The sequence below is a fragment of the Pseudomonas sp. GW458-11-26-14-LB4 genome (assembly GCF_059423925.1).
The window spans coordinates 1-57,541 of record NZ_JBWKYU010000024.1 but is presented as its reverse complement, the minus strand read 5'-3'; the positions used below and the strand labels follow the sequence as shown (position 1 = coordinate 57,541).

Annotated in this window: 48 protein-coding genes (1 of these 48 cut by a window edge); 15 read left to right on the top strand and 33 right to left on the bottom strand. The window is 60.9% G+C overall.

The annotated features are described in order from the left end of the window. The 3 genes in view from mfd to AC07XZ_RS25425 are tightly spaced (at most 11 nt apart) and all read left to right on the top strand, a layout consistent with a single transcriptional unit that may run on beyond the window. Window positions 1-342, top strand: the 3' portion of a protein-coding gene (gene mfd / locus AC07XZ_RS25435; protein ID WP_102688106.1) for a transcription-repair coupling factor. 3,108 nt of this gene lie to the left of the window's left edge; only the last 342 of its 3,450 coding nucleotides appear in the window; its start codon lies beyond the left edge, outside the window; the stop codon is at window positions 340-342. A 10-nt stretch (window positions 343-352) separates the two neighbouring features. Beyond that, entirely contained in the window at window positions 353-919 is a 567-nt protein-coding gene (locus AC07XZ_RS25430; RefSeq protein WP_007953029.1) for a CsiV family protein, read from the top strand. An 11-nt stretch (window positions 920-930) separates the two neighbouring features. Continuing rightward, complete coding sequence (locus tag AC07XZ_RS25425; protein ID WP_007953031.1) at window positions 931-3,621, top strand: DEAD/DEAH box helicase; 2,691 nt, start codon at window positions 931-933, stop codon at window positions 3,619-3,621. 115 nt (window positions 3,622-3,736) lie between these two features. On the opposite strand, the gene AC07XZ_RS25420 is transcribed toward AC07XZ_RS25425, so the two are convergent. The 3 genes from AC07XZ_RS25420 to AC07XZ_RS25410 all read right to left on the bottom strand — a co-directional run bounded on the left by AC07XZ_RS25420 (window position 3,737) and on the right by AC07XZ_RS25410 (window position 6,363). Continuing rightward, a complete protein-coding gene (locus AC07XZ_RS25420; protein ID WP_102688105.1) occupies window positions 3,737-4,474 on the bottom strand; it encodes an S-methyl-5'-thioinosine phosphorylase in 738 nt (245 codons plus the stop codon). A gap of 12 nt (window positions 4,475-4,486) precedes the next feature. After that, window positions 4,487-5,485, bottom strand: a complete 999-nt coding sequence (gene nagZ, locus AC07XZ_RS25415; RefSeq protein ID WP_173892813.1) for a beta-N-acetylhexosaminidase — start codon at window positions 5,483-5,485, stop codon at window positions 4,487-4,489. Between the two features lie 170 nt (window positions 5,486-5,655). Continuing rightward, window positions 5,656-6,363, bottom strand: a complete 708-nt coding sequence (locus AC07XZ_RS25410; protein ID WP_007953037.1) for a TetR/AcrR family transcriptional regulator — start codon at window positions 6,361-6,363, stop codon at window positions 5,656-5,658. Between the two features lie 230 nt (window positions 6,364-6,593). Here AC07XZ_RS25410 and lexA point away from each other — a divergent pair, with 230 nt between their 5' ends. Continuing rightward, a complete protein-coding gene (lexA, locus tag AC07XZ_RS25405; RefSeq protein WP_007953044.1) occupies window positions 6,594-7,202 on the top strand; it encodes a transcriptional repressor LexA in 609 nt (202 codons plus the stop codon). Window positions 7,203-7,212: 10 nt separating this feature from the next. Beyond that, the gene (gene sulA / locus AC07XZ_RS25400; protein ID WP_085748343.1) at window positions 7,213-7,686 is read left to right on the top strand and encodes an SOS-induced cell division inhibitor SulA; all 474 of its coding nucleotides are present in this window, start codon (window positions 7,213-7,215) and stop codon (window positions 7,684-7,686) included. Window positions 7,687-7,772: 86 nt separating this feature from the next. Here the strand turns inward: sulA and AC07XZ_RS25395 are convergent, their stop codons facing one another. From AC07XZ_RS25395 to AC07XZ_RS25365, 7 genes are all read right to left on the bottom strand, one after another. Next, a complete protein-coding gene (locus AC07XZ_RS25395; RefSeq protein ID WP_007953047.1) occupies window positions 7,773-8,006 on the bottom strand; it encodes a hypothetical protein in 234 nt (77 codons plus the stop codon). 106 nt (window positions 8,007-8,112) lie between these two features. Further along, on the bottom strand, window positions 8,113-8,637 hold the full coding sequence (locus AC07XZ_RS25390) for a DUF6586 family protein (RefSeq protein ID WP_085748342.1): 525 nt from the start codon (window positions 8,635-8,637) through the stop codon (window positions 8,113-8,115). Window positions 8,638-8,808: 171 nt separating this feature from the next. Then, window positions 8,809-11,439: a type I DNA topoisomerase gene (topA, locus tag AC07XZ_RS25385; RefSeq protein WP_007953057.1), complete on the bottom strand. Its 2,631-nt coding sequence runs from the start codon at window positions 11,437-11,439 to the stop codon at window positions 8,809-8,811. A 114-nt stretch (window positions 11,440-11,553) separates the two neighbouring features. Continuing rightward, window positions 11,554-11,790: a DUF1653 domain-containing protein gene (locus AC07XZ_RS25380; RefSeq protein ID WP_007953059.1), complete on the bottom strand. Its 237-nt coding sequence runs from the start codon at window positions 11,788-11,790 to the stop codon at window positions 11,554-11,556. Between the two features lie 99 nt (window positions 11,791-11,889). Then, window positions 11,890-13,065, bottom strand: coding sequence for an acetyl-CoA C-acyltransferase FadA (gene fadA, locus AC07XZ_RS25375; RefSeq protein ID WP_007953060.1), 1,176 nt, complete (start codon window positions 13,063-13,065; stop codon window positions 11,890-11,892). A gap of 29 nt (window positions 13,066-13,094) precedes the next feature. Next, the gene (gene fadB / locus AC07XZ_RS25370; protein ID WP_085748341.1) at window positions 13,095-15,242 is read right to left on the bottom strand and encodes a fatty acid oxidation complex subunit alpha FadB; all 2,148 of its coding nucleotides are present in this window, start codon (window positions 15,240-15,242) and stop codon (window positions 13,095-13,097) included. Between the two features lie 540 nt (window positions 15,243-15,782). Next, on the bottom strand, window positions 15,783-16,220 hold the full coding sequence (locus tag AC07XZ_RS25365; protein ID WP_102688103.1) for a hypothetical protein: 438 nt from the start codon (window positions 16,218-16,220) through the stop codon (window positions 15,783-15,785). A 103-nt stretch (window positions 16,221-16,323) separates the two neighbouring features. Here AC07XZ_RS25365 and AC07XZ_RS25360 point away from each other — a divergent pair, with 103 nt between their 5' ends. After that, window positions 16,324-16,761, top strand: a complete 438-nt coding sequence (locus tag AC07XZ_RS25360) for a universal stress protein (RefSeq protein WP_011335197.1) — start codon at window positions 16,324-16,326, stop codon at window positions 16,759-16,761. A 76-nt stretch (window positions 16,762-16,837) separates the two neighbouring features. Here the strand turns inward: AC07XZ_RS25360 and AC07XZ_RS25355 are convergent, their stop codons facing one another. Beyond that, on the bottom strand, window positions 16,838-18,760 hold the full coding sequence (locus tag AC07XZ_RS25355) for an ATP-binding cassette domain-containing protein (protein ID WP_011335198.1): 1,923 nt from the start codon (window positions 18,758-18,760) through the stop codon (window positions 16,838-16,840). A gap of 215 nt (window positions 18,761-18,975) precedes the next feature. On the opposite strand from AC07XZ_RS25355, the gene AC07XZ_RS25350 reads away from it, so the two are divergent. Continuing rightward, window positions 18,976-20,904, top strand: a complete 1,929-nt coding sequence (locus AC07XZ_RS25350) for a transglycosylase SLT domain-containing protein (RefSeq protein ID WP_102688101.1) — start codon at window positions 18,976-18,978, stop codon at window positions 20,902-20,904. 93 nt (window positions 20,905-20,997) lie between these two features. On the opposite strand, the gene AC07XZ_RS25345 is transcribed toward AC07XZ_RS25350, so the two are convergent. After that, window positions 20,998-22,791 (bottom strand): ABC transporter transmembrane domain-containing protein, encoded by a 1,794-nt coding sequence (locus AC07XZ_RS25345; RefSeq protein WP_173892809.1) that lies wholly within the window; start codon window positions 22,789-22,791, stop codon window positions 20,998-21,000. 259 nt (window positions 22,792-23,050) lie between these two features. Here AC07XZ_RS25345 and AC07XZ_RS25340 point away from each other — a divergent pair, with 259 nt between their 5' ends. Then, window positions 23,051-23,230, top strand: coding sequence for a PA1571 family protein (locus AC07XZ_RS25340; protein ID WP_102688099.1), 180 nt, complete (start codon window positions 23,051-23,053; stop codon window positions 23,228-23,230). Between the two features lie 57 nt (window positions 23,231-23,287). On the opposite strand, the gene pdxB is transcribed toward AC07XZ_RS25340, so the two are convergent. After that, window positions 23,288-24,430 carry a 4-phosphoerythronate dehydrogenase PdxB gene (gene pdxB / locus AC07XZ_RS25335; RefSeq protein ID WP_102688098.1) on the bottom strand — a complete coding sequence of 381 codons (1,143 nt, stop codon included), beginning with the start codon at window positions 24,428-24,430 and terminating at the stop codon, window positions 23,288-23,290. Window positions 24,431-24,610: 180 nt separating this feature from the next. On the opposite strand from pdxB, the gene AC07XZ_RS25330 reads away from it, so the two are divergent. Continuing rightward, window positions 24,611-26,020 carry an MATE family efflux transporter gene (locus AC07XZ_RS25330; protein ID WP_102688097.1) on the top strand — a complete coding sequence of 470 codons (1,410 nt, stop codon included), beginning with the start codon at window positions 24,611-24,613 and terminating at the stop codon, window positions 26,018-26,020. 50 nt (window positions 26,021-26,070) lie between these two features. Here AC07XZ_RS25330 and tusA read toward each other — a convergent pair whose 3' ends face one another. Then, entirely contained in the window at window positions 26,071-26,322 is a 252-nt protein-coding gene (gene tusA / locus AC07XZ_RS25325; protein ID WP_011335204.1) for a sulfurtransferase TusA, read from the bottom strand. Between the two features lie 65 nt (window positions 26,323-26,387). Beyond that, window positions 26,388-27,461, bottom strand: coding sequence for a 23S rRNA (cytidine(2498)-2'-O)-methyltransferase RlmM (gene rlmM, locus AC07XZ_RS25320; RefSeq protein WP_102688096.1), 1,074 nt, complete (start codon window positions 27,459-27,461; stop codon window positions 26,388-26,390). 222 nt (window positions 27,462-27,683) lie between these two features. Between rlmM and acnA the strand changes: the two genes are divergently transcribed. Next, entirely contained in the window at window positions 27,684-30,425 is a 2,742-nt protein-coding gene (gene acnA, locus AC07XZ_RS25315) for an aconitate hydratase AcnA (protein ID WP_102688095.1), read from the top strand. 289 nt (window positions 30,426-30,714) lie between these two features. On the opposite strand, the gene AC07XZ_RS25310 is transcribed toward acnA, so the two are convergent. Continuing rightward, window positions 30,715-31,530 (bottom strand): aminoglycoside phosphotransferase family protein, encoded by an 816-nt coding sequence (locus AC07XZ_RS25310; RefSeq protein WP_085748365.1) that lies wholly within the window; start codon window positions 31,528-31,530, stop codon window positions 30,715-30,717. Then, window positions 31,523-32,011, bottom strand: coding sequence for an SRPBCC family protein (locus AC07XZ_RS25305; protein ID WP_102688094.1), 489 nt, complete (start codon window positions 32,009-32,011; stop codon window positions 31,523-31,525). Before AC07XZ_RS25305 ends, AC07XZ_RS25310 begins: the two co-directional genes overlap by 8 nt. A gap of 196 nt (window positions 32,012-32,207) precedes the next feature. Between AC07XZ_RS25305 and AC07XZ_RS25300 the strand changes: the two genes are divergently transcribed. Together AC07XZ_RS25300 and AC07XZ_RS25295 are read left to right on the top strand one after the other, a co-directional pair. After that, window positions 32,208-33,125 (top strand): ADP-ribosylglycohydrolase family protein, encoded by a 918-nt coding sequence (locus AC07XZ_RS25300; protein WP_102688093.1) that lies wholly within the window; start codon window positions 32,208-32,210, stop codon window positions 33,123-33,125. Between the two features lie 58 nt (window positions 33,126-33,183). Further along, window positions 33,184-33,588, top strand: coding sequence for a lysozyme inhibitor LprI family protein (locus AC07XZ_RS25295; protein WP_007953090.1), 405 nt, complete (start codon window positions 33,184-33,186; stop codon window positions 33,586-33,588). Window positions 33,589-33,702: 114 nt separating this feature from the next. On the opposite strand, the gene peaD is transcribed toward AC07XZ_RS25295, so the two are convergent. The 5 genes from peaD to AC07XZ_RS25270 all read right to left on the bottom strand — a co-directional run bounded on the left by peaD (window position 33,703) and on the right by AC07XZ_RS25270 (window position 39,079). Beyond that, window positions 33,703-34,824: a quinohemoprotein amine dehydrogenase subunit beta gene (gene peaD, locus AC07XZ_RS25290; RefSeq protein ID WP_102688092.1), complete on the bottom strand. Its 1,122-nt coding sequence runs from the start codon at window positions 34,822-34,824 to the stop codon at window positions 33,703-33,705. A gap of 23 nt (window positions 34,825-34,847) precedes the next feature. Beyond that, complete coding sequence (gene qhpC / locus AC07XZ_RS25285) at window positions 34,848-35,171, bottom strand: quinohemoprotein amine dehydrogenase subunit gamma (protein ID WP_008016081.1); 324 nt, start codon at window positions 35,169-35,171, stop codon at window positions 34,848-34,850. A gap of 1 nt (window position 35,172) precedes the next feature. Further along, complete coding sequence (peaB, locus tag AC07XZ_RS25280) at window positions 35,173-36,603, bottom strand: quinohemoprotein amine dehydrogenase maturation protein (protein WP_085608195.1); 1,431 nt, start codon at window positions 36,601-36,603, stop codon at window positions 35,173-35,175. A 94-nt stretch (window positions 36,604-36,697) separates the two neighbouring features. Then, entirely contained in the window at window positions 36,698-38,278 is a 1,581-nt protein-coding gene (peaA, locus tag AC07XZ_RS25275) for a quinohemoprotein amine dehydrogenase subunit alpha (RefSeq protein ID WP_102688091.1), read from the bottom strand. A 603-nt stretch (window positions 38,279-38,881) separates the two neighbouring features. After that, a complete protein-coding gene (locus tag AC07XZ_RS25270) occupies window positions 38,882-39,079 on the bottom strand; it encodes a hypothetical protein (protein WP_102688125.1) in 198 nt (65 codons plus the stop codon). 356 nt (window positions 39,080-39,435) lie between these two features. Between AC07XZ_RS25270 and AC07XZ_RS25265 the strand changes: the two genes are divergently transcribed. Next, window positions 39,436-40,926, top strand: coding sequence for an aldehyde dehydrogenase family protein (locus AC07XZ_RS25265; RefSeq protein ID WP_102688090.1), 1,491 nt, complete (start codon window positions 39,436-39,438; stop codon window positions 40,924-40,926). A gap of 16 nt (window positions 40,927-40,942) precedes the next feature. Here AC07XZ_RS25265 and qhpG read toward each other — a convergent pair whose 3' ends face one another. The 7 genes from qhpG to AC07XZ_RS25230 all read right to left on the bottom strand — a co-directional run bounded on the left by qhpG (window position 40,943) and on the right by AC07XZ_RS25230 (window position 50,242). Continuing rightward, window positions 40,943-42,238 carry a flavin-dependent monooxygenase QhpG gene (gene qhpG / locus AC07XZ_RS25260; RefSeq protein ID WP_102688089.1) on the bottom strand — a complete coding sequence of 432 codons (1,296 nt, stop codon included), beginning with the start codon at window positions 42,236-42,238 and terminating at the stop codon, window positions 40,943-40,945. Then, window positions 42,235-42,912 carry a subtilisin-like serine protease QhpE gene (gene qhpE / locus AC07XZ_RS25255; RefSeq protein ID WP_102688088.1) on the bottom strand — a complete coding sequence of 226 codons (678 nt, stop codon included), beginning with the start codon at window positions 42,910-42,912 and terminating at the stop codon, window positions 42,235-42,237. The genes qhpG and qhpE overlap by 4 nt, the downstream gene beginning before the upstream one ends. Continuing rightward, complete coding sequence (locus tag AC07XZ_RS25250) at window positions 42,902-44,620, bottom strand: ABC transporter ATP-binding protein (protein ID WP_102688087.1); 1,719 nt, start codon at window positions 44,618-44,620, stop codon at window positions 42,902-42,904. The genes qhpE and AC07XZ_RS25250 overlap by 11 nt, the downstream gene beginning before the upstream one ends. Next, window positions 44,620-46,524 carry a sigma-54-dependent Fis family transcriptional regulator gene (locus tag AC07XZ_RS25245; RefSeq protein ID WP_102688086.1) on the bottom strand — a complete coding sequence of 635 codons (1,905 nt, stop codon included), beginning with the start codon at window positions 46,522-46,524 and terminating at the stop codon, window positions 44,620-44,622. The genes AC07XZ_RS25250 and AC07XZ_RS25245 overlap by 1 nt, the downstream gene beginning before the upstream one ends. 117 nt (window positions 46,525-46,641) lie before the next feature. Continuing rightward, window positions 46,642-47,667, bottom strand: coding sequence for a histone deacetylase family protein (locus AC07XZ_RS25240; RefSeq protein ID WP_102688085.1), 1,026 nt, complete (start codon window positions 47,665-47,667; stop codon window positions 46,642-46,644). A 3-nt stretch (window positions 47,668-47,670) separates the two neighbouring features. Beyond that, the gene (locus AC07XZ_RS25235) at window positions 47,671-48,909 is read right to left on the bottom strand and encodes a Zn-dependent hydrolase (protein ID WP_102688084.1); all 1,239 of its coding nucleotides are present in this window, start codon (window positions 48,907-48,909) and stop codon (window positions 47,671-47,673) included. A gap of 22 nt (window positions 48,910-48,931) precedes the next feature. Next, complete coding sequence (locus tag AC07XZ_RS25230) at window positions 48,932-50,242, bottom strand: MFS transporter (protein WP_102688083.1); 1,311 nt, start codon at window positions 50,240-50,242, stop codon at window positions 48,932-48,934. A gap of 163 nt (window positions 50,243-50,405) precedes the next feature. Between AC07XZ_RS25230 and AC07XZ_RS25225 the strand changes: the two genes are divergently transcribed. Further along, window positions 50,406-51,341, top strand: coding sequence for a LysR family transcriptional regulator (locus AC07XZ_RS25225; protein WP_102688082.1), 936 nt, complete (start codon window positions 50,406-50,408; stop codon window positions 51,339-51,341). Here AC07XZ_RS25225 and AC07XZ_RS25220 read toward each other — a convergent pair. The 3 genes from AC07XZ_RS25220 to AC07XZ_RS25210 are packed head-to-tail and all read right to left on the bottom strand — an operon-like array spanning window position 51,335 to window position 54,314. Next, the gene (locus AC07XZ_RS25220) at window positions 51,335-52,264 is read right to left on the bottom strand and encodes a 2-hydroxyacid dehydrogenase (protein ID WP_102688081.1); all 930 of its coding nucleotides are present in this window, start codon (window positions 52,262-52,264) and stop codon (window positions 51,335-51,337) included. The two genes, AC07XZ_RS25225 and AC07XZ_RS25220, sit on opposite strands and share 7 nt — an antisense overlap. Beyond that, the gene (locus AC07XZ_RS25215) at window positions 52,261-53,016 is read right to left on the bottom strand and encodes a class II aldolase/adducin family protein (protein WP_102688080.1); all 756 of its coding nucleotides are present in this window, start codon (window positions 53,014-53,016) and stop codon (window positions 52,261-52,263) included. The genes AC07XZ_RS25220 and AC07XZ_RS25215 overlap by 4 nt, the downstream gene beginning before the upstream one ends. Beyond that, on the bottom strand, window positions 53,013-54,314 hold the full coding sequence (locus AC07XZ_RS25210) for an MFS transporter (RefSeq protein ID WP_102688079.1): 1,302 nt from the start codon (window positions 54,312-54,314) through the stop codon (window positions 53,013-53,015). The genes AC07XZ_RS25215 and AC07XZ_RS25210 overlap by 4 nt, the downstream gene beginning before the upstream one ends. 144 nt (window positions 54,315-54,458) lie before the next feature. On the opposite strand from AC07XZ_RS25210, the gene AC07XZ_RS25205 reads away from it, so the two are divergent. Further along, complete coding sequence (locus AC07XZ_RS25205; protein WP_102688078.1) at window positions 54,459-55,415, top strand: LysR family transcriptional regulator; 957 nt, start codon at window positions 54,459-54,461, stop codon at window positions 55,413-55,415. 12 nt (window positions 55,416-55,427) lie between these two features. Here the strand turns inward: AC07XZ_RS25205 and mrdA are convergent, their stop codons facing one another. Further along, window positions 55,428-57,320, bottom strand: coding sequence for a penicillin-binding protein 2 (mrdA, locus tag AC07XZ_RS25200; RefSeq protein WP_102688077.1), 1,893 nt, complete (start codon window positions 57,318-57,320; stop codon window positions 55,428-55,430). Between the last annotated feature and the right edge of the window lie 221 nt (window positions 57,321-57,541).

The window sequence follows — 57,541 nt, the reverse complement described above, 5'->3', positions numbered from 1 at the left end:
GACGAGGAAGGTCTGAAAGATCTGCAAGTGGAGATGATCGACCGCTTCGGTCTGCTGCCGGAGCCGACCAAGAATCTGGTGCGCATCACGGCGCTGAAATTGCAGGCCGAACAGCTGGGCATCAAGAAAGTCGATGGCGGCCCGCAAGGTGGGCGCATCGAGTTCGCGGCGCAGACGCCGGTCGATCCGATGACCCTGATCAAACTGATCCAGAGCCAGCCAAAACGCTACAAATTCGAAGGCGCCACGATGTTCAAGTTCCAGGTGCCGATGGAGCGCCCGGAAGAGCGCTTTAATACTGTGGAGGCGCTGTTCGAGCGCCTCATCCCGAAAACTGCTTGAAGGACGCCGCATGCGCCTGTTTCGCTCTCTGACTTTGCTACTGACTCTGGTGGCACCTACGGCGTTTGCCGATGACCTCTATCAGGTCGAAATGATTCTGGTACGCCAGAACGCCGTGCCGGCGATTGTCAGCCGCGCTGCACCGGAAGACTGGGCGGCTGGCGCTCAGCGTTTGGGCGATGACAGCAAACGCACCCCGGCGCTGAACGATGTTGTGACCAAACTCACCGCCAGCGGCGAGTACAGCGTGCTGATGCACAAAGCCTGGCAACAGACGCTGGGCGAGACACCGGCCAAAGTTGCGGTCAGCGAAGGTCAGGAGCAATTCGGCCAGTTCCCGATCGAAGGCACGATTGAAATGAAGCTCGGGCGCTTCACCGACGTGAACGCCGACTTCTGGGTCAATCAGATCGACGCCAACGGCATGGTCACCGCCAGCGAGCGCCTGAAACAGGACAGCCACACCAAGAACGGCCAACTCAACTACCTCGACAACGGTCATCTGGCCCTGCTGATCAAGATCACTTCACTGACGGCGCCCGCGCCTCGGGAAGCGCCTGAAGTCGTTCCGGACTGATCGAAGTCCTTATGCCCCCGCCACTGAGTAAACCGCTGGCCTCCTCCTGGGTCAGCCGATTCAAGGAACAAAGCCTGGAACGTGGCCGCCGCTACGCGCTGGAAAACCGGGTGCGATTCGTACAGGTCGGCGACGCGACCATTACCGCCAGCTGCGAAGGCTCTGGCGGTAACGTCTACCGTCAGACGATTCATCTGCGCGAGTCAGCCAAAGGCACGCTGCTGATGGTCGACGCCACCTGCACCTGCCCAGTCCACAGCAACTGCAAACACTGTGCGGCGGTATTGCTGCAAGTGCAGGAAACCCTCGAATACCCCGCCGCCGCCAAAGACGCCGAACTGCTGGAAAAACTCCAGGCCGTCCTGGAAAACCGCAGCCCGAAGGCGCCACCGCAAGTGCTGGTGGACAATGTGCAACCGGTACCGCGCCTGTGGCTGGCCAGCGTCGAATTCAGCGCGTTCGAACCGCGCAACGGCAAGATGCAGCGCTACATCCAGCACCGTGCGGCGCTGTCCTTCAGCTATCTCGACGAATACGTCAGCGGCCAGAAGAACAGCGACATTCTGATTCGCCAGGAAGCCCAGACCTTGCGGGTCAAACGCCACCCGGACGTCGAACAAAGCTACCGCGAGCAGCTGCGAATTCTCGGCTTCCGCATCGCCACCCGGCAGAGCAAGGCCCTGCCGGAAAGCGCCGGCGAACTCTACGAGATGGTCAACGACAGCGCGTGGCTGACGTTCACCCTCAACGATCTGCCGAAACTGCGCACCCAAGGCTGGGAGCTGTTGGTCGACGATGAATTCGGTTTCGACCTGACCGCCGTCGACGACTGGTACGCCACTGTCGAGCAGACGCCGGAACGCGACTGGTTCGATCTGGAGCTGGGGATCATCGTCAACGGTGAGCGCCTGAGCCTGCTGCCGATCCTGCTCAACCTGATGCGCTCGCACACGGAAATACTTAATCCGGAACGTCTCGCCCGCCGTCGCGACGATGAGCTGATTCTGGTGAACATCCCGCAACGCAACAGCGAGCACGGACCGTTGCAAGTCGCCCTGCCCCTCGGCCGGCTGAAACCGGTACTGGCGACCCTTGGCGAGTTCTATCTGCAGGAGCCGGGCGAAACCACCCTGCGCCTGAGCAAGGCCGACGCCACGCGCCTGAATTCGCTGGAAGGTATTCCGCTGCTGTGGGAGGGTGGCGAGCAGATTCGCAGCTTCGCCCAGCGCTTGCGTGATATCCGCGATTACAGTGCCAAAGCACCGAAGGGGTTGAATGCGACGCTGCGTCCTTATCAGCTCGAAGGCTTGAGCTGGATGCAGTCGCTGCGACAACTTGAAGTCGGCGGGATTCTCGCGGACGACATGGGCCTGGGTAAAACCCTACAGACACTGGCGCATATTCTCAGCGAAAAGAACGCCGGGCGTCTGGATCGGCCGTGCATGGTGGTAATGCCCACCAGCCTGATTCCCAACTGGCTCGACGAAGCGGCGCACTTCACGCCACAGCTCAAGGTTGTCGCGCTGTACGGTGCCAGCCGTAAAAAGCATTTCGAGCATCTGGCCGACTACGACCTAATCCTCACGACCTATGCGCTGCTGCCCAAGGATGTCGAGCGTCTGGCCCAGCAGCCGCTGCACGTACTGGTGCTCGACGAAGCGCAGTACATCAAGAACCCGAACAGCAAAGCCGCCCAGGCTGCCCGTGAACTCAATGCTCGTCAGCGCCTGTGCCTGAGCGGGACGCCACTGGAAAATCACCTGGGCGAACTGTGGTCGCTGTTTCACTTCCTGCTGCCCGGCTGGCTCGGCGACGTCAAAAGCTTCAACGCCGATTACCGCGTGCCGATCGAAAAGCGCGCGAGCGAAGTCAGACTTCAGCACCTCAACGGCCGGATCAAACCATTCCTGCTACGCCGCACCAAGGAACAGGTTGCGACCGAGCTGCCGCCGAAAACCGAGATCATCCATTGGGTCGAGCTCAACGAGGCCCAGCGCGACGTATACGAAACCATGCGTCTGGCGATGGATAAGAAGGTTCGCGACGAGATCACTCGCAAAGGTGTGGCGCGCAGCCAGATCATCATTCTCGAGGCATTGCTCAAGCTGCGGCAGGTCTGCTGCGACTTGCGCCTGGTCAACGACGCCACCCTGCCCGCTCGCGGCAGCACATCGGGCAAGCTCGACAGCCTGATGGAAATGCTCGAGGAGTTGTTTGAGGAAGGCCGGCGGATTCTGCTGTTCTCGCAGTTCACGTCGATGTTGTCACTGATCGAGGACGAGCTGAAAAAACGCAATGTCGCCTATGCGCTGCTGACGGGACAGACTCGGGATCGGCGAACGCCTGTGAAGGAATTCCAGAGCGGCAAGCGTCAGATCTTTCTCATCAGCCTGAAGGCTGGTGGTGTGGGTCTAAACCTGACGGAAGCGGATACGGTGATTCACTACGACCCGTGGTGGAACCCGGCGACCGAGAATCAGGCAACCGACCGCGCGTATCGTATTGGTCAGGAGAAGCCGGTGTTTGTCTACAAGATGATTGCCCGGGGCACGGTCGAGGAGAAAATTCAGCATCTGCAGAAGGAAAAGTCCGACCTGGCGGCTGGCGTGCTGGATGGGCGCAAGGCCGGGGACTGGAAGCTGCAGAGTGATGATATCGAGGCACTGTTTGCGCCGTTGCCGGACAAGTTTGAAAAGCGCTGAGATTTTCAGCGTTATCTGGAAAGCCATCGCAAGCAAGCTCGCTCCCACAGGACTTGAGTAAATCCTGTGGGAGCGAGCTTGCTTGCGAATGAGTCGACCGGATCTGAAGCCAGACTCAGCCCTTCAGCACCCGCGCCAACGTCGACTTCACCTTGCCCATGCCATCGTGCAATGCCTGCTCGATCTCGGCCATGGTGATCACTTCAGTGGTCTTGCCCGCCGCCGGGTTCACCACCAGCGACAGACAGGCGTAATCCAGATCCAGCTCACGGGCCAGCGCCGCTTCCGGCATGCCGGTCATGCCAACGATATCGCAGCCATCACGCTCCAGACGCACGATCTCGGCCACGGTTTCCAGACGCGGGCCCTGTGTGCAGGCGTAAACGCCCTGATCGCTGTACTCGCAACCTTCAGCAGCCAATGCAGCAATCAGTTGCTGACGCAGCGGTTCACTGTAGGGAAAGCTGAAGTCGATGTGTGTGACATGTTCCAGGTCATCGGCGAAATAGGTGTGCTCGCGACCGCTGGTGTAGTCCACGATCTGATGCGGCACGCAGAAATGTCCGGTGCCCAATGCAGGATGAATCCCGCCCACGGCGTTGACCGCGATGATCGCTTCGGCTCCGGCCTGCTTCAACGCCCACAGGTTGGCGCGGTAGTTGACCTTGTGCGGCGGGAAGCGATGCGGGTGACCGTGACGAGCGAGGAACAGCACTTCCTTGCCGGCGTACTCACCAATCTGAACCTCGGCCGATGGCGCGCCATAAGGCGTGTCCACCGCCAGCGACTGACGAATGCTCAGGCCTTCCAGCTGGGTCAGGCCGGTGCCGCCGATGATTGCGTAAACCGTCATAGCGAAAAATCCTTAATCGATCAGTTGAGCGTCTTTGAGCGCGCCGACAGCGGTCAGCCAGCGCGGATCCTGACGGTATTCGGTGTTGGCGAACGCCTGACCGCGCATACGTGCGATACGCGGCGACGGCTTGACCTTCATGCGCTGCGCGGCGCTCAGGGCCAGTTCGGCGGCCGCGCGATCGTTGCACACCAGGCCCATGTCACAACCGGCACTGAGTGCCGCTTCGATACGGCTGGCGGCGTCGCCAACCACGTGCGCGCCGGCCATCGACAGGTCATCGCTGAAGATAACGCCGTCGAACTGCAGCTCGCCGCGCAGGATGTCCTGCAACCAGCGCCGGGAGAATCCGGCGGGCTGCGCATCAACTTGCGGATAAATCACGTGAGCCGGCATGACGGCGGCCAGTTGCTTGCTGAGTCTGGCGAACGGCACGAGGTCGTTGGCGCGGATCTCTTCGAGGCTGCGCTCGTCGTTGGGGATTGCAACGTGGGAGTCGGCTTCTGCCCAGCCGTGGCCGGGGAAATGCTTGCCGGTGGCGGCCATGCCGGCGTTGTTCATGCCTTTGATGAAAGCGCCGGCGAGTAGCGCGGCGCGCTCCGGGTCGCCTTCGAACGAACGGGTGCCGACGACGGCGCTGCGCTGGTAATCCAGATCCAGCACCGGCGCGAAGCTCAGGTCGAGGCCGACCGCCAGCACTTCGGTGGCCATGATCCAGCCGCACTGCTCGGCCAGATACTCGGCGTTCGGGTTATCAGCAATGGCGCGCATGGCCGGCAAACGGACGAAGCCCTGACGTAGGCGCTGGACGCGACCGCCCTCCTGATCCACCGCCAGCAGCAGGTCCGGACGAATGGCACGGATCGCCGCGCTCAGCTCGCGCACCTGGCGCGGATGCTCGATGTTGCGGGCAAAAATGATCAGGCCGCCCACTTCGGGCTGGCGCAACAATTGGCGATCTTCGGCCGTCAGCCAGGTACCGGCGACGTCCACCATCAACGAGCCTTGCAGGCCAGCAGTCATAGAGATTCCTTGAAAACGAAAAACCCGTCGCCCACGAAATCACCACCTGAGGCATTGCCCGGCGGGTCGGTGATTTCAATGAGAAACGGGTTCAGAACGAGAGTCGACATGGGCGGCTAGCTTAGCGGATGTCAGCTGCCGCGCCCACCCATGGACGGTTAAACCTTGGCAGGTGCCGGTGCGGACTTGCTGCGTGGTCGCAACTGCGCGGTGGCCATGGCCGTGTCGGTGACGCCGGTTTCGGCACGCATGCCGGCAGCCAGAAACGGCACCATCAGACGCATCACCTGCTCAATGGAGGTGTTGACGCCGAAGTCGGTTTCGGCAATCGCGCGCAGGGCTTTGATACCCGACATGCTGAATGCTGCGGCACCGAGCATGAAGTGCACGCGCCAGAACAGTTCGATCGGAGGAATTCGCGGGGCGGCTTCGTTCACCAAGAGCATGTAGCGACGGAACACCTTGCCGTACATGTCTTCCAGATAACGGCGCAAGTGGCCCTGGCTCTGACTGAATGCCAGACCGAGCAGGCGCATGAAAATCGACAGATCGTTGCCGCTGCGTGGCTGAACCACCAGCGCTTGCTCGACGAGGATTTCCAGCAGCTCTTCGAGCGAAGGCTTGTTCTCTGGCTTGGCCTGGCGGCGCTCCAGCTCTTTGTCGAGGCTGATGCAGAACGGACCGAGGAAGCGCGAGAAAACCGCCTGGATCAGCGCCTTCTTCGAGCCGAAGTGATAGTTCACCGCAGCGAGGTTGACCCCTGCCTTGCTGGTGATCAGACGCAATGAGGTTTCAGCGAAACCTTTTTCCGCGAACAGCTGTTCTGCAGCATCAAGAATGCGTTCAACGGTTTCCGACTGGGCCATGGCTACTCCGCCTGACAAACACTTGTTTGAAACATACGTTTCAGCCTATGCCTTGTCAAGCCTGCCAGTTCGTTTTGGGAATGGTCGGTCAGTTATTTAACCACAACAAGGACGCCACATTAATCAGCGTCGTCACTGACCGTCCGGCGGCATGGCAAAAAACGATCATTGCCAAGACTGCTTCACTGTATATAATCCCAGTCACTGTATAAAAAGACAGAGCGATCAATATGCTTAAGCTGACGCCACGCCAAGCCGAGATTCTGGCCTTTATCAAACGCTGCCTCGAAGACAACGGCTACCCGCCGACCCGTGCGGAAATCGCTCAGGAACTGGGTTTCAAATCGCCCAACGCGGCCGAAGAGCACCTCAAGGCGCTCGCTCGCAAAGGCGCAATCGAGATGACTCCCGGTGCCTCTCGCGGCATTCGCATCCCAGGCTTCGAAGCCAAGGTCGACGAATCCACCCTGCCGATCATCGGTCGAGTGGCTGCCGGCGCGCCGATTCTCGCCCAGCAGCACATCGAAGAGTCCTGCAACATCAACCCCGCCTTCTTCCATCCACGCGCCGACTATCTGTTGCGCGTCCACGGCATGAGCATGAAGGACATCGGCATTTTCGACGGCGACCTGCTGGCGGTTCACACCACCCGCGAGGCGCGCAACGGTCAGATCGTGGTTGCGCGGATCGGCGACGAAGTTACCGTCAAACGCTTCAAGCGTGACGGCAGCAAAGTCTGGCTGATTGCCGAAAACCCCGAGTTCGCCCCTATCGAAGTCAACCTGAAAGACCAGGAACTGGTGATCGAAGGCTTGAGTGTCGGCGTCATCCGCCGCTAAAGGAGGCTTTATGCAGTTCCCACACGTACCTCAGCAAACACAACTGCCGTTGTTCGAGGCATTTCTGGCGCAGCCCCTCGCCCCCATCCTCAAAGATGTCGTCGAGCGTCCGTGGAATACCGAACCTGAAGCGTTCAGCGAGCTGTCACTGCGCGGCGCGACCGGGAACTGCCTGAGCCTGCTGGCACCGATTCTTCGCGAACTGAGCGAGGATCAGGACGCACGCTGGCTGACCCTGATTGCACCGCCTGCCAGCCTGACCCAGACCTGGCTACGGGACGCAGGATTGAATCGCGAACGCATCCTGCTGTTACAACCGCGCGGCGCTCAAAGCGCCCAGCAACTGGCCTGCGAAGCATTACGCCTGGGCCGCAGCCACACGGTCGTCACGTGGCTGAACACACTGAGCGCAGGGTCACGGCAACAGCTGATCAGCGCCGCCCGCACCGGGGACGCTCAAAGCCTGAACATTCGTTTGGGGTGATTCAGCAACAATGCGCGCCATGTAAAGCGCAGGGCTTCTCCAGGGATAGAGAAGCCGATCTGGAGCAGTAACTGACAGACAGCGGATCAATGAAGAACCCGCGGCCCCTCATCCTTATCGAATTCGCCTTCAACCATACGCCCCGCCATTTGCACGCCGACGCTCAACATCGCCTTGGCAATTTCAACGTGCTGGCCCTGCAGAAACGCCTTGGCATCCTCGGAGAAATCCAGAGTCACCAGAGAACCCTCGTCCTCGGCTCTGCGCAGTTCGATTCGGCCGTCTGGTAGCTCGACAATTTCTAGAAAGGACGTTGGCATATAGGTCTGTTCTCCACGAAAGGCAGGGATTATATAGACATCATTCAGGCTTCGCTCGGGATCTTGACCAGCAGCACGCCTCTCGTCGCCGCCAGTCCAAAGTTCCTCAGCACTCGTTCAAGCCTTCACGGAAGCGAATCGCCAGCCCTTTGAGGTTCTGCCGCCAGCTCTCGAGCTCTTCGCGGCTCAGCTCTTCAACCACCTCTTCTTCATCCAGATTCACGGTCTGAATCAACGGCTGCGTCACATCGCCCTTCGGTTTGTGTGGCACCCGTGGTGGCTGAAACAGCGCCGAGTGCGCAGCCAGCAATTTAGCCAGCCAAGTCTCCGGGTTGCCTGCCAGCTCAATCATTTCCGCCAGCTCTGGAATGGCAATCGACTCCAGCACTTCGCGGGTCAGCAAGGCTTCCGCCCGCGACGCATTGGCTTGCGGCAGACGGTAGAAGCCGGCGATTTCATGACACAGCCCCAACAACGCACCGTAGAGATGAAACAGTGCGGATTCGCGCCCGGCCTGAATCAGCGCCAGCGAATTCATCGCCCGCCCCTCTTCGGCCCTGGCCAGCGCTTCCAGCGACAAACCCGCGAAATAGATCTTCTGATTGGTACGGGTATAGAGCTCGTGGGCCATGTCGGCACTCTCCACAACGAAATAATTGCTTCACACAGGCCGGACAGTGTCATGGATCAGCCGATCCGACCGCAAGCATTAAACAAAAAGGCCGCATGAAAACCCGAAGGTTGTCATGCGGCCTTTTGTGTTGAAGATGCCCAGTCAGGACACCTTCAGATCAACGCCTGCTCAAGCCTTGGCTTTCGCCGGACGCTTGTCTTCAACCGTCCACTTGCCACCGTCAAAGAACGCTTTCCAGCCTGTCGGCTTGCCGTCGACTTCGGTCTGAACGTATTGCTCCTTGGTCTTGCGGCTGTAGCGGATCACGGCTGGCAGACCATCCGGATCCTTCTGCGGCGCTTCACACAGGAAGTGATACTTCGGATCGATCTCGTCCTTGTGCGGCAGAATCTCGATCACCAGCGGAGCACGGGTCTCGCGGTTTTTCGGGAACTGACTGGCCGCCAGGAACAGGCCGGACGCACCGTCACGCAGGATGTAGGTGTCGTTGACCTTCTCGCATTTCAGCTCAGGCATCTTCACCGGATCCATCTTCGGCGGCGCCGCATCACCGCTCTTCAGCAGCTTGCGGGTGTTCTTGCACGTCGGGTTGGTGCAACCGAAGAACTTGCCGAAACGGCCGGTCTTGAGCTGCATCTCGCTGCCGCACTTGTCGCATTCCAGGCTCGGACCTTCGTAGCCCTTGATGCGGTAGCTGCCTTCTTCGATTTCGTAGCCGGCGCAATCAGGGTTGTTACCGCAGATGTGCAGCTTGCGCTTCTCGTCGAGCAGGTAGGCGTCCATCGCTGTGCTGCAGATCGGGCAGCGATGCTTGCCGCGCAGTACCAGGGATTCCGACTCACCCTCGTCATCCGCCGCGATTTCGTCGCCCGGCACCAGGTTGACGGTGGCCTTGCAGCGCTCTTTCGGCGGCAGGCTGTAGCCCGAGCAGCCGAGGAACACGCCGGTCGATGCAGTACGGATCTGCATTGGACGGCCACAAGTGGTGCATGGAATATCGGTCATCACCGGCTGGTTGGCACGCATGCCGGCTTCCGGATTCTCCGCCACTTCGAGTTTTTTCTTGAAGTCGCCATAGAACTCGTCCAGCACGTTTTTCCAGTCGCGCTCGCCCTGAGCCACGTCATCGAGATTCTCTTCCATGCCGGCGGTGAAGCCGTAGTCCATGAGATTCGAGAAGCTTTCCGACAGACGCTCGGTAACGATGTCGCCCATCTTTTCCGAATAGAAACGACGGTTGTGCAGGGTCACGTAGCCGCGATCCTGAATGGTCGAGATGATCGCTGCGTAGGTCGAAGGACGACCGATGCCGCGCTTTTCCATTTCCTTCACCAGGCTGGCTTCCGAATAACGGGCCGGCGGCTTGGTGAAGTGCTGGGACGGATCGAGCTTGATCAGCTTCATCACGTCGCCCTGCGCCATGTCGGGCAAAACGTCGTCATCGCCAGGCTTGGTGATTTGCGGCAGCACGCGGGTGTAACCGTCGAACTTCAGAATGCGGCCCTTGGCGCGCAGCTCGAAGTCGCCGGCAGCGACGCTGACGGTAGTCGACAGGTACTGCGCCGGCAGCATCTGGCAAGCCAGGAACTGGCGCCAGATCAGCTCGTAGAGACGCTCAGCGTCGCGCTCCATGCCGGCCAGCTTGGCTGGCGTGGTGTTGGCGTCAGACGGACGAATCGCTTCGTGAGCCTCTTGTGCGCCTTCCTTGCTGCTGTAGACGTTCGGCGACTCTGGCAGGTACTTCTTGCCGAATTCGGTTTCGATGTAATCGCGCGCCATCGCCACGGCATCAGCCGAGAGGTTGGTCGAGTCGGTACGCATATAAGTGATGTAGCCGGCTTCGTAGAGACGCTGGGCCATCATCATGGTTTTCTTCACACCGAAGCCCAAGCGGTTGCTCGCGGCCTGTTGCAGTGTGGAGGTGATGAACGGTGCCGACGGTTTGCTGCTGGTCGGCTTGTCTTCACGCTTGACGATACTGTAGCTGGAGGATTTTAGCTTCTCCAGCGCGGCCGTGGCCTGCGCTTCGTTCAGTGGTTTGAAGGCTTCGCCTTTCTCGCGAGCCACTTCGAAACGCACGGTCGAACCTTTGGCGGTGCCGAGATCAGCATGCACTTCCCAGTACTCTTCCGGGTTGAACGCACGAATCTCACGCTCACGCTCGACCACCAGCTTCACGGCAACCGATTGCACGCGACCGGCGGACAGACCACGGGCGATCTTGGCCCACAGCAGCGGCGAGACCATGTAGCCGACGACGCGGTCGAGGAAACGACGGGCCTGCTGCGCGTTCACTCGATCAATGTCGAGTTCGCCCGGCTCCGAGAAGGCTTCCTGAATCGCCTTCTTGGTGATTTCGTTGAACACCACGCGCTTGTAGCGGCTGTCGTCACCACCGATGGCTTCGCGCAGGTGCCAGGCAATGGCTTCCCCCTCGCGATCCAAGTCGGTTGCGAGATAGATGGTGTCAGCATCCTTGGCGAGCCGGCGCAGCTCTTCGATGACCTTTTCCTTGCCCGGGAGGATCTCGTACTTGGCTTTCCAGCCATGCTCGGGATCGACACCCATGCGCGAGACCAGCTGCTTGCGCGCCTTCTCTTTCGGCGACAGCGCTGGCGCTTCGCCCGCAGCAGCCTTGCCGCGCTTGGCGGCAGGCTCCTTGCTGGCGCTAGCCGAACCGCTGGTGGGCAGGTCTCGGATATGGCCGATACTCGACTTCACCACGTATTGGTTGCCCAGATACTTGTTGATGGTCTTGGCCTTAGCCGGGGATTCCACAATGACCAGCGATTTGCCCATGGATCAGAAAATTCCTGAATTCTAGAAGTGAAAGGCGGTTGGCGCCTGACGCGGCACCGCTATATATAGTGGCTACAAGGTGAGGTCAAGCGCAGGGTTTTGCGCGCACTCGCCTTACGGCTTCGAAAAAAGGCTCGGTTCGGCTTGCACCAAAGCAAAGCGTGGGACCTGCTCCCCGTCAACCTCGACGGACTCCAGGAACATGCTCAAGGGACGCACCCAAAAGCCGTAATCGCCATACAGGGCTTGGTAAAAGACCACTTCTTCTTCGGTCTCGGAATGCCGCGCAACACTGAATACGCGGTACTGCGGACCTTTGTAATGTTGGTAGAGCCCAGGTTGTATCGGCATGCTTCGGCCCTCACTCAAATTTTTTCAAAATAAAAACAAAAATAAATCCGCAAAAACAAAAACCGGGGCACTTGGCCCCGGCTTCCATCGACGAGACGCTTAAACGCGTTCGAAGACGGTGGAGATGCCTTGGCCCAGGCCAATGCACATGGTGGCCACCCCGAAGGTGCCGCCATTCTGCTTCATCACGTTCAGCAAAGTGCCGGAAATACGGGCACCGGAGCAACCGAACGGGTGACCCAGGGCGATCGCGCCGCCGTGCAGGTTAACCTTCTCATTCATCTTGTCGAGCACTTTCAGGTCTTTCAGCACTGGCAGGGCCTGTGCGGCGAACGCTTCATTGAGCTCGAAGAAGTCGATATCGTTGATACCCAGGCCGGCACGTTTCAGTGCTTTCTGAGTAGCCGGTACCGGACCATAGCCCATGATGGCCGGGTCCACACCCGCTACCGCCATTGAGCGAATCACGGCCAGAGGCTGGATGCCCAGGTCTTGCGCACGCTGTGCCGACATCACGATCATGCACGAAGCACCATCGGTGATCTGCGACGAAGTACCGGCCGTTACGGTGCCGCCCTTTGGATTGAACGCCGGCTTCAGAGCCGCCAGACTTTCCAGGGTGGTTTCCGGACGAATGGTTTCGTCGTAGTCGAAGGTTTTCAGGAAACCGTTCTCGTCGTAACCCTGCATCGGGATGATTTCGTCCTTGAACTTGCCTTCCACAGTCGCCTTGTGGGCCAACTGGTGGGAACGCACGCCAAAGGCGTCCTGCTGTTCGCGAGTGATGCCGTGCATTTTGCCCAGCATTTCAGCGGTCAGGCCCATCATGCCCGAGGCTTTCGCCGCGTACAGGGACATGTGCGGGTTCGGATCGACACCGTGCATCATGCTTACGTGACCCATATGCTCGACGCCGCCAACCACGAACACGTCACCGTTACCGGTCATGATCGCTTGCGCAGCAGTGTGCAGCGCGCTCATCGACGAGCCGCACAGACGGCTGACGGTCTGGCCGGCCGAGGTGTGAGGGATCTGGGTCATCAGCGACGCCATGCGCGCGATGTTCCAGCCTTGCTCCAGGGTCTGGTTGACGCAGCCCCAGATCACGTCTTCGACTTCGGCAGGATCGACCTTGGTGTTGCGTTCCAGCAGTTTGCTGATCAGGTGCGCCGACATGTCTTCGGCGCGGGTGTTGCGGTGCATGCCGCCCTTGGAGCGGCCCATCGGAGTACGACCGAAGTCGACAATCACGACGTCTCTAGGATTCAAGCTCATAAGTTCACTCTCACTCTAGTTGGGGGCGCTTAACCGAAGAAGCTCTGGCCGTTCTTGGCCATTTCGCGCAGCTTCGCGGTCGGGTGGTACAGCGCGCCCAAATCAGCGTACTGGTCGGCCAGGGCAACGAACTCGGCAACACCGATCGAGTCGATGTAGCGCAGCGCACCGCCACGGAATGGAGGGAAACCAATACCGTAGACCAGACCCATGTCGGCTTCGGCGGCGGTTTCGACGATGCCGTCTTCCAGGCAACGCACGGTTTCCAGGCACAGCGGGATCATCATCCAGTTGATGATGTCTTCGTCAGTGACTTCGCGCTGCTCGTAGATGATCGGCTTGAGCACTTCCAGTACCGACGGATCGGCGACTTTCTTCTGCTTGCCTTTCTTGTCGGCCTCGTAGGCGTAGAAGCCCTTGCCGTTCTTCTGACCCAGACGCTTGGCTTCGTAAAGCACGTCGATGGCCGAACGACGGTCGTCCTTCATCCGGTCCGGGAAGCCTTCAGCCATTACGTCGCGACCGTGGTGGCCGGTGTCGATGCCGACCACGTCCATCAGGTACGCCGGGCCCATCGGCCAGCCGAATTTTTCCATGATCTTGTCGATACGGACGAAGTCCACACCGGCGCTGACCAGTTTGGCGAAACCGCCGAAGTACGGGAACAGTACGCGGTTGACCAGGAAGCCCGGGCAGTCGTTGACGACGATCGGGTTCTTGCCCATTTTCTTGGCGTAGGCAACGGTGGTGGCGATGGCCAGCTCGCTGGACTTCTCGCCACGGATCACTTCCACCAGCGGCATCATGTGCACCGGGTTGAAGAAGTGCATGCCGACAAAGTTTTCCGGACGCTTGAGGGCCTTGGCCAGCAGGCTGATGGAAATGGTCGAGGTGTTGGACGCGAGGATGGTGTCCTCTTTGACCTTGTCTTCGACTTCCGCCAGAACGGCTTGCTTGACTTTCGGGTTCTCGACCACGGCCTCAACGACCAGGTCGACGTGACCGAAATCGCCGTAGGACAGCGTAGGACGAATGCCGTTGAGCACTTCAGCCATTTTCGCGGCGGTCATGCGGCCTTTATCAACGCGACCGACCAGCAGCTTGGCGGCTTCAGCCAGACCTTGCTCGATGCCGTGCTCGTTGATGTCCTTCATCAGGATCGGCGTACCTTTGGAAGCCGACTGATAGGCGATACCGCCACCCATGATGCCGGCGCCCAGTACGGCAGCCTGCTTCACGTCTTTGGCGATTTCGTCATAGGCCTTGGCCTTTTTCTTCAGTTCCTGATCGTTCAGGAACAGACCGATCAAGCTCTGCGCGGCAGAGGTCTTGGCCAGTTTCACGAAACCTGCGGCTTCGACTTCCAGCGCCTTGTCACGACCGAAGTTCGCGGCTTTCTGGATGGTCTTGATCGCTTCAACCGGGGCCGGGTAGTTCGGGCCGGCCTGGCCAGCCACGAAACCTTTGGCGGTTTCGAAAGCCATCATTTGTTCAATGGCGTTCAGCTTGAGCTTTTCCAGCTTAGGCTGGCGCTTGGCCTTGTAGTCGAACTCGCCGGAGACGGCGCGCTTGATCAGCTCAAGGGCGGCATCCTGCAGTTTTTCAGGGGCAACCACGGCATCGACGGCGCCGACTTTCAGCGCGTCTTCAGGACGGTTTTCCTTGCCGGCGGCGATCCACTCGATGGCGTTGTCGGCACCGATCAGGCGCGGCAGACGCACGGTACCGCCGAAGCCCGGGTAGATGCCCAGTTTGACTTCCGGCAGACCGATCTTGGCCTTGGTCGACATGACGCGGTAGTCCGCTGCCAGGCACATTTCCAGACCGCCGCCCAGGGCGATGCCGTTGATCGCGGCAACGGTCGGAACGTTGAGGTCTTCGAAATCGCTGAAGATCTTGTTGGCTTCGAGATTGCCAGCAACCAGCTCGGCATCCGGCAGCTTGAAGTTGTCGACAAATTCGGTGATGTCGGCGCCGACGATGAAAACGTCCTTGCCACTGCTGACGATCACGCCCTTGATCGAAGCATCTGCCTTGATGGTGTCTACGGCCTGACGCAGTTCGTTCAGGGTAAGACGGTTGAACTTGTTGACGGACTCACCCTTGAGGTCGAATTTCAATTCGACGATGCCACTTTCAAGAGCTTTAACCGTGATGGCTTTACCTTCGTAAATCATCAACTGATCTCCACGATATGGAAGCTGAACAGTACACGTCGGACGCAGGCAAATGGCTCGGCAGGACGTTTTTTCGTCGATGCTGACACTCATCCACCCGGCACACCCGCCAACGCGATAGTCGGGATTCTGTAGGAGCAGTCTGCAATACAAACGCTCAATTCATACGCCCGTTTGATTTGGGTACGCCACCTTCACGGAATTTCCGACAATTGTCAATCGCCCTAAATACGGGTTGAAATTCGACTTTGCGGTCATTTCTGTAGGACGCAGCCCGGCCACACACGCTTGCATGTGAGGGCATTCATAAGATTAATAGTTAGAAAAGTCGCCCTAATTCGCCGCAAGCCTTGTTTAACAGGCTACGCTGGCTGGACTACGAAGGAAAACAGGCGCAGATTTGCTGACCGGATGACGTCGGTTCAACGCCAAAAAGAATTTCCGGCCTGCCTGGCCAACCCCGCCCGATGAATCATGTCGGGCTTTTTATTGCGCGTCTGCCGGACGTTTCGCACCGTTGCAGCGCGAAAAGTCCGCAAGTCATGCCAGCGCTTTCAGCGTGGCATCAATCTCCAGCAAAACCGACGCATCGCCCTTCTCGCCCCAATAGAGAGCGATCATCTGCTTGTCCGCCTCGACTTTGAAAACGTTGCCCGGCAATTTCTCGAAATGATTCAGCAGCAGTGGATCCTCACAAACTTCCTGCCATTGATTCACCCAAACCCCCGGGGATTTCTGCCAATACGTCCAGCACGCCGGCTGCTTGCCACGGCGTGGCCGATGGTATTGCGCGCACGGGTTTGGCGGCTCCTGAGACATCCAGTGCGGCCACTCCTGAGGCGCCAGCTGCATGGCCAGACCGATGCGCCGGGCCTCGGTGCGCAAGGCTATCCGGCCACTCTGTGCACGTGACGGACGCAACCACGCCAGCGGACTCAACACCACCAGCAGGATTGACACCACCAGCCAGACCGTCATATCTCTACTCCCGTTTTGTCATGAGCCCATTGCGTCACTTTGGAACCAATGCGCTTGAAACCAGCCATACTTAACAATATTGATCCCTCACGAGGAGCACCTCATGCCCTACCACCATATCCTGGTCGCCGTAGATCTGACCGAAGAGTGCGACCCTGTGATCCACCGCGCCCGAGAGCTGTCGGTGAGCAATGGCGCCAAGCTGTCGCTGGTGCATATCGTCGAACCGATGGCCATGGCCTTCGGCGGTGACGTACCGATGGATCTGTCACAACTGCAACAACAGCAATTCGATCAGGCCAAGGAACGCCTTGAACGCCTGAAGCACAAGTACACCGAGCTCGAAGGCGCCAACTGCCACCTGACCTACGGCCAGCCGCGTCAGGAAATCCACCATTTCGCCAAGGAACAGCAATGCGACCTGATCGTGGTCGGCAGCCATGGCCGGCATGGTCTGGCGCTGTTGCTGGGCTCGACCGCCAACGACGTGCTGCACGGCGCACCTTGCGATGTGCTGGCGGTGCATCTGGTCAAGCGCTGATCCCAGGCACTTGTGAAAAGCTAAAAAAGCCCGACGCCCATCACTGGACGCCGGGCTTTTTCATGCCTTGAAACAATCAGGCGTCCAGCTCGGCCCAACGCTCCACCAGTGCATCCAGCTCGGCCTGCAACTGCTCCAGAGAAGCGATCACCTTGGCCGTCTCGGCCGGCGGACGCTGATAGAAGCCGGCCTCGGCCATTTCAGCCTCGACAGCAGCAATCTGCTGTTCTTTAGCGTCGATGTCGCCCGGCAGCGCTTCCAGCTCGCGCTGAAGCTTGTAGCTCAACTTCTTCTTCGCAGCCGGGGCCGCAGCAACCGGCGCAGCGACCGGAGCCGGTTCGGCAGTGACCACCGCCGAATTCAGGTCGGCCTTGCCGGATTTGCTTTCGGTCACGCCCAGCAGTCGCGGCGAACCGCCCTGACGGATCCAGTCCTGATAGCCACCGACGTATTCGCGAACCTTGCCTTCACCTTCGAATACCAGGGTGCTGGTGACCACGTTGTCGAGGAATGCCCGGTCGTGGCTGACCATCAGCACAGTGCCGTTGAAGGTCAGCAGCACTTCTTCGAGCAGCTCGAGGGTTTCCACGTCGAGGTCGTTGGTGGGTTCGTCGAGTACCAGCAGGTTCGCCGGCTTGCTGAACAATTTGGCCAGCAACAGACGCGCACGCTCGCCACCGGACAACGCCTTCACCGGCGTGCGGGCACGCTGCGGGCTGAACAGGAAGTCGCCGAGGTAGCTCAGCACGTGGCGGCTCTGGCCGTCGATATCGATGAAGTCGCGACCTTCGGCGACGTTGTCGATCACGGTCTTTTCCAGATCCAGCTGATGACGCAACTGGTCGAAGTAGGCCACGTCGATCTTGGTGCCCTCTTCCACTTTGCCGCTGGTCGGTTGCAGACCGCTGAGCATCAGTTTCAGCAGGGTGGTCTTGCCGGTACCGTTGGCGCCGAGCAGGCCGATCCGGTCGCCGCGTTGCAACACCATGGAGAAGTCGCGGATCAGGAACGGGCCGCCCGGATGCGCGAAGCTCACGTTATCCAGCACCATCACCTGCTTGCCGGACTTCTCCGCTGTTTCCAGCTGGATGTTGGCCTTGCCGGTGCGCTCACGACGCTCGCTGCGCTCCACGCGCAATGCTTTCAGCGCACGTACGCGGCCTTCGTTACGGGTGCGGCGGGCCTTGATGCCCTGGCGAATCCACACTTCTTCCTGGGCCAGACGCTTGTCGAACAGCGCGTTGGCGGTTTCTTCGGCCGCCAGTGCGGCTTCTTTATGAACGAGGAAACTGGCGTAGTCGCCGTTCCAGTCGATCAGGCCACCCCGATCCAGTTCGAGGATGCGGGTGGCAAGGTTTTGCAGGAAGGAACGGTCGTGCGTGATGAACAGCACGGCGCCCTGGAAATCCTTCAGCGCTTCTTCAAGCCAGGCAATCGCACCGATGTCTAGGTGGTTGGTCGGTTCGTCGAGCAGCAGCAGATCCGGCTCGGACACCAGCGCCTGCGCCAGCAGCACACGACGACGCCAGCCGCCGGACAGTTCGGCGAGGGTCTTGTCGGCCGGCAATTGCAGGCGGCTCAGGGTGCTGTCGACCAGGGTCTGCAAGCGCCAGCCATCGCGGGCTTCGAGGTCGTGCTGAACGTGCATCAGCTTGTCCAGATCGGCATCGGTGACGATGTTCTGGCTCAGGTGATGGTATTCGGCGAGCAAGGCGCCGACGCCGTCGAGGCCTTCGGCAACCACGTCGAACACTGTCCGCTCGTCGGCCACCGGCAATTCCTGTGGCAATTCACCGATTTTCAGACCGGGGGCACGCCACACCGAGCCGTCATCAGGCTTCTGGTCGCCCTTGACCAGTTTCATCATGCTGGATTTGCCAGTGCCGTTGCGGCCGATGATGCACACCCGCTCACCACGGGCGATCTGCCAGGACACCTTGTCCAACAACGGCATCGCGCCGAATGCAAGGGACACATCGCTGAATTTGAGCAGGGTCATGAGCTTCTCCAAAAACCGGGCGCGCATTCTACCTGAATCGGGGCCCGAGCAGGCCGGCAATTTCGCCGCTGACGCACTCTGCACAACAATTGTTGCGAACTTGTGCTGCAAGGCCGGCAAAGCTTTCGCCGCCTGCTGGCAAAAGGCTAAGCTACAGACAATTCAGTGCGGGTTTTGGGCCGGCACTTGTCATGATTTCTCTGCCCGGATGTCTCATGCGCAGTCGCCTCTTCAGTGTTTTGTCATGTTTGCTGCTTTCCGCCGCTGCCGTTCAATCCGCCCAGGCGGTGGACCTGTCCACCCAACGCCAGTATTACGATGAAGCCAAGCGCGCCCTGGCCAAGGGCGACACCGGCCCGTATTTCCGTTACAGCCAGGCCCTCGCCGATTATCCGCTGGAACCATACCTGGCTTACGACGAGCTGACCGCCCGGCTGAAAACCGCCAGCAACGCGGAGATCGAAAAATTCCTCGCCGAACACGGTGACCTGCCCCAGGCCAACTGGATGAAGTTGCGTTGGCTGCGCTGGCTGGCCGATCGCGGCGACTGGGCGACGTTCGTCAAGTATTACGACCCCAAGCTGAATTTCACCGAACTCGACTGCCTGAACGCGCAGTACCAGATCAGCCACAACAAGAAGGCCGAGGGCTACGCCAATGCCGAGAAGCTTTGGCTGACCGGCAAATCCCAGCCCGCCGCCTGCGATGCGCTGTTCGGCATGTGGGCCGCCGAAGGTCAGTTGACCGAACAGAAACGCTGGGAACGCGCCAAACTCGCCGCCCAGCACCGCAACTACCCACTGGCCAACAGCCTGGTCAACGGCCTGACCACCCTCGCCCCGCGCGGTCGCCTGCTGGTGGACGTGGCGCAGAAACCGGAACTGCTCAATCAGCCGTCGCGTTTCACGCCGGCCGATGAACCGATGTCGGACGTGGTCAGCCTCGGTCTGCGCCGCCTCGCGCGTCAGGATCCGGACAAGGCCATGTCCCTGCTCGACGGTTATGCCAGCAGCATGCATTTCTCCCGCGATGAAAAAGTCGCGATCGCCCGGGAAATCGGCCTGACCCTCGCTCGGCGTTTCGACAGCCGCGCGCTGGATGTGATGACCAAGTACGACCCGGAACTGCGCGACAACACCGTGTCCGAATGGCGCCTGCGACTGCTGCTGCGCCTGGCGCGCTGGGACGACGCCTATCAACTGACCCGCCGTCTGCCGCAGGATCTGGCGACCACCAACCGCTGGCGCTACTGGCAGGCCCGCAGTCTGGAACTGGCACAACCGCAAAACCCGGAAGCGCAGACGCTGTACAAAAATCTATCGCGGGAGCGGGATTTCTACGGCTTCCTCGCCGCCGACCGCTCGCAATCGCCGTACTCGCTGAACAACAAGCCGCTGGTGCTCAGTCAGACGCTGATCAACAAAGTGCGCAACACCCCTGGCGTACGTCGTGCACTGGAGTTCCACGCCCGTGGGCAGATCGTCGACGGTCGCCGCGAGTGGTATCACGTCAGCCGGCATTTCAACCGCGACGAGATGGTCGCCCAGGCAAAACTGGCCTACGACCTGAAATGGTACTTCCCGGCTATCCGCACCATCAGTCAGGCGCAGTACTGGGATGATCTGGACATCCGCTTCCCGATGGCTCACCGCGACACTCTGGTACGCGAAGCCAAGGTGCGCGGCCTGCATTCGAGCTGGGTGTTCGCCATCACCCGCCAGGAAAGTGCGTTCATGGACGACGCCCGCTCCAGCGTCGGCGCCAGCGGCCTGATGCAACTGATGCCCGGCACCGCCAAGGAAACCGCGCGCAAGTTCAGCATTCCGTTGGCCTCGCCGCAGCAAGTGCTGGATCCGGATAAAAACATCCAGCTCGGCGCCGCCTATCTGAGCCAGGTGCACAGCCAGTTCAACGGCAACCGCGTGCTCGCCTCCGCCGCCTACAACGCCGGCCCCGGCCGCGTGCGCCAATGGCTGCGCGGCGCAGACCACCTGAGCTTCGACGTGTGGGTGGAAAGCATCCCGTTCGACGAAACCCGCCAGTACGTACAGAATGTGTTGTCCTATTCGGTGATCTACGGCCAGAAACTCAACTCGCCACAGCCGCTGGTGGACTGGCATGAGCGGTATTTCGACGATCAGTGATCGGGGCGCGTATCGCCGATAGATCGATGTAAACAAAAATGCCCGCATCAAGAGATGCGGGCATTTTTTATGGCGCTCTACTAGGTCGGTTACTTAGTCGGTTACTTGGTCGGTCAAAGCCTGATGACCATCACTGAACTGCAACGCCGCCAGCCGCGCATAGAGCGGATTGCTCGCAATCAGCTCCTGATGCGTACCAATCGCCACCAGTTTGCCCTGATCCATCACCGCGATCCGGTCGGCGTTTTTCACCGTGGCCAACCGGTGGGCGATCACCAGTGTGGTGCGGTTTTGCATCAGGCTCGGCAGCGCTTGCTGGATCAGGTGTTCGCTCTGGGCGTCGAGGGCGCTGGTGGCTTCGTCAAGCAACAGGATCGGTGCATCCACCAACAGCGCCCGGGCGATGGCCAGGCGCTGGCGTTGGCCGCCTGACAGGCCGAGGCCGCCGTCGCCCAGGTGGGTCTGGTAACCGTCGGGCATCTGTTCGATGAAGTCGTGGGCGTGGGCAATTTTCGCAGCTTCCCGCACCTGCTCCAGCGTGGCGGTCGGGCAGCCGTAGCGAATGTTCTCTTCGACACTGCCGAAAAACAGCGCCGGAGTTTGCGAGACCAGCGCGAAGCAACGACGTAGGTCCAGCGGATCAAGGCTCGTCAGCGGCACGCCATCAATAAGGATTTGCCCTTCCCGGGGATCGTAGAAACGCAGCAACAAGTCATACACCGTGGACTTGCCCGCGCCGGACGGTCCTACGAGCGCGAGGGTTTCGCCGGCGTTGATCGTCAGACTCAAGCCATCGACGGCGAGGCTTTCGGGACGCGAAGGGTAGGAAAAACGCACTTCCTGCAGTTCCAGCTCGCCTTTGACCCGTTCCGGAAGAGTCACCAATCCCGTGGTCGGTGGCTGGATGATGTTCTCCGAACGCAGCAGTTCGGCGATGCGCTCGGCAGCGCCGGCTGCTCGCTGCAATTCACCGATGACCTCACTCAACGTGCCAAACGCACTGCCGACGATCAGGCTGTAGAACACGAACGCCGCCAGTTCACCCGCAGAAATCCGCCCCGCAATTACGTCCATGCCGCCGACCCACAACATCACCGCGACGGCGCCGAGCACCAGCACGATCACCAGGGTGATCAGCCAGGCCCGCTGGAAAATCCGTTTGCGCGCGGTTTCGAACGCCTGCTCGACAGTACTGGCGAAACGCTCTTCATCCTGCACCTGATGGTTGTAGGCCTGTACGGTCTTGATCTGGCCAAGAGTCTCCGAAACATAGCTGCCAATGTCGGCGATCCGGTCCTGACTCAGCCGGGAGAGGTTACGCACGCGGCGGCCGAAAATCAGGATCGGCGCAATCACCAGCGGCAGTGCGATCACCACGATGCTGGTGAGCTTGGGGTTGGTGATGAACAGCAGCACCACACCGCCGATGACCATCAGCAAATTGCGCAGGAACAGCGACAGCGACGAGCCGATCACCGATTGCAGCAGCGTGGTGTCAGCGGTCAGCCGCGACTGGATTTCCGAACTGCGGTTGTCCTCGTAAAACCCGGGATGCAGGTACACCAGATGGTTGAATACCTGTCGACGGATGTCCGCCACCACGCGCTCACCGATCCACGACACCAGATAAAACCGCGCAAACGTGCCGACCGCCAAGCCGAATACCAAAAGCATGAACAGGCCTATGGATTGATTGAGCAGGTGCGGCGACTGGGTCATGAAGCCTTGATCGACCAGCAACTTGATGCCCTGCCCCATCGACAGGGTAATGCCGGCCGTGACGATCAGCGCGAGCAGTGCGCCGAAGGCCGGCCAGCGATAGGGAGCAAGGAAATGACTGGTCAGGCGCAAGGCCCGGCGGTGGCGCGAGGAAAGCATCGGGATCATTCAGATTCACGTCGTGTGCTGATGGATAGGGCCAGCCTACAGACTCAAATGGGGTGGAACTCTGTAAATCACAATGAGTCAGGTTAAATATGACCGGTCCGACTACTCCCTAGATGCTATTGGTCTAAGGTCCGGGTTGAGACAGACGGTCATTTCTGTTTGAGTGGAGATGCCGTTCCGGACCGACCGCAGGGAGTTGTCACAGCCTGGTCACCTGACGGTTTTAATCTAGGCACACAACCTGATGAGGAGACAGGCCATGTCCTTGCAAAACAGCAGCGATGACAAAATTGAAGTGATCCGCACCAAGCCCGGCCAACCTCTGGGTTGCTCGATCATCGATAAGGATGGGCGCGAAGTGCCAATCACTGAAGACATGATCCAGGACGCCTGCCGCGAACTGGAGAAGCGATTGGTCAAGCCTGCCGAACAAGAGTGATATCGCCACCGTCTTCCTGACCCGGCCCCTGCAGGCCGGGTTTTTTCTGCCCGCTGTTTATACGGCCACAGCGCCCAACGCAGTCACGATCTGGCGCAAGGCCGGCGAATCACCGTCGATCCGCACTTTCAAACCTTCGATCTCGCGTCGCGACGGATACTGTTTGCGCAGCAAATCAAACGCGGCACGTTGCTCACCGACGCTGCCCAGCAGCGTGCGACGGAAATCCGCATCGTCCCGGCGCGGGTCGTACACGCCACGGCACAACATCGCCAGCGCCCAGGCCGGATCGCTGTCGGCATGCAGGGAAACTTCCGACAACCATGGTGCCGGCAGCAGATCACCGAGCTGAATGCTGGCGGGCTCACCGATAAATTCGCAGTACGCCTGATAGATCTGCGCGGTGCCGCGCTGTTTGCCGTCGAGGCTGTAACCGGCAATGTGCGGCGTTGCCAGCACGCAGAGTTCGGCCAGCGCGACATCGACTTGCGGCTCGGCCTCCCAGACATCGAGCACCGCTTGCAAGTCTTCACGCTCCAGCAGCACTTCGCGCAACGCGGTGTTATCCACCACCGGACCGCGAGCCGCGTTGATCAACCAGGCGCCGGGCTTGAGCTGCTGCAAACGCTGCTCGTCGAACAAATGCCAGGTCGCACCGTCACCGCTGCGGGTCAGCGGGGTGTGCAGGCTGATCACGTCGCACTGCGCGATGACGTGCTCCAGGCTGACATAGTCGCCGCCCTCGGCCGCCTGACGCGGCGGGTCACAGACTTTCACGTTCCAGCCCAGGCCTTTGAGCACCTTGATCAGGCGACCGCCGACCTCACCGGCGCCGATCACACCGTAAGTGCGCTCACGCAAATCGACACCTTCGATTTCAGCCAGGGTCATCAGACTGCCGAGTACGTAATCAACCACGCCCCGGGCATTGCAGCCGGGCGCGCTGGACCAGGTGATCCCGGCCTCATTGAAGTAATCGAGATCCAGATGATCGGTGCCGATGGTGCAGGTGCCGACAAAACGCACCTTGCTGCCTTCAAGCAGTGCGCGGTTGACGTTGGTCACCGAGCGCACCAGCAATACATCGGCCTGTTCGACCGTGGCCCGGTCGATGGAACGGCCCGGTACCCGGCGAATCTCACCGAAACCGGCAAAAAAGGCATCGAGCAGCGGGATATTTTCGTCGGCAACAATCAGCATGGCGGGGCTCCTTGGGCGGATCGGCAGTGTAGGCGCTGGGACTGCGATGAGCCAGCAGGCTGTTCTTTCTTGATCGGTCGAAGGCGATTACAAATCCGCAACAGAGGATTTTTCCTGACCACAACGTCAGCGGCGTAGAATGCCCGGCCTTGCGCATCAACCCCTGTGGACGCTTTGCCTGTGAATTCCGTGACTGACCGCCCCGCTGCCGTTCCCCTCAACCGCCCTGCCCGGGTTCGCCTGGAGCTGAAGAATCTGCTCGGCCTGGCCCTGCCGATCATGATCGCGCAACTGGCGACCACCGCCATGGGCTTCGTCGATGCGGTGATGGCCGGGCGCGTCGGGCCGAAGGATCTCGCGGCCGTGGCGCTGGGCAACTCGATCTGGGTGCCGGTGTTCCTGCTGATGACCGGCACCCTGTTGGCCACCACGCCGAAAGTCGCTCAGCGCTTCGGCGCCGGCACTCACAGCGAAATCGGCCCGATCGTGCGTCAGGCCCTGTGGCTGGCTCTGGTAGTCGGACTGATGGCGACCACCATGCTGTTCAGCGCGGAACCGATCCTGCACCTGATGAAAGTCGATCCGGAGCTGATCGGCCCGTGCATGCAGTACCTGCACGGCATCGCCAGCGGTCTGCCAGCCGTTGCTTTCTACCATGTGCTGCGCTGCACCAGTGATGGCCTCGGCCGCACGCGGCCGGCGATGGTGCTGGGCCTGTGTGGGCTGGCGCTGAACATTCCGCTCAACTACGTGTTCATTTATGGTCACTTCGGCGTTCCGGCCATGGGCGGCGTCGGTTGCGGCTGGGCCACGGCCATCGTGATGTGGGTGATGGCGCTGGGTCTGGCCGGTTACGAGCGCTGGGCGCCGGCCTACAAGTCGAGCGAACTGTTCAGCCGTTTCGACTGGCCGCAATGGGCGGTGATCAAGCGTTTGCTGGCCATCGGTCTGCCGATCGGCATCGCGGTGTTTGCCGAGTCGAGCATTTTCGCGGTGATCGCGCTGCTGATCGGCAGCCTCGGCGCCACCGTGGTGGCCGGGCACCAGATCGCGCTGAACGTCAGCTCGCTGGTGTTCATGATTCCGTATTCGCTGGGCATGGCCGTGACCGTGCGCGTCGGCCAGGCTCTGGGCCGTGAAGAACCCCGTGAAGCACGTTTCGCCGCAGGTGTCGGCATGGGCACCGCGCTGGCCTACGCCTGCCTGTCGGCGAGCATGATGCTGCTGATGCGCGAACACATTGCGGCGATCTACACGTCGGATCCGATGGTGATTCACATCGCGGCGATGCTGATCGTGTATTCGGCGCTGTTCCAGTTTTCCGACGCGATTCAGGTTACTGCCGCCGGTGCGTTGCGCGGATATCAGGACACTCGCGTGACGATGATCCTGACCCTGTTCGCCTATTGGGGCATCGGCCTGCCGGTAGGTTACGCCCTCGGCCTGACCGACTGGCTCGGCGAGCCACGCGGCCCGAGCGGCTTGTGGGAAGGCCTGATCGTCGGCCTGAGCTGCGCGGCGCTGATGCTGTCGATCCGCCTGACGCGCAGTGCACGCAAACGCATTCGCATCAGCCGTTCGATGGGCTGACCGGCCATAAAAAAAGACCTGCACATGCAGGTCTTTTTTTTGCCTTCCGATCAACCGGACTTCTTGCGAATCCAGTACAGATAGGTCCCGGCTTCTTCGTGCTGCCCCACCAGTTCATGGTCGAGAAACACGCAGAACTTGGGGATGTCGCGACGGGTCGACGGGTCGGTGGCGATCACCTTGAGCAGGCCGCCGGGCACCAGGTCACGGATGTGCTGGTGCAGCATCATCACCGGCTCCGGGCAGTTGAGGCCCGTAGCGTCGAGGGTGCCGTCGACCGGCGTATTGATCATTTCACTCATGATTCACTCCTGAAACTGGCCGGCATTGTCGCCCAATGCCGGGTGTTCGGTCACCTGTCGCGCGCTCAGCGGGCTTTGGTTTTCTTCACGTCATGGCGGCGCAAATGGCAGGTCACTTCCTCGCGGTCGTGGTAAAGCTGCTTGCAGCCGATGTCGACCTTGATCCCGCGGGCCTTGAAACCGTCGGCGATGCGTTCGAGCAGGCGCTTCACTTCAGCGTAACGCTGCTTCATCGGCAACTTGAGGTTGACCACCGCTTCCCGGCAATGCCCCTCGCCGATCCACTCTTCGAGCATCGCGGCATTGCGCGCCGGCTTCTCGACGATGTCGCAGACCATCCAGTCCACCGGTTGCTTAGGTTTGAAGGTAAAACCGTCGGCCATCAAGTGCTGCACCAGACCGGTGTCCATCAGGCTTTCGGCCATCGGGCCGTTGTCGATGGCGGTCACCAGCATGCCGCGATTGACCAGTTGCCAGGTCCAGCCGCCCGGCGCCGCGCCGAGGTCGACGCCGGTCATGTCGCTGTGCAGGCGATCTTCCCACTGATCGCGCGGGATGAAGTGGTGCCAGGCCTCTTCCAGCTTCAGGGTCGAACGGCTCGGCGCCTCACGAGGGAACTTCAGACGTGGAATGCCCATCGGCCACATCGCCGAGTTACCGGCATCGGCCAGACCTAGAAACACTTCACGGCCGCTCTTGAAGGTCAGCAGCAGACGCGGCTTGCTGGCGTCCTCCACCAGTTTGCCGGCGCCGGTCAGGGCCTTGCGCAGCGGGCCTTCGAACTTCTTGCAGAAGTTCGACAGCTCCTTGCCATCGTTGGTGTCGACGACTTCCAGCCACAGGCTGCCACACACCGGGAATTCAGCCATGTGCGCGAGGATCACGCTGATGCGGTCGGTTTCCGGCAGATCGATGAAAAACCCGCGCGCCCACTGGCGCGGGAAGATCAGCTCGGCGAAACGCTGACCGCGCATCAGGCGCTCGGCACCGTCTTCTTCGGTGCAGACGAACTCGGCGCAAGCGGTGGCCGGTTTGGCCTTGGCATAGCCGGCCACGTTGAGTTGGGCGGCGAGGTCGGAAATCTCCGAACAGACTTCGCCTTCGAAGCCTGGCCGGCAATGCATGAATAGGGTGTTCATTCTTACTCCTGGGCAGAGGGCGATCATTCATCCCCTGCGCGATGCCCAGACCCTGCATTGAAGCAAAGCCTGTCACGAAAACCGGCGCATGATAGCCCATGTCGGAACCTTGGTTCTGTCCATAGAGTCCAGTTATTAGCCAGCTACTGAAAACAGGGCTACGTTGATAGCTCTGCCCGTCCCCTCAATCCGTAGCCGTGCGGATTCAAAGGAGTGATCGTAATGCCGTCCCTCGATAGTCTGAATTCTCTGAAAACCCTCAAAGTCGATGACAAGACTTACCACTATTTCAGCCTGCCGGATGCTGCCAAAAGCCTGGGCGATCTCGACAGGTTGCCGATGTCGCTGAAAGTCCTGCTGGAAAACCTGCTGCGCTGGGAGGATGAAAAAACCGTCACCGGCGCCGACCTCAAGGCCATTGCCGCGTGGCTCAAGGAGCGCCGCTCCGATCGCGAAATCCAGTACCGCCCTGCCCGCGTGCTGATGCAGGACTTTACCGGCGTTCCCGCCGTGGTCGATCTGGCCGCGATGCGCGCCGCTATGGCCAAGGCCGGCGGTGATCCGCAACGAATCAACCCGCTGTCGCCGGTGGATCTGGTGATCGACCACTCGGTGATGGTCGACAAATTCGCCAGTGCCAGCGCCTTCGAACAGAACGTCGACATCGAAATGCAGCGCAACGGCGAACGCTACGCCTTCCTGCGCTGGGGCCAGAGTGCGTTCGACAATTTCAGCGTGGTGCCGCCGGGCACCGGGATCTGCCACCAGGTCAACCTCGAATACCTCGGCCGCACCGTATGGACCAAGGACGAAGACGGCCGCACTTATGCCTTCCCCGACACGCTGGTCGGCACCGACTCTCACACCACCATGATCAACGGCCTCGGCGTACTCGGTTGGGGCGTCGGCGGGATCGAGGCGGAAGCGGCGATGCTCGGGCAACCGGTGTCGATGCTGATTCCCGAAGTGATCGGCTTCAAACTCACCGGCAAGCTCAAGGAAGGCATCACCGCCACCGACCTGGTGCTGACCGTGACCCAGATGCTGCGCAAGAAAGGCGTGGTCGGCAAATTCGTCGAGTTCTATGGCGACGGCCTCGCCGACCTGCCGCTCGCCGACCGCGCAACCATCGCGAACATGGCTCCGGAATATGGCGCGACCTGCGGATTCTTCCCGGTCGATGACGTGACCCTCGACTACCTGCGCCTGTCCGGCCGTCCGCCTGAAGTGGTGAAACTGGTCGAGGCCTACACCAAGGCTCAGGGCCTGTGGCGCCTGCCCGGTCAGGAACCGGTGTTCACCGATAGCCTGGCGCTGGACATGGGCAGCGTCGAAGCCAGCCTCGCCGGGCCTAAACGTCCGCAAGACCGTGTCTCGCTGCCGAATGTCGGCCAGGCGTTCAGTGACTTCCTCGACTTGCAATTCAAACCTACCAGCAAGGAAGAAGGACGCCTGGAAAGCGAAGGCGGCGGTGGCGTGGCGGTGGGCAATGCCGATCTGGTCGGCGAAACGGACTACGAGTACGACGGCCACACCTATCGCCTGAAAAACGGCGCCGTGGTGATTGCCGCGATCACCTCCTGCACCAACACCTCCAACCCCAGCGTGATGATGGCCGCCGGCCTGCTGGCGAAAAAAGCCGTGGAAAAGGGCCTGACCCGCAAGCCGTGGGTGAAGAGCTCACTGGCACCGGGTTCGAAAGTCGTCACCGATTACTACAAGGCCGCCGGATTGACTCAGTACCTCGATCAGCTCGGTTTTTCGCTGGTCGGTTACGGCTGCACCACTTGCATCGGCAACTCCGGGCCGCTGCCGGAACCGATCGAAAAAGCCATTCAGAAAGCCGACCTGACCGTGGCTTCGGTGCTGTCCGGCAACCGCAACTTCGAAGGTCGGGTGCATCCGCTGGTAAAAACCAACTGGCTGGCCTCGCCGCCGCTGGTGGTCGCTTACGCCTTGGCGGGCAGTGTGCGCACCGACATCAGCAGCGAACCGCTGGGCAATGACCAGCAGGGCAATCCGGTTTACCTGCGTGACATCTGGCCGAGCAGCAAGGAAATCGCCGACGCGGTGAATCAGGTCAACACCGCAATGTTCCACAAGGAATACGCCGAAGTGTTCGCCGGTGACGAACAGTGGCAAGCCATCGAAGTGCCGCAAGCCGCGACCTACGTCTGGCAGGCGGATTCGACTTACATCCAGCACCCGCCGTTCTTCGACGACATTGCCGGGCCATTGCCGGTGATCGCCGATGTGAAAGGTGCGCGAGTGCTGGCGCTGTTGGGCGATTCGGTGACCACCGACCACATCTCCCCCGCCGGCAACATCAAGGCAGACAGCCCGGCCGGGCGTTACCTGCGCGAACAAGGCGTCGAGCCACGGGACTTCAACTCCTACGGTTCGCGCCGGGGCAACCACGAAGTGATGATGCGCGGCACCTTCGCCAACATCCGTATCCGCAACGAAATGCTCGGCGGCGAAGAAGGTGGCAACACGATCTACATTCCGACCGGCGAGAAACTGGCGATCTACGACGCGGCCATGCGTTATCAGGCCTCAGGCACGCCGCTGGTGGTGATTGCCGGGCAAGAATACGGCACCGGTTCCAGCCGCGACTGGGCGGCCAAGGGCACCAATCTGCTGGGGGTGAAAGCGGTGATCGCCGAAAGCTTCGAGCGGATTCACCGTTCCAACCTGGTGGGCATGGGCGTGCTGCCGTTGCAGTTCAAGCTGGATCAGAACCGCAAAAGCCTGAACCTTACCGGCAAGGAAACCCTGGATATTCAGGGGCTGAGCGGTGTCGAGTTGACGCCACGGATGAACCTGACCCTGGTTATCACCCGTGAAGACGGGCGTCAGGAGAAAATCGAAGTGCTGTGTCGCATCGACACCCTGAACGAGGTGGAGTACTTCAAGTCCGGCGGGATCCTGCATTACGTGTTGCGCCAGTTGATCGCCTCGTAAAACCTGCAGATGCAGAAACACCGCCAATTGGCGGTGTTTCTGTTTGGGCACGGCACTTTCCTGTGGACGAAAAAAAACCCGCCGAAGCGGGTTTTTCCCAAGACCATTATCGACTCCCTGTCGGCAGCGATCCTTGCTAATGGTCGATCATCCGTGATCCTGAAACACTCCCTGTGCTTCAGTTGATGAGGCTAGATTACGCTGTGGATCCAATCGGCAATAGTCGAAATAGCTACCATCGCGTGTAAGACATTCGCTATAGCGGGCCTTCCGAAAACCCTTAGACGTGTCAGGCATCGAGCGCAGAAGCCGCCAGCTGCGCGACTTTCAGCTGCCCTTTTGCCGCAGTTTGCTCGTCATCCTCCAGAAACCATGCGGCAGACAGTCCGGCGAACGCCAGTACCCATTGCAGCAGGCGTTTTCGCTCGATTCCCGCTGCTTCGCAGATCACGTCGACTTGTCTCCGAAAGCGCTCGGGGTCGGTGGCGGTGGGCAATTCCGGGTTGCAGATCAGGTTGGCATAGTCATAACCGCGCTCGCCCTGCACCCGCTTGGGGTCGATGGCCAGCCAGCCCCGTGGGCCGAAATCGAGGACGTTGTCGTGGTGCATGTCGCCGTGCAACACCACCACATCCTGCGGTTCGGCAAGCAAGGCCTGGGCGGTTTGCAGGCAATCGGCATATGGGCCGCCGTATCGGGCTGCGGCCACTCGTAATGAAGCGAACCAAGGCGTCAGTTCCACTAACGGCGGTGGCGGCGTTGGTCGCGGTGCGTGTAGGCGCGCCAGCGCTCGGCACATGATCCGCGTGGACTCGTCGTCCTCGCCGTTGAGCGCCATGTGCATCAGCGAGCGCTGGCCCATCGCCCGCTCCAGCAACAGGCCTTCGTCGTGATGGGCGAGCACCCGGGCGGCGCCGTCGCCGTCCCACCAGGTCATCAGCAGGTTGCCGTATTTTTCTTCGTCGTCCACCGCGACTTTCAGCATCGCCGGAGTATCGTCCTGACGCACCGGCAACAGGCGGCTGCCCGGGGTGATGATCGGCTCGCCGTCCGGCGCCAGCGCCCAGCGTTCAAGCCACGGCGTAAACAGGTCGGGATCAGCCACCTTCACGCTCACGGGCCCGGTCGCTCTCCGCGAGGAAGCGCTCCAGCCGACTCAACTGTTCCTCCCAGCCCCGACTGTCCATGTAGTACGCCTCTTTCTGACGCACGTCGGGAATGTGTGCAAAACCTGACTCGGAGACTTTCAGCAGCGTGCCGTTCTCGTAGTCCTGCAGTTCGAATCTGACCAGGGTGGTCGGTTCCTGCGAGTAGTCGATTTTCGGATTTACCGCATAGGGATGCCAGCGGAAGGAGAACAGTTGCTGCGGCTCGACCCGCTCCACCAGCACGTTCCAGAGCACATGTTCATAACCGGGGTATGTGACCTGCCCCTGCGTCCATTCGCCGGCGATAAACCGCCGGCCCTCCAGCGCAACGCCGAACCACTGGCCGAACGCTTCGGCATCGACCAGGGCGCGCCAGACATGGGAGCGCGGCGACCTGAGCATGATTTTACGTTCAAAGCTGTTGGGTACTGGTTTCATACGTCACCTCCTGTTTTGAACAGTAGGCTTGTATGACCACATGTCCAATCCGAAGTTGTATCAATCCGGTGCAACGGTCAGGTCTGATTGAAATATCCGGCAGTATTTTGCGGCGCCGGTTCGTCAGAATGCGCACGGATCAGCGCTGCGAAACTGATAACGTTCGCAGCGAACTGAACGACACAAGGACGTCATCATGCAGCCTTCTCTCCCCGAACGTTACCGTGGCGCCCTCCTCGGCCTGGCCTGCGGCGATGCCGTGGGAACCACCGTCGAATTCCAGCCGCGCGGCAGCTTCCTGCCCCTGACCGACATGGTCGGTGGCGGGCCGTTTCGCCTGAAGCCCGGTCAATGGACCGACGACACCTCGATGGCGTTGTGCCTGGCGGAAAGTCTGCTGAACAAAAACGGCTTCGATGCCGCTGACCAGATGGGCCGCTATCTGAACTGGTGGCAATGGGGCTATCTGAGTTCGACCGGCGAATGTTTTGATATTGGCATGACCGTGAGTCAGGCGCTGGATCGCTATCAACACACCGGAGAGGCGTTTGCCGGCTCCACCGATCCCTACAGCGCCGGGAACGGCTCGTTGATGCGACTGGTGCCCGTGGTGCTGTTTTATTTCCCCGATGCCCGGAAAACCAGGCGATTCGCCGCCGACAGTTCACGCACCACGCACGCGGCGCCCGAGGCCATCGAATGTTGCCAGCTGTTTGCCGAACTGCTTGGCAAGGCTCTGGAAGGCGCATCGAAAGCGCAACTGCGCACCCTGCCGCAAACAGCCTTCAGTCAGCCCAAGGTGGCGGCGATTGCCCGGGGCGAGTACCTGCACAAGACCGAGCGCGACATTCGCGGCAGTGGCTACTGCGTCGAATCCCTGGAAGCAGCGTTAGGGTGCTTCCAGCACACCGACAGCTTTGCCGCGGCCGTCCTGCAAGCGGCGAATCTGGGCGATGACGCGGACACCACGGCCGCCATCGTCGGCCAGTTGGCCGGCGCCTTTTACGGCGTGCAGGGAATACCGTCAGGGTGGCTGGAAAAACTGCATGACGGAGAGGAAATTGCCGCGACAGCGGAGCGGTTGCTCAACGCATCAAGGCAGCATAAATCCTGATGGCGCCACGAAGTCGCTAAACTGCCCGGCACGTTCATTCACCAAAGCGAGATGACTCATGTCCCCACGCCTGCTTCTGGCCCTGACACCCTTTCTTTTCACTTCTGTTGCTCACGCTGCCGTGGACTGCGCCAATGCCAGCGATCAGGCGACGATGAATCAGTGCGCTGCGCAGGAAAACAAGGCGGCGGACAAGGAGTTGAACACGGTTTATCAGCAGATCACTGCTCGGTTGAAGGACAACCCTGATGGCAAGAAACTGCTGGTGAGCGCGCAACGGGCATGGATCGGCTTTCGCGATGCCGAGTGCAAGTTTTCGGCATCCGGCGTGGCAGGCGGGAGTGTTTATCCGTTGATCTACAACAATTGCATCGCCTCGGTGACAAAAACGCGAACCGAGGCGCTCAAACAGTATTTGAAATGCGAAGAAGGTGACATGAGCTGCCCAGTGCCCGGGGCCTGATTTTCGGGGCGGTTTAGAGAGCCCCTTCGCGAGCAAGCCCGCTCCCACATTTGAACCGCATTTCAAATGTGGGAGCGGGCTTGCTCGCGAAGGCGTCATCCCTGACGCCGCTAATTACCGAACAAAAATCTGCGCCGTAGTAATCGCCATATCCCCACCCGGCAACTTGATGCTGCCGGTCTGTTTCATGGTCTCGGCATCAAAGATCGCCACGTCGTTGAAGGTCCCGGCCAGATAGATCTTGCTCCCGTCCTTGTTGAACGAAATGCAGTAGTAGGAATGGTCCAGTGTCGCCGCCTGTATCAGCTTTTTCTGCTTGATATCGTACTTGGCCAGACGATTGAGCACGCCGAACATCAGGTTCGGATCCTTGGGCGAGCGCATACCGCTGAAGTAGATCTCGGTCAGCGGGCCGAAATCGGTGGTTTCGGTCTTGCCGGTTTTCAGATCGACGCTGAACAAGCCGTACAGGTATTCAGCGGTGGCCGGGTCCTGCTTCTTGTCCTTGAACCTGGCGGCGGTGTACAGCAGCGAGAAATCGTGGCGGTAAGTCTGCTGGTTCCACACGTAAAGCACGTCCGGCGCGCTGTAGTTCGCTCGTTTCCAGTGACGGCTGGGGATCAGCACGTCGAACTTGCCGCTCTTCACATCGACCTTGTACACATCAGCGCCGGCCACATAGAGCGTGCCGTCATCGCCGCTCTGCATGATCGTCAACTGCCGTGGCGCCGGGAAGCTACGCACTGGCTTGGCGTCCATCCCGGCGTCGGTGGCGTAGACGTCCAGACGCGGCTGTTTGACCTCGTAGCGATCATTGAGCATCTGGGTCGGGTTGGCGATGGTGTACAGCTCCTTGCCGTCATGACTGACGGTGAAAGCAAACATCGAGCGCGCCTTTTCCCCCGGCTGCTGGGTGATGCTGGCGTGGAACACCTGCTTGCAGTTGTCCAGTTCGACACCGTAAACATCGGCATAATGGTTGTTCAACACGTACGCGGTCTTGCGATCCGGCGACAGCTGCACGGTGCCGGGGCCAAAGGCGTCAGGCATCTTGCAGGTCTTGTACAGGCTGTCGGTCGCCAGGTCGATGACGTGCAGGTTGTTCGGATAGTTAGTGGTCAACATGTACTCGTGACCGTCTTGCAGCGCGGTGTTCTCATCGGCCAGAACCGGGAGCGAACAGGCGCTCAGAACCGCGAGTGCGGCAAGGCCGCAGGCTTTGTTGAGGCTAGGCATGCTGGAATCCTTCTTCTTAGCGATCACTTGTCTTTCGGGAAGACAGTGCCGAGGTTGCGCCAGTTGTCGTTGGACGCCTGGGCATCCTTGTTCCAGTCCGGGTAGGTGCTCATCATGTCCGGCACCTGGGCCGGCCACCAGCACGGATCAGAGCAGCCATACAGGTCAGCCTCCATCGGCTGGCACAGCGACGACACCCCGCCGAACGCATCGATTTCCCAACCCGGGTCGGTGGTCGAGGCACAGCCGGCGACGGAGCTCATCGCCACCACTTCTTCGATGCGGTTCTCGTCCGCGGCCTGATCCAGCTTCAACGCTTTGTTATTGATTGCCTTGAGATGTTTCATATCAGTGAGCCTTGCGCGGAGTGATGTAGCTGCTGATGAACGCAGGGTTGTTGGCCATGATCCGGGTGTAGACCTCAATGCCGAAGTCGACCCAGTCACGCATCAGTTCGCAGTAGTGATAAGTCGGGTGCGCCGGATCGCCGTAGCGGGCATAACTTTCGTGGTAGCAGCCGCCGGAGCACAGGTTGCGGATCTGACAGTCATGGCAACCGGTGTTGGTGCGATCCAGGCGCTGGGACAGGAAGTCGTTCAACTCAACCTGCTTAACGCCGCTGTGGACGTTGCCAAAGGTCGGCAGCGACGAGCCGGTGAAGCGATGGCACAGGTTGAGTTCGCCCTTGTGATCGACCGCCAGCATCTTCAATCCGGCACCGCACGGCAGGGCTTTTTTGTGGCCTTCGTGGATATCGGTGATCAACTGATGCAGGTTGGAAAAACCAATGTTGCGGTGCTCCAGCGCAGCCTCCAGATAACGCCGACCGAGGCGTTTCATGCTGGCAAAGACTTCGATCAATTCGTCAGTGGTCAGGTTGAAGCTGCTGATATCGCCGGAGGTCACCGGAGCAAATCCGACCTCGGCAAACCCCAACTCGTTGAACAGGTGATCCCAAATGGTTTCAACGTCGGTGACGCCCGTGGTCAGGGTCACCCGCGCACCGACCGGACGGCTGTTGTAACGCGAAAGCAGCATTTCAGCCTTGCGCCGCACCACGTCATAGGTGCCCTGCCCGCCCACGGTGATGCGGTTGCGGTCGTGCACGGTTTTCGGTCCGTCGATGCTCACTGACAAGCCGAAGCGGTGGGCATTCAGGTAGTCCACGGTTTCTTCGGTGAGCAGCGTGGCATTGGTGGTCATCACGAACTCGACGAACTTGCCGGCCTCGGCAAACCGCTTCTCGCAGTAATCGACCATGTACTCGATCAGCTTGCGATTGCTCAGCGGCTCGCCGCCGAAAAACACCACGGTGAACCGTTCTTCGTCGGGGGACTCACGCAGCAACATTTCCACCGAGGCGATGGCGGTTTCGACGTCCATCTTCTTGCCGGCGGACGGCTTGTCGAGGTCTTCCTTGTAGCAGTAGGTGCAGCTCAGGTTGCAGCCGGTGTTGACGTTGAGCACCACGGTGTTGATCGCCGTGCGCTCGACACGTTTGACCGCGATGTCCGGCGTCAGCGGCGAGCCGTCGCTGACCAGTTCCAGCGAAATCAGCTCGCGCAGGGTCTCGTTGATTTCCTCGCCGTTGAACCGCGCGCCGAGGCGCTGGATCAGGTCTTCCGAGGAGCAACCGGGGCCGCGCAACGCATCAATGATAGTCCCGGTCAGTTCATCGCTGGCGAACAGCGAACTGCTGGGGATGTGGAACAGCATGCGGTCGGCGTCGACGTGCACTTCGTGCAGATTACGTTCGACCAGATTCAAGATAGCGCCCATTGCAAACCTCCTGTGCAAGCCCCGCTTGGGGGACTTGCGGTCATTCCGAAAAGTGTCTGAATCGCTGTCGCTCAGCTCAACTCACGTTTCAACATCAGGGAATGGGTGGATTGTTCCAGCGTTGCACGGTGACGATCAGGTGGCCTTCGCCGGTCAGGGATTTCCCTGCGTCGTCGACGGCGGCGATCACCTTGAGGTTGCCGGCATTGTTGGTGGACATCTTGCGTGCCGGATTCGGCCCGGCATCGCCCGGGGTGAACACGCCCGCGTCGGTCTGCATGGTGCCGGCGAACTTGACGTCCTCGTCCTCTTTGGCGCGCTCGTCGAAGGCTTCGACTTTCCATTGCGCCGGGAACACGCCGATGCGATACGGCTTGCCGTCGGCACCCTTGCCCCAGGCTTCGGCATCGAAGCGGCCCTGGACTTTCGGCGTCGAACCGCCGCCCTCGCCGATCCGTGCCACCGAGAATTCCGGCACCACTTTGACCGAGGCGATCCTGCTGTACACCGACAGGCTCGGGCCTTTCAGGCTGCCGACGCTGACCGCGCGCAGGCCCGGCTGGGCATTCGCTGCCGCTTTTACTTTGACCTTGATCCGGTCGGCGCTCTGCTCGACCACTTCGACCACGTCCACGCCTTTGCCGAAGTTCGGTTTGCCGCTCAGACCGCTGCCGATCAGGGTCACTTCGGTTTCGCTGCCTGCCTTCACATAACCTGGCTGCACCGCCAGCAAACGCTGCGAACCCTGTTTGGCGGCGACAAAGTCCAAACCGCGCTCATCGTGCTCGGCCTCGAACATCCGGCCCTGCATGGCGGTGCCTTGTGCGGCGAACACCTGACGCATGGTCACGCCATCGACGGTCACGTTGCCGCGCCATTCGTAGCCGCTGTAAAGGATTGCGCTGCCATCGCCGTTGAACGGGCTGCCGTCGGCGTACTGACCTTTGACGGCGACCTTGAAGGTGTCACTGCCATCGGCGGTGACGCTCATGGTGCCGGCCAGTTCACCCTTGCCCGGCAAGTGGCCGCTGAAGCTCCAGTCGCCCACCAGCGCTTCCGCTTTCGGTGCGGTTTTGACCCAGGCTTGCCATGCCGGGTTATCCAGTGGATAACGCTTGGCCAGCAGCGGGACCATTTCCTTGCGGGCGATATCGAACCAGTCACGATCACGGGACATGGCCTGATATTCCAGCGACGGCCATTGACCGAGGTGGAAATTCACCAGACGTTCCCATTCCTGAGCCGGACGCCGTTGCAGGGCGATCCGCGCGCCGGAGTGGCAGCGTCCGCACATCTGCGCGGTTTTCTCGTCGAACTGCTCGACGGTGTTCAACCGCCGTTCCAGTGCGTAACGCACGCCATCGGTTTCGCTGGGCGCCAGGCCCTGGGTGTCGGCGAGGTATTTGACCAGCGTGCGACGGTCGTCATCACTGATCTGCAAACCGTGCATGGTCTGCATCCGGGCGATGCTCATCAGCCAGCCTTCCGGGGTCTTGCGCTGGTGGCTGATGCGGCTCAACTGGTCGCCGGCTTCAGGGGTGTGACAGCCCTGGCAGGTTTCCTTGAGGATGGTCTGGGCATCGCGGGCTGCCAGACTGTACGGCGAATGCAGGGCCACGCAAGCGGCCACGGCCAGCAGGCTGGCGCTCATGCCTGATCGGAGTTTTCTCTTCATCAACGTCGAACCTCGCACGGTGCTTTCTTATTGTTGTGGCTTATCGTTTTTATGGTTTCTGCCGTTCGTGGCGATGCACGAACGGAGGCAAGCGAAACGTCTGCTGTGAGCAATACACGGAGCGTGCCAGCTTGCCGATAAGCTTTTCAATCAAGCAGTTACGTGAAGATCAAGGCGAAGTGGCGGTGCCGCCGGTGCTTGCCGGCGTCCAATTTCGCGACAGCTGTTGCAGTCTGAGACAAGCATAGTTGTTGCGGCGTCAGCGACATTGCGTCACGCGACAGATGACCCGGAGCTGGCAGTATCCCCCATGAAAAACCTCCAGAAGAGTGACGCCTGCCGAACCCGCACGAAAACAAGCCCCGCCAATGACGGGGCTCTTGTATTGGTTGTTTACCCGCGCCTAGCGAACAGAGTTGTCCGGGTGAACCTTGTAACGCCCACAATGGTTGCAAACCATCGAGCATTCACAGTGGGCGCCGGCCTTGGCTGCCAATGCCGCGGAATCACGCTGGGCCGCTTGAATTCGACGATCCCGGTGATACGCATACATGAGCAGCATACTGACGCCCATACACCACAGCCCCACAATTAAAGCCGCCATCATTTTCCCTCCATCATGGCAACACCGAATGAGGTAACGATTACGAAAAAACTGGTTGAAGCCATCCACGCACCTGCCCGAATCGTATCGACATCGGTCAAGTCGCCGATCAATAGCGCCGCAATCCCTGTCACCAGAAATCCAGTCCCCACGCCCATCGTAAAATTGGTTAGCCATCGAATGATTAAGTTGTTCATCGACATCCCTGTGAAGACACTGACCCGCCAAATCCGTGGCAGGAAAACCCTATACACCAAGCAACTTAGCTCGTACCTCATGCCTCCACCAGTCGGTAAAAACTGTCAGACGCGCGACTTTTCCTACACCTGAAACGGCCCGACTTCGCCAAGGCCCCGTGACAGCTGGATTGGCTTTGTAGGACGCGTATCTTGCTTCTCAACGGGTGTCGCGTTTTGAGACAAATTCACCCTCATTGCCACTCAAACTCTTCCTCCTTTCGCCCGTGCAACCGGGCTGTGCGCCACCTTCGAGCATTTGGCACAACCATTGCGAAAGCTCCTCTCGATCCCATCGAACAACAAGAGGTTTCGCCATGCCCCTGCCCTATCTGCTCCCTGCCACCTCGGCCTTTATCCAGCGCCCGCCACGCATGCTGATCGGCGGCGACTGGGTCGAAGCCACCGACGGCCAGACCATGCCGCTGCACAACCCGGCCACCGGTGAAGTGCTGTGCGTGGTACCGCGCGCCACGCTGGAAGATGTCGACCGCGCGGTGCTCGCCGCCCGGCAAGCCTTCGATGATTCAGCCTGGAGCCGAACCCGTCCGCGCGAGCGGCAGAACCTGCTGTGGAAACTCGCTGACCTGATGCAGCGCGACGCCGAGCTGCTGGCGCAACTGGAATGCCTGAACAACGGCAAGAGCGCGGCGGTGGCGCAGGTGATGGACGTGCAACTGGCCATCGACTTCCTGCGCTACATGGCCGGTTGGGCGACCAAGATCGAAGGTTCCAGCGTCGACGTTTCGTTGCCGCTGATGCCCGGCGATCAGTTCCACAGCTTCATCCGGCGCGAGGCGGTGGGCGTGGTCGGCGCCATCGTCGCCTGGAACTTTCCGTTGCTGCTGGCCTGCTGGAAACTCGGCCCGGCGCTGGCCACCGGTTGCACCGTGGTGCTCAAACCGGCCGACGAAACCCCGCTGACCGCGCTGAAACTGGCGGAGCTGGTGCTGGAGGCGGGTTATCCGGAAGGCGTGTTCAACGTAGTCACCGGCACCGGGATCACGGCCGGTTCCGCGCTGACTCACAACCCGCAGGTCGACAAGCTGACCTTCACCGGCTCCACCGCCGTCGGCAAGCAGATCGGCAAGATCGCCATGGACTCGATGACCCGGGTCACCCTGGAACTGGGCGGCAAATCACCGACCATCGTCATGGCCGACGCCGACCTGAAAACCGCCGCGGCGGGTGCGGCCAGTGCGATTTTCTTCAACCAGGGCCAGGTCTGCTGCGCCGGTTCGCGCCTGTATGTGCAGCGCAAGCATTTCGACAATGTGGTGGCCGATATCAGCGACATCGCCAATGCGATGAAGCTCGGCAACGGCCTCGACCCGAGCATCGATATGGGCCCGCTGATTTCCGCGCGTCAGCAGGAGCGGGTCTACAACTATATCGAAATGGGCCGGGAAAGCGGGGCGACCATCGCCTGCGGTGGCGAGCAGTTCGGGCCGGGGTTCTTCGTCAAGCCGACGGTGATTGTCGATGTCGATCAGCGGCATTCGCTGGTGCAGGAAGAGATCTTCGGGCCGGTGCTGGTGGCGATTCCGTTCGATGACGAGGCCGATGCGCTGCGCATGGCCAATGACAGCCCTTACGGATTGGGCGCGAGCATCTGGTCGAACGACCTGGCGGCGGTGCACCGGATGATTCCGCGGATCAAATCGGGATCGGTGTGGGTCAACTGCCACAGCGCGCTGGATCCGGCGCTGCCGTTTGGCGGCTACAAGATGTCCGGAGTCGGGCGCGAGATGGGGTATGCGGCGATCGAGCATTACACCGAGTTGAAGTCAGTGTTGATCAAGTTGTAATGACTGCGCTCACGGCTCAGGGTTTGAAACCCTGGGCCAACAGCCACCCACGAACGGCTCGCCCCTGCTCAAGCGTCAATCCCGCCAACACCTGATCCGCCGGTTCATCGCGCAAGCGCCGCACCAGCGGAGCCAGCTCGACACCTTGCACATGCCAGATCCCCAGCGGTTGATCCGCCGTGATCACCACCTCGGCATCATCGACAAACCCGTCACGCAACACCGGCATTCGTTCGATCCGCAACGCGGAAAAATCCACCGCAGCATGGGCCACTTCAGCGTCCGGCCACTGTCGCCGCGCCTGCCAGAACGGCCGATCGAGCCAGCGCTGTTCATCGGCATAAAAGTCCCGACCGATCCGCGCAAAGCGCAGGAACAACTGCTCCACACGTTGCCGGTGAAAACGTTGCGCCAGCGCCGCCCGCTCAGGTTTACGCAACAGCGTGTTGATCACCACCGATGACTGCAACGCCGAGGACAGCGACTGGAAAATCCCGTTGCCCGACAGCGGGTCCACTGCCATCGCTGCATCGCCGACACGAATCCAGTTTTCGCCACAGACCTTCGGCGCAAGGATCGCGGTGCTGCTGCGAGCGTGCAGTTGCAACTCCAATTCCTGCCCGCCGGCGAAGAAGGATTGAGTAAAATCCGAGGCCAGACGTCGCGCGCGGCAGTAATCGAGCAACTGCACCTTGCCCGGCAATTGGGCGCTGGCCACATCCACTGTCCACTGCCAATAACACTGACCATCGTCCCGTCGAGCCATCCACGCCCAACCGTCCTCGAGGCTTTCCACGGCACTGGCAGTCACACCCGGCGTGCCTTGCCACCGATTGAGCAGGCTGACCGTTTCCGGCCCGCGCAGACCTTTGCCCGACGCTGGCGCCTGTCGCCCACGGGCTTCCACCAGAAAATCCGCCGTTAGCGTCTGACCGCCATCGAGTTCAACCCGATGCCCCTCAGCCGAAGAATGAACATTCAGGATTCGCCCTTCAATCACCTCGACCCCGGCCACCCGCAGGTCTTCCCGCAAACCACGATCAAAAGTCGGGCGATCCAGCAGAAACTCGATGTTCTGCGCATGCTGCTGACCGTTCCACGCAACCTGCCTTTGGGACGGCAACGTGGCGTTCGTCAAAGCATGATTCAACCCGGCACCGCGCAACGCCTCCAGCACCCGTTGCGAGACGCCTTCGAGCGCCGCAAACCGCCGCCATTCGCTGACCAGCGTCACGGGGTAACCCAGTCGTCGCAGCCCCAATGCGACCGCCGCACCGGCGGGACCGGCACCGAGAATCAGGATCGCAGTCATGGACCGAAACGCCGTTCAGGGCCGCGATAACGAGCGTGCTGTCTCAGCCAGTCGATAACTTCGGCATTGCTCGCCTGCGGATGCTCCAGCAGATAACCGGCAATATGCCCGCTCAACGCTGCACACCCTAGACTGGCCCCGGACTGCCCCGGATAAGTGCCGCGAACACACGCGGCAAAATCCGCCTGCGCACTGTCGAGCCAAGACCATTGTTCATCGGTGCAACGGGCATCTCCGGTCACCCGCAGCACCTGCGGATAACTCGCCGGAAACACCGCCGCGCCCTGTGCCGGGCTCGACGCACACAGCAACACTCCACGGGCCACCGCCGCCGCGCAGGCTTCGTGCAACAGGCTGCGATCCTGGCGCAGGCCGAGGCTCAGATTGATCAGCCGCACGTCCTGCGCCACCAGCCAGTCGATGGCCGAGGCGATCTGCAATGCACTGGTAACGCCGCGCTGATCGAACACCTGGGCCACGCAGATTTTTGCGGCCGGTGCCCGACGACTGATTGCTTCGATCACTGCGCTGCCATGCCCGAGAGGATCGTCGCGCAACTCCGATTCGGCCAGGCCATCCTCCAGCAACGAGAAACGCCGCCCGGCAATCACCTGCACCCGCTGCGCTGCCGAGTGTCCGCTGTCGACCACACCGATACGCAACTCAGGCTTCATGCAGCACCGTTTTCGAAATGAGCACACCGTCGAGCAATTCAAAGCGCAGATCGGCATCGGCCAGGGTCGACGGACGATGGCTTATGAGGATCCGCGTGCGCCCGGCAAACAAGCGGTCGATGGCTTCGATCACCTCGCGCTCGGTAGTTTCGTCGACGGCCGACGTGGCTTCGTCGAGCACCAGAATCAGCGGATCCTGCAACAGCGCCCGGGCAATCGCGATGCGCTGTTTCTGCCCACCGGACAATTGCTGACCGCGCTCGCCCAATGGGCTGTCGAGGCCTTCGGGTAACGACGCGATCAGGCTGTCGAGTTGCGCCAGCCGTGCGACTTCGGCGATGGCTTCGCGGCTGGCGTCCGGCACTGCGTAAGCCAGGTTGTCGGCGAGGCTGCCGCGAAACAGCACGATGTCCTGACTGACCACGGCGATGCGTCGACGCAGCTCGAACAGCTCCAGTTCACGCAGATCCACTTCGCCGAGCAGCACTCGTCCGGACTGCGGATCGTGATGCCGTTGCAGCAGATCGATCAGCGTCGATTTGCCGACGCCGGAGCCGCCGCTCAATGCGACTTTCAAACCGTAGGGAATCGTCGCCTCGATGCCGCTCAACGTACTTGGTCGACCCGGATGGCTGAAGTGCACCGCGTCGAAACGCAGGTCGCCGGAAGTGGGAAACGGTTTCGGCGTGACCGGTGAAAACACCGTGGGTTCTTCGCCGCGCAACTCCATGACCCGACCGAGGCTGACGGTCATGCGCTGGATCGCCACGTACAACCCCAACAAACTTTGCACCGGCCCGACCGCCATCCCCAAATAGGTGGAAAACGCGATCAGCGCACCGAGTTGCCAGGTGCCCTGCACCACCCAATAACCGCCGATCAAAAACGCACAGGCGCGGGACAGCGAGGTCAATGTGCCGGGCACGGCCTGGGTAAAAAACTCGGTGACTTGCAGGCGCAGTAACTGGTTCATGTAGCCTTGCCCGAGGCTTTCCAGACGCCGCGCTTCACGCTGTTGCTGGCCGGCGGACTGGATGAATTTCATCACCGGCAAGGTCTCGACCATGAACGACGACATGTCCGCCGAACGCTCGCGCAACTGCCGCACATCGCGCTCGACCTTGCGCCGCATCCAGCGCAGCCACAGCACATCGAGCGGGATCAGTACCAGCGCCAGCAACGAGAGTTTCCAAGACAGAGTGAGCAGCATCACGATCGCCACCACCAAGCCGATCACGCTCGATACCGCCGAGAACAACGAGTCCACGGCAAAGCGCTGAATCTCCGCCACATCGCCGTCGAGCCGCGACATCAGATCGCCGATCCGGCGCTGACCGTAGAAGCTCGGCGAGAGCTTCTGCAAATGCCGGTAAAGGTCATCGCGCAGGGCAAACAGAATCCGCCCGGACAGGCGCGTGTGCAGATAGCGGTTGATCCCCGACAACGCCGTGCCGAGCAGTCCCGCGATGATCATCAACACCGCGATCAGTACCAGCATCGGAAAGTTGCGCGCCAGCAGCCCGTCGTCGATCAGCAGTTTGATCAGCCACGGCTGCACCAGCACCAGCAGCGACGCGCACACCGAAAGACCGAGCAGGCCGGCAATGGCCAAACGCTGCGGCCGCACGAAACCGTACAGCCAACGCAACGCCGCTTGCAGTGCGGCGGGGTTCTGGCTGTCGATCAGCCGCACGAACAGGCGCTGCATCACGAGCGCAACTGTTTGAGTTTGCGGTACAGAGTCGCGCGGCTGATGCCGAGGGCGTCGGCCGCGGCCGAGACGTTGCCCTGATGGGTGTCGAGGGACTGGCGGATCATCTCCAGTTCGTTCTCGCGAATGCTGCCGGTCTGGGGTTTCTCGGTGGCGGACAGTTCGTCGAGCATGCTGTCGGGCAGGTGATCGAGGGTCAGCACCGTTTCACCGGGTTCGCGCATGGCCAGCGCGGTTCGCAGCACCATTTCCAGTTGGCGGATGTTGCCCGGCCAGTGATAACCCGCGAGCAGGCGATTGAGGTCGTCGTGCAGTACGGCGTTCGGCGCGTCGAGTTTATTCAGCAGCCGAGTGACCAGCGCGCTGAAGTCATCGCGCTCACGCAGGGCCGGGAGCATCACGCTGATGCCGTTGACCCGGTAGAACAGGTCCTCGCGAAATTGCTTGTCTTCGACCTGACGCTTGAGGTCGCGGTGGGTGGCGCAGATCAGCGCGACGTCGATGTCCTGCTCTTCCCCGGCACCCAGCGGCGCGACCTTACGATCCTGTAAAACCCGCAGCAGACGCGCCTGCAAGGCCAGCGGCATGTCGCCGATTTCATCGAGGAACAAGGTGCCGCCGTGGGCCTGTTGCAGGCGCCCGATCATGCCGCCCCGGCGCGATCCGGTGAATGCGCCTTCGCGGTAGCCGAACAGTTCCGACTCGATCAGGCCTTCGGGAATTGCCGCGCAGTTCACGGCCACGAACGGTTTGTCGCTGCGGCTGCCGGCCAGGTGCATGGCACGGGCGATCACTTCTTTGCCGGTGCCGGTTTCGCCGAGCAACAGCACCGGCAATTCATTGGCCAGACCTTGGCGAGCCATGCGCAGGGCTCGGGCGTAGCGAGCGTTGTTGCCGGCCAGTGCTTCCATATCCGGCTGTGCCTTGGCGGTTTTCGCCACGCTGCGCGGCGGGCCGCCGAGGTTGACCGAACGCGCTGGGGCTAGCAGGGTCTTGTAGAAAAATTCACCCTTGGCGGTCTGCACACTGCCGACGCCACCCTGTTGCAGACGGGTCAGCAGTTGCACGCCATCGACCCCGAGAAATTCTTCGCAACGCCGTCCGACCAGCGCCGAACGTTCGGCCCGCAGCAACTGGCAGGCCTGGGCGCTGACCGCCAGAATCTGCCCGCCGAGACTGACCGCGAGCAGGCCTTGCCATGGCGATTCGAGATACTGGCGGCGACTGTGGAAGGCGAGGACGATTTGATCGGGAAAGCTGTTGTTGAACACCCGGCTCTCGATCTGGCTGACCGCCATGCTCAGCAGCGCGGTGCTGTCGTGGACGCGGCCGAGCGGGCCTTCGCGGGTCAGGTCGAGGACGCCAAGAATTTCGCCCTGAGGGCAATGAATCGGCACCGAGGTGCAGGAAAAATCGGTGAGGCGGTCGAGGTAGTGTTCGCCGCAATCAATCAGGGTGGGCCGCGCTTCGACCAACGCCGTGCCGAGGGCGTTGGTACCACGAGCGGCTTCGCTCCAGCAGGCGCCGAGGGTGATGTCCTGCAGACCGCTGCCCTTGAGCCGGTCGGCACGTCCCTCGACCGCAAGGATGGTGGCGTCGGAATTGGCGAGGATGATCAGGCCTTCCTTGCCCTGACGTTCGGCCAGGTAATCGATAGCCGGTATCGCCGCATCGATCAGCAGGCGATTGCTCGCCAGCAACACATCGAGACTGGCGCTCGACTCCAGCGCCAACTCATGTTTGCCATTGAAATGCACGCCGTGGCTCAGGCTGCGCCGCCACGAAGCATCGATCTCCGCACGCAACACGCCATCCGGGACCTGCCCTTCGAGATGGAGTTTTTCCCGGGCCAGCCGGGCTTCGTGGTGAGACTTGGGATCGGTTGTTTTTATAAGAGTCATCAAGCGCTCCGGAGCGGTCCGCTTTGCGCTTTTTTACATCAGCGCCCTGACGCCAATGTTTACGTTAACGTCAGGGCGATGGCAAGCACCACAGGGCGCTTCGTCAGGTGGATTGCCTCAGCGCTGCCACACCTCGCCATTCACGAAAAACGCCCGGGCATTGTCTTCGAGACTTTCCAGGTGATAACCACCCTCCTGCACGATCAGGCATGGCAGGCCCAGGCTGCGAATCCGCTCGCCCAATGTTGCAAAACCTTCACGGGTCACGGCGACTTTGCTTTGCGGATCCAGCTCATAGATATCGAAGCCCAGCGACAGCACCAGCACCTCCGCGCCAAACTCACGTAGCGCGTTCAACGCGACGTCCAGTTGCCCGAGGAAATCCGCTTCGCTGGAACCGTGGGCCATCGGCAGATTGAGGTTGAAGCCCTCCCCCGCGCCGCTGCCGCGCTCGTCGGCGAACCCGGCGACACCCGGATAGAAGTTCGTCGGATCGCCATGCACCGAGACGTAGAGCACGTCATCGCGGTCGTAGAAAATCTCCTGGATGCCCTGACCGTGGTGCATGTCGGTGTCGAGCACGGCGACTTTTTCAAACTTGTCACGCAGCACCTGCGCCGCCACCGCCGCGTTGTTCACGTAGCAGAAACCACCCGCCGCTTCGGCCCGGGCATGATGCCCCGGCGGACGGCACAAGGCGTAGGCCGCCGGCTCACCTTCGATCAGTGCCTGAGCGCCAGCCACTGCGCTTTGCGCCGACCAGTAGGCCGAGCGCCAGGTCTGCTCGCCCACCGGGCAACTGCCGTCCGCCAGATAGCGCGCCGCCTGGGCGAGGATGCCGCGCAATGCATTGGGCTCGCGGACGAAGATGTTCGACATCACCTCATCGCCCCAGTCTTCGGGGATTTCCTTCCAGCGTGCATGCGCTTCCTGAAGAAAGGTCAGATACGGCGCGCCATGCACCGCCAGCAACGGCGCGAGGCCGGCATCGGCGGGTTGCTCGACACTGAAGCCCAAGCCATGGGCGGCTTGCACCAAACGTTGCGCACGCTCGGGCACTTCCTGCGGCGTACGCATCTGCCCGCGCGAGTAATAGCTGCGTGGATGGTGGAGCAATTGTTCGGGGTGGAAAAAACTGCGCATGGTTCAGGCTCCCTGTTCGATTCGACCGGCGCGGGCCAGCACGGCGTTGAGCAATACGTCGGTGCCCTGCTTCACGTCTGCGGGCAACACATCTTCGGCTTCGTTGTGGCTCAGGCCTCCGACGCACGGGATGAACACCATCGCCGTCGGGCAGTAACGCGCGAGGTGAATCGCGTCATGGCCGGCGCCGCTGACAATCGACTGCTGAGCGTAGCCCAGCGCATCCACCGCCTCTTGCACGGCCGCCACACATTCGGCGTCGAACGGCGTGGCCGGGCTGATCCAGTGCGGGGTGATCGTCAGGTTCAGGCCTCGGCCGTCGGCGATGGCCTGCAAGCGGGCACGGACCTGTTGTTCCATGGCGGCAATGGCGTCGTCGCGGTGATGACGCAGATCGACGGTGAAATTCACCAACCCCGGAATGGTATTGCGCGAGGACTTGTTGATACTCAACTCGCCGACCGTGGTCAGGCCTTCGGGGGCAAAATCTGCGGCCAGACCTTCAATCGCCTGAATCATCCGCGCCACACCGTACAGCGCATCTTTGCGCAGCGGCATCGGCGTGGTGCCGGCATGGGCGGCCATGCCTTCCACGCGCACATCGAGCCAGCGGATCGCCTGACCGCCCGTGACCACGCCGATGCTTTTGGCGTTGTCTTCGAGAATCGGGCCTTGCTCGATGTGCGCTTCAAAATACGCATCCACCGCGCCGCCCAACGGGCGATCACCGGCGTAACCGGTACGCTGCAAAGCTTCTGCGACGCTGATGCCATCGACATCACGCACCGCCAGAGCGGCGTTCAGCTCCATGATCCCGGTGAACACCGCCGAGCCGAACATGGCCGGGGTGAAGCGTGCGCCTTCTTCGTTGGTCCACACCGCCACTTCCAGCGGTTTGCGGGTCTGGATGTTCAGATCGTTGAGGCAACGCACCACTTCCAGCCCGGCGAGTACACCGTAGACGCCGTCGAATCGCCCGCCTTCGGGTTGGGTGTCGAGGTGGCTACCCATCATTACCGGCGCGGCGTCCGGATCGATGCCGGCGCGACGGGCGAACAGGTTGCCGATGGCGTCCACGCTCAGGGTCATGCCGGCTTCGCGGCACCAGTGGGCGAACAGTTCGCGACCGGCCTTGTCTTCGTCGCTCAATGCCAGACGGCAGCTGCCGCCCCGGGCTGTCGCACCGATTTCGGCCATGGCCATCAGGCTCGCCCACAGGCGTTCGCCATTGATCTTCAACATGAGGTTCTCCTGAAATTCCGGGTCAGGCACGGGCCATTTCCGCGCGATGGGCACTGGTGTGACGACGGGCGAGGGACAGCACGCAGATCAGCGAAATGCCGGCGATCAGGCTGTAGAACACCGCCATCGGCCACCATTGCCCGGTGAATTTGTGCGCCAGCATCGTGCCGATCAGCGGCGTCAGCCCACCGGCCACCGCACCGCAAATCTGATAGGCCAGCGAGATCGCGGTGTAGCGCACGCGGGTCTCGAACATGCCGCTGACGTAACCGGCGATCACCGCGTAGAACGAGGCCATGCACACCACCGCCAGCGCGATGCCGAGGATGATCAGCGGCGCCTGGGCCGAACTGACCAACACGAACATCGGGTACGGCGAGACCATCGCCAGCAGCGACACCAGACACAGGAAACGCGTCGCGCCGATCTTCTCCGCCGTCCACGCGGCCAGCGGCTGAATGCAGAACTGGATGATCGCGACGAAGAACAGGCATTCGAGAATCAGCGAACGCGGCAGCGCCAGTTGCTGAGTGGTGTAGGCGATCATGAAGGTGTTGGTGAAATACACCCCGGCGATGCCCAGCGTGTTGGCGCCGATGCACAGCAACAGCGGACGCCACGCGGTGCGCAGGACTTCCATCACCGGCGCCTGTTCTTTCTTGATCTGCTTGCTGGCCTGCTCGCGGCTGGCGAGGAATTCCGGTGACTCGTTCACGCCCAAGCGAATCGCCAGGCCCACCAGCAGCAACAGCGCACTGGCGAGGAACGGCAGACGCCAGCCCCAACTCATCAGGTCTTCTTCCGGCAAACGGGTGACCGCACTGAACGCCAGCAGCGACAAAATCAAACCCGCCGGGCTGCCCAGTTGCGCGAACGAAGCGAAAAAATTGCGCCGGCCCTTCGGCGCATGCTCGCCGGCCATCAACACCGCCCCGCCCCACTCGCCACCCACGGCGATGCCCTGGACGATGCGCAACAGAATCAGCAGCACCGGTGCGGTTGCGCCGATCTGCGCGTAGGTCGGCAGCAGACCGATGCACACCGTGACCACGCCCATCATCAACAGCGTGATGATCAGCGATTTCTTGCGGCCGATGCGGTCGCCAATATGGCCGAAGATGATCCCGCCCAATGGCCGGGCAAAGAAGCCTACGGCGAAGGTTCCGAACGCCGCCATGGTGCTGAACAGCGGATCGTCGGAAGGAAAGAACAGCGCGCCGAACACCAGCGCGGCGGCGGTGGCGTAGATGTAAAAGTCGTACCACTCGATCATGGTGCCGATGAAGGCTGCGGCCGCCGCACGGCGCGGCTGGTTCGAAGCGTGGGGCTTCATGGGGTCGGGCTCCTTTGATTGTTTTTTTGGCAGGAGGAAAACGCTAAATCCGAGGCGCTCTGGCGGCGCCTGTCGTGGGGTGATTTATCGTCCCGGGGCTATGATTAGTCAATTTTCTATTTATTATTCCAAGTATTACCCCATCTTATAATCGAGAGCCGCCATGGCCGAACGCGATGTCCAACGCCTGCTCAACGATCGCTTGGACTGGAACCTTTTGCGCACCTTCCGGGTGATCGGCCAGGAGCTGAGCATCAGCCGCGCCGCCGCGCGTCTGCACCTGACTCAACCGGCGGTGAGCCAGGCACTCAAGCGTCTGGAGGAGCAGCTGGGTCGCCAGCTGATCGCCCGGCGCGGCCCGCGCTTTGCCCTTACCGAAGTCGGCGAGCAGATCTTCGAACTGGCCGGCGAGATCTACGGGCAGATGTCCCAGGTCAGCAGCCTGCTGGAGCAACCGGCCGACGAAGTGATCGGCAAGGTACGACTGCTGATCATCAGCCGGATCTTTTCCGAGCGCTTCGATGACTTCCTCGCCGACTTCCATAGGCTGTATCCACGAGTCGATCTGGAGGTCGACGTGATGCGCAGTTCGGACATCGTCAGCGCCCTCCAGGAGAAAACCGCGACCCTCGGCCTGAGCCTCAATCGCCGCCCGCAACCGCGTCTGGAACAGCGTCTGTTTCTGCGTCAGCGCTATGCGTTTTTCTGTGGCAAGCACCATGCACTGTTTGGCCGGCAGGACGTTGGTGAAGGCGACTTGCAGCGGGAGAACTTCGTCAGTTTCACCAGTGACCAGATTGGCGGCATGCTCTCGCCGCTGACGATTTTTCGCGATCAACAGGGCTTCAGCGGACGCATCGTCGCGTCATCGCCGAGCCTGGAAGAAGTGCGGCGACTGGTGATCGCCGGGTTCGGCATCGGCTGTTTGCCGGAGCACGTGGTGGCGGCGGACGTCGACGCCGGATTGCTCTGGCGCCTGCCGCCCCACGAGGGGATTGCCGATGTCGACATTCATCTGTTGTGGAACCGCGACCAGCGCCTGAGCCGCGCCGAGACGCTGTTCATCGAACGTTTGCAGGCCTGTCTGGCGGATCAGTAACCGAGCAGTCGATCCGCGCTGTTGAGCAACGGTTCACCGGCATTCAATCGGCGGAAGTTTTCGGCGATCTGTTCGGCGATGCAATCGTGAGATGCCGCCGAGGCCATGTGCGGGGTGATGGTCACGCCCGGGGTTTTCCACAGCGAATGATCGGCAGGCAGCGGTTCCTGTTCGAAGACATCGAGCAGTGCACCGCGCAGTTTTCCCCGGGCCAGCGCTTGTTGCAGATCCTCGATATTCAGATGCCCGCCGCGCCCGACGTTGACCAGTGCCGCGCCATTGGCCAAGTGCTCGAAAGTCTGACGATTGAGGATGCCGCGAGTCTCGTGGGTGAGCGGTAACAGGTTGATCAGCAACTCCACGCCGTCGAGGAACGGGTTGAAGGCATCGGTGCCGGCGAAGGTCTTCACGCCAGGTAAATCCTTGCTGCTGCGCGCCCAGCCCCGCACGTCGTAACCGGCACTGGCCAGGTCCTGGGCAATCGCGCTGCCGAGCGAGCCGAGCCCCATCACACCGATCCGAAACTCATGGGCCGGGCGTTGCAGCGGTCGCTCCCAATGCTGTTGGCGCTGTTGCTCCAGCACTTGATCGAAGCCGCGATGAAAGTGAATCACCGCCCAGCGTACGTACTCGGTCATGCCTTGGCGGTGGCCGGGATCAACCACGCGGCACACCGGCAAATCGGGGCAAGACGGATCGTGCTCCAGGTGATCGATCCCGGCGGCGACCGAGTGAATCACTTGCAGATTGGGTAACGCGGCGAGGCTGTCCGGCAGCGGAAACCAACAAGCCGCGATCTGCGCATTCGCCGCCCGGGGATCGTCGGCCAGCACCGCCGAAAGCTGCGGCGCGCGGCGTGCAAAGGCCTCCTGCAATTGTTTGAGCAACAGCGTGTCGCGGGACATCAGTGCAACGGTGTTCATGACAGATAGGACTCGCGCTGGGATTCGATCAGGGTCAGTGCGGCCTCCCAGGCCAGGTCGATGATGTTGTCCTGCTCATCGCGGTCGAACTGTTCGGCGGTGTGGGCGCAGACTTCCGGCGAGGGGAAATGCAGTTCGCAGCCACCGGCCAACGCCTGCACTTGCGCCTGGCAGGCACGCTCCAGAAAGTGGATTTCCTGGAATGCCTGAGCCACGCCGGAACCGCCGACCAGCAGGCCGTGATTGCGCAGGATCATCGCCCGGTGCGGGCCGAGATCGGCGATCAAGCGCTCACGCTCATCCAGCGACAGCGCGATGCCTTCGTAGGTGTGGTAAGCAAGTTTTCCGTAGAACTTCAGCGCGTGCTGACTGATCGGCAGCAGGCCTTGTTTCTGTGCAGCGACGGCCATGCCGGCAGCGGTGTGGGTATGGATCACGCAGTTCAGATCCGGCCGCGCCATGTGGATCGCCGAGTGGATCACGAAGCCAGCGGCGTTGACCCGATGCCCGGCGTATTCAGGGTCGACGATGCGTCCATCCTGATCGATACGCACCAGATCGGAAGCGCGCATGCGGTCGAAAATCACCCCGTAGCGGTTGATCAGAAAATGATGCTCCGGCCCCGGAATCCGCAGGGTGATGTGGGTGTCGATCAGGTCGGTCATGCGAAAGTGCGCGATCAAGCGGTACAGCGCGGCGAGGTCGCAACGGGCTTGCCATTCGATCGGATCAATGTGGGCGGGCTTACTCACGAGTACACCTCTTTGTTGGTATGAAGGACGACCGGGTTGGCCCGCAGACGCGCGAGGCCACAGACACCGATCAGCGACAGGGCCGACAGCAGCGTGAAGAACACCGCCAATGGCAGCCACTGTCCGGAAAACTTGCTGGCCAACAGCGTGCCGATCAGCGGCGTGGTGCCGCCGGCCAACGCGCAGCTCAGTTGGTAAGCGATGGAAATGCCCGAGTAACGCAGGTGCACCGGGAAGGCCTGGGTCATGTACCCAGCGATCACCGCATATAAGGCCGAGAGAATCACCACCGCGACGGCGATGCCGAGGGTCATCAACAGAATGTTTTGAGTGCCGACCAGCAGGAACATCGGGTACGGCGTGACCATGCACAGCAACGCCACCAGCATCAGGAATCGCCCTTCGCCAATGCGTTCGGCGAGCAATGCCGATACCGGTTGCGATAGCAGTTGAATGACGGTCACCAGAAACAGGCAGTCGAGAATGGTCGAACGCGGGATGCCCTGATATTGGGTGACGTAGGTGATCATGAAGGTGTTGGTGAAGAAGAATCCGGCCGAACCGATGGTGACGGCGGCGGCGGCAAACAGGATCTGCCGCCAGCACTGACGGATCACGTCTTTCACCGGGTACTTCGCTGTCTCGTTGTTGTCCTTGGCCTTGGCGAATTCCGGCGATTCATGCACCCCGGAGCGGATCATCAGACCGACCATCATCAGCACGCCGCTGGCGAGAAACGGCAGACGCCAGCCCCAGGCGAGGAAGTCTTCCGGCGACAGCGACGTCACCAGGCGGAACGCGATCAACGCCAACAACAAACCCGCCGGGCTGCCGAGCTGGGCGAACGAGGCGTAGAAGGTCTTGCGCTTGGCCGGAGCGTGCTCACTGGCCATCAACACTGCCCCGCCCCACTCGCCGCCGACGGAGATGCCCTGGATCAGGCGCAACACGATCAACCCGATCGGCGCCCAGATGCCGACGCTGGCATAGCTTGGCAACAGACCGATACCCGCCGTGGCCAGGCCCATCAGCGCCATGGTCACCAGCAGCATTTTCTTGCGACCGAGGCGATCGCCCAGATGGCCGAACACCATGCCGGCCATCGGGCGGGCGATGAAGCCGACGGCGAAACTGCCGAACGCGGCGAGCGTGCTGGTCACAGGGTCGCTGCTGGGAAAGAACACTTGCCCGAGCACCAGTGCGGCGGCGGTGGCGTAGATGTAGAAATCGTAGAACTCGATGGTCGTGCCAATGAAGGCAGCGGCCGCGGCGCGACGCGGCTGAGCGGTGGTGTGCATGCAAGAACCCTGTGTATTTATAGTTTTGGGCAGGTGTCGAGGCGGCTGACGCTCGCGCTCTGTGGCGCTTGTGGGCTTTATCGCTTCCGTGACAGGATTAGTCAATTTTCAAAAACTTATCTTTACTATTAGCGTGGCTACTACATGAATACTTCCAACTCATGGGTCGGTCGGCGTTTTCTCAATGACCGGCTGGACTGGAACCTGCTGCGCACGTATCTGGTGATCGGTCAGGAAGGCAGCATGAGCCGTGCTGCTGCGCGATTGCACATCACCCAATCAGCCGTCAGTCAGGCGTTGAAACGTCTCGAGGAACAACTGGATTGTGTGTTGATTGCCCGCAGCGGACGGCGCTTTGATCTGACGGTAACCGGGGAGGAAGTTCTGCGGATTGCGGCGGATATCTACGGCGATATTTCCCGTTTGGGCACCGTGGTCGAGAACCGTCATGACGACGTGGTGGGCAAGATCCGCATCCTCACCGTCAGTGGCGTGCAGGCGCGGCATTACGATGAGTTCCTTGCGGACTTCCACGAAACTCACCCGAAAATCGAGCTGGAAGTCGAGGTGATGGGCAGCTCGAACATCATCAGTTCATTGCTGCAAAAGACCGCTACGGTGGGAGTGGGATTATGTCGCCTGCCACAGCCTCGGCTGGAGCAACGAGTGCTGTTCCGAGAGCGCTACGCATACTTTTGCGGGCAGCGGCATCGACTGTTCGGGCAGCAGAATCTGACGCTGGAGCAACTGGCGGCGGAGAACTTTGTCAGCTTCACCAGCGATCAGCTCGGCGGCAATCTTTCACCGTTGACGCTGTTTCGTGACCAACAGGGGTTTACCGGCAAGATCGTCGCCTCCTCCACCAGTTTCGAAGAGATTTATCGTCTGATCTGTGCGGGGTTCGGGATTGGCTGTCTGCCGACTCACCTTGTACGGCGGGATGTCGAACAGGGTCTGCTGTGGCGCTTGCCGCCGGAGGACGGGGTGGTGGATTTCGATATCCAGCTGCTGTGGAATCGCGAACAGAAGATGACTCAGGCGGAAACGGTGTTCCTCGACAGCTTCCAGCACATGCTCAGCTTGCGTGAGCCTGTGCTGTGAAGCTGTGGCGGGTTAAACGTGGGGATCGCCCGGCGCCTTGGTCGGCGCCGCGTATTGCGGCTTGAGATGACCGTCCTGATCGAGTAGCCAGGCGTCCATGATCTGCCGCACCACAGGACCTGCGACGCGGCCACCGGCTTCGCCGTTTTCGATCATCACCGAGATGGCGATCTTCGGATGCTCGGCCGGGGCGAAACCGACGAACAACGCGTTGTCACGATGGCGCTCGAGGGTTTTCTCGCGGTTGTAGCGCTCGCCCTGCTTGATCGCCACCACCTGCGCCGTACCACTCTTGCCGGCGATGCGGTATTGCGCGCCGGCCGCCGCAGCACGAGCAATACCTCGGGCATCGTGCATCACCATCTGCATGCCGTGGTTGACCTGCTCCCAGTCACGCGGATCCTTGAGCAAGATGTTCGGCATCGGGTGTTCGTCCACTGGTGCCACCCCGTCGACGGTCTTGGCCAGATGCGGACGGTTCCAGATGCCCTTATTGGCAATCAATGCAGTGGCTTGAGCCAGTTGCAGCGGCGTGACCTGCATGTAGCCCTGACCGATGCCGAGGATCACTGTTTCGCCGGGGAACCAGGCCTGCCGGCGCGTGTCGCGCTTCCAGGCCTGGGACGGCATCAGGCCGGGAGATTCCTCGAACATGTCGAGTGAGACTTTCTCGCCGAGGCCGAACATCGCCATGTAATCGTGCAAGCGATCGATGCCGAGCTTGTGCGCCAGATCGTAGAAGTAGGTGTCGTTGGAACGCATGATCGCTGCGTCCATGTCCACCCAGCCATCGCCGCTATGGTTCCAGTTGCGGTACTTGTGGTCGAAGTCCGGTAGTTGGTAGTAGCCAGGATCGAAAACCCGGGTTTGTGGCGTGACGACACCAGCGTCTAGGCCAGCGATGGCCACTTCCGGCTTGATCGTCGAACCGGGTGCATACAGGCCGCGCAGTACGCGGTTAAACAACGGGCGGTCGATTGAGTCGCGCAGCGCGGAATATTCCTTGGAACTGATACCGGTCACGAACAAGTTGGGGTCGAAGCTGGGGTTGCTGACCATGGCCAGCACTTCACCGGTCGATGGGTCTAGTGCAACGACCGAGCCGCGACGGTCGCCGAGTGCGGCTTCGGCGGCTTCCTGGAGTTTGACGTCGAGGCTCAGGACGATGTTTTTGCCGGGTACCGGATCGGTGTGTTTTAGCACGCGCAGGACGCGGCCCTGAGCATTGGTTTCTACTTCCTCGTATCCGACGTGGCCGTGCAGCTGTGGCTCGTAGAAGCGTTCGATACCGGTCTTGCCGATGGATTGGGTGCCGCGGTATTCGACGGAATCGAGAGTCTTGGATTCTTTCTCGTTGATGCGGCCGACGTAGCCGATCGAGTGTGCGAAGTGTGCGCCCAGCGGGTAGTTACGAACGAATTGCGGCTCGACATCCAGGCCGGGCAAGCGGAACTCGTTGACTGCCAGCACGGCGATCTGTTCTTCGGTCAGTTCATAGAACAGCGTTACGGGTGTAAACGGGTGACGCGACTGCTTCATGGCCTTGTCGAAGACTGTGCGGTCTTCAGCGGGCAGGTGCAGGAGGCTAATGACTTCATCCAGCTCCTGGTTGACGTCGGTCGCGCGTTCGCGGGTGATGGTCAGGTTGTAGCTGGGACGGTTGTCGGCCAACAATACGCCGTTGCGATCGTAAATCAAGCCGCGTGTCGGCGGGATCGGCAGGACATGGACGCGGTTGTTTTCGGAGATAGTCGAGTGGTAGTCGAACTCGACGACTTGCAGGATGTACAGGCGCACAACCAGGGCGCAACTGACAGCGAAGACGAACAAGGCACAGGCGATCAGGCGTTTGTTGACCAATCGCGTCTCTTTTTCGTGATCCTTGATAGGGATGGGTTCGGGCATTTCTGCAGCCACTCTTTGACAAAAAATGAGCGCCGATCCTTGGGCGTGACATCAGTCCGTTAAAAAACGAGCTGCACCATACCAAAAACGGAGCGGTCATTTCAGAGGGATTTCCCCAATGGTTGCAGTAACGGCGGTCGGACCACTTTCCTGCGGGCAAAACAAAACCCCAACTGCTTTCGCAATTGGGGTTTCGGAATTTAATCTTGACGATGACCTAC

Coding starts and splice junctions, on each gene's coding strand:
- AC07XZ_RS25240 (WP_102688085.1), bottom strand. CDS start 47,667: ATGCGCAGTTTTTTCCACCCCGAACAATTGCTCCACCATCCACGCAGC.
- mrdA (WP_102688077.1), bottom strand. CDS start 57,320: ATGCCCGAACCCATCCCTATCAAGGATCACGAAAAAGAGACGCGATTG.
- topA (WP_007953057.1), bottom strand. CDS start 11,439: ATGGGCAAATCGCTGGTCATTGTGGAATCCCCGGCTAAGGCCAAGACC.
- AC07XZ_RS25345 (WP_173892809.1), bottom strand. CDS start 22,791: ATGATCCCGATGCTTTCCTCGCGCCACCGCCGGGCCTTGCGCCTGACC.
- AC07XZ_RS25430 (WP_007953029.1), top strand. CDS start 353: ATGCGCCTGTTTCGCTCTCTGACTTTGCTACTGACTCTGGTGGCACCT.
- tusA (WP_011335204.1), bottom strand. CDS start 26,322: ATGAGTGAAATGATCAATACGCCGGTCGACGGCACCCTCGACGCTACG.
- AC07XZ_RS25365 (WP_102688103.1), bottom strand. CDS start 16,220: ATGACGGTCTGGCTGGTGGTGTCAATCCTGCTGGTGGTGTTGAGTCCG.
- AC07XZ_RS25235 (WP_102688084.1), bottom strand. CDS start 48,909: ATGTTGAAGATCAATGGCGAACGCCTGTGGGCGAGCCTGATGGCCATG.
- qhpG (WP_102688089.1), bottom strand. CDS start 42,238: ATGACTGCGATCCTGATTCTCGGTGCCGGTCCCGCCGGTGCGGCGGTC.
- qhpE (WP_102688088.1), bottom strand. CDS start 42,912: ATGAAGCCTGAGTTGCGTATCGGTGTGGTCGACAGCGGACACTCGGCA.
- pdxB (WP_102688098.1), bottom strand. CDS start 24,430: ATGCTGATTGTTGCCGACGAAAATATCCCGCTGCTCGATGCCTTTTTT.
- AC07XZ_RS25230 (WP_102688083.1), bottom strand. CDS start 50,242: ATGAAGCCCCACGCTTCGAACCAGCCGCGCCGTGCGGCGGCCGCAGCC.
- AC07XZ_RS25390 (WP_085748342.1), bottom strand. CDS start 8,637: ATGGCCCACGAGCTCTATACCCGTACCAATCAGAAGATCTATTTCGCG.
- AC07XZ_RS25210 (WP_102688079.1), bottom strand. CDS start 54,314: ATGCACACCACCGCTCAGCCGCGTCGCGCCGCGGCCGCTGCCTTCATT.
- AC07XZ_RS25220 (WP_102688081.1), bottom strand. CDS start 52,264: ATGAACACCGTTGCACTGATGTCCCGCGACACGCTGTTGCTCAAACAA.
- AC07XZ_RS25205 (WP_102688078.1), top strand. CDS start 54,459: ATGAATACTTCCAACTCATGGGTCGGTCGGCGTTTTCTCAATGACCGG.
- peaB (WP_085608195.1), bottom strand. CDS start 36,603: ATGGGCGCTATCTTGAATCTGGTCGAACGTAATCTGCACGAAGTGCAC.
- acnA (WP_102688095.1), top strand. CDS start 27,684: ATGCCGTCCCTCGATAGTCTGAATTCTCTGAAAACCCTCAAAGTCGAT.
- AC07XZ_RS25295 (WP_007953090.1), top strand. CDS start 33,184: ATGTCCCCACGCCTGCTTCTGGCCCTGACACCCTTTCTTTTCACTTCT.
- sulA (WP_085748343.1), top strand. CDS start 7,213: ATGCAGTTCCCACACGTACCTCAGCAAACACAACTGCCGTTGTTCGAG.
- peaA (WP_102688091.1), bottom strand. CDS start 38,278: ATGAAGAGAAAACTCCGATCAGGCATGAGCGCCAGCCTGCTGGCCGTG.
- AC07XZ_RS25225 (WP_102688082.1), top strand. CDS start 50,406: ATGGCCGAACGCGATGTCCAACGCCTGCTCAACGATCGCTTGGACTGG.
- AC07XZ_RS25300 (WP_102688093.1), top strand. CDS start 32,208: ATGCAGCCTTCTCTCCCCGAACGTTACCGTGGCGCCCTCCTCGGCCTG.
- AC07XZ_RS25340 (WP_102688099.1), top strand. CDS start 23,051: ATGTCCTTGCAAAACAGCAGCGATGACAAAATTGAAGTGATCCGCACC.
- AC07XZ_RS25250 (WP_102688087.1), bottom strand. CDS start 44,620: ATGCAGCGCCTGTTCGTGCGGCTGATCGACAGCCAGAACCCCGCCGCA.
- AC07XZ_RS25350 (WP_102688101.1), top strand. CDS start 18,976: ATGCGCAGTCGCCTCTTCAGTGTTTTGTCATGTTTGCTGCTTTCCGCC.
- AC07XZ_RS25380 (WP_007953059.1), bottom strand. CDS start 11,790: ATGCCGATACAACCTGGGCTCTACCAACATTACAAAGGTCCGCAGTAC.
- lexA (WP_007953044.1), top strand. CDS start 6,594: ATGCTTAAGCTGACGCCACGCCAAGCCGAGATTCTGGCCTTTATCAAA.
- AC07XZ_RS25425 (WP_007953031.1), top strand. CDS start 931: ATGCCCCCGCCACTGAGTAAACCGCTGGCCTCCTCCTGGGTCAGCCGA.
- fadB (WP_085748341.1), bottom strand. CDS start 15,242: ATGATTTACGAAGGTAAAGCCATCACGGTTAAAGCTCTTGAAAGTGGC.
- qhpC (WP_008016081.1), bottom strand. CDS start 35,171: ATGAAACATCTCAAGGCAATCAATAACAAAGCGTTGAAGCTGGATCAG.
- AC07XZ_RS25360 (WP_011335197.1), top strand. CDS start 16,324: ATGCCCTACCACCATATCCTGGTCGCCGTAGATCTGACCGAAGAGTGC.
- AC07XZ_RS25270 (WP_102688125.1), bottom strand. CDS start 39,079: ATGAACAACTTAATCATTCGATGGCTAACCAATTTTACGATGGGCGTG.
- peaD (WP_102688092.1), bottom strand. CDS start 34,824: ATGCCTAGCCTCAACAAAGCCTGCGGCCTTGCCGCACTCGCGGTTCTG.
- fadA (WP_007953060.1), bottom strand. CDS start 13,065: ATGAGCTTGAATCCTAGAGACGTCGTGATTGTCGACTTCGGTCGTACT.
- AC07XZ_RS25305 (WP_102688094.1), bottom strand. CDS start 32,011: ATGAAACCAGTACCCAACAGCTTTGAACGTAAAATCATGCTCAGGTCG.
- AC07XZ_RS25355 (WP_011335198.1), bottom strand. CDS start 18,760: ATGACCCTGCTCAAATTCAGCGATGTGTCCCTTGCATTCGGCGCGATG.
- AC07XZ_RS25265 (WP_102688090.1), top strand. CDS start 39,436: ATGCCCCTGCCCTATCTGCTCCCTGCCACCTCGGCCTTTATCCAGCGC.
- AC07XZ_RS25245 (WP_102688086.1), bottom strand. CDS start 46,524: ATGACTCTTATAAAAACAACCGATCCCAAGTCTCACCACGAAGCCCGG.
- AC07XZ_RS25410 (WP_007953037.1), bottom strand. CDS start 6,363: ATGGCCCAGTCGGAAACCGTTGAACGCATTCTTGATGCTGCAGAACAG.
- rlmM (WP_102688096.1), bottom strand. CDS start 27,461: ATGAACACCCTATTCATGCATTGCCGGCCAGGCTTCGAAGGCGAAGTC.
- AC07XZ_RS25395 (WP_007953047.1), bottom strand. CDS start 8,006: ATGCCAACGTCCTTTCTAGAAATTGTCGAGCTACCAGACGGCCGAATC.
- AC07XZ_RS25420 (WP_102688105.1), bottom strand. CDS start 4,474: ATGACGGTTTACGCAATCATCGGCGGCACCGGCCTGACCCAGCTGGAA.